Here is a 47,832-nt window from a genome sequence, read left to right as displayed (position 1 = left end):
ACAATGTAGCTAACGGAAATAATCTAAAACTCCATGTCCCGCTGAACCAACACAGCCGGATCATGCGACAATTGCACGATTCCGGCGCAAGCATCTGGCAGACGTACAGGTTTTGTTCACCGAGGTGCTGAAGTTATGCCGGAAGGCTGGGATGGCGCGTCTGGGTCTGGTGGCACTGGATGGAACCAAGGTGAAGGGTAACGCGTCGCTGGATGCCAACCGGACAGTAGCGACGATTGATGAAGAGGTGGCCGGGCTTTTGGCCAAAGCGGAGGCTGAAGATCGTCAAGAGGATGCGTTGTATGGATCGCGTCGCGGGGATGAACTTCCCGAGGGGATGAGGAACCGGAAGGATCGGCTATCTCGGTTGCAAGCGTGTCGTGAGGCGTTGCAACGAGAACAATCTGAGAAGGCCGGTCAGCAGGATGAGAAGGTGGCGGCGCGTGCGGCTGAAGAAGATGCGACCGGGAAGAAACGCCGAGGCCGTAAGCCACAGTCAGGCAACCACGAGGTCAGCGAAGAGGCCAAGGCAAACGTGACCGATCCGGAAAGCCGGATCATGAAAACGCGCAAGGGCTGGGTTCAGGGATACAACGCCCAGGCGGTGGTATCGGAAGACCAGATCATCGTGGCGGCAGCCGTCACTCAGGACCGCAACGATGTTGAGCAGTTGAAGCCGATGTTGGCGTTGGCATGGGCGAACATGGCACTGGTTGAGAAGGAGCCTGAACTCGGCGTGGCGTTGGCTGATGCTGGGTATTGGTCAGAATCGAATGAAGGCGCGGAGACGGTGGATTGTGAGTTGTTGATTTCCACCCGTAAGGATTGGAAACAGAAGAAAGCGATGCGAGACCAATCCGCCCCGCGCGGTAGAATCCCCAAGGGTCTGTCTGCCAGGGAACGGATGGAGCGGAAGTTGCTGACCAAGCGCGGCAAGTCGCTCTACAAGAAGCGCGGTCAGACCGTGGAACCCGTATTTGGTCAGATGAAAGGGACGCAAGGTGCGGACGAGTTCCGTATGCGTGGTCTTGAATTGTGCAACGGGGAGTGGAATCTGCACTCGGCCACGCACAACCTGAAGAAACTGCACTCGAAATGCGTCCAAATGGGAAAGAAAGGGACCAAATGGCTGCATTGAGGGCGGGAATCCCGCCCTTCTGGAGTTGAAACCGGACTTCCGGGGGCGGTGACCGGTCAGCAGGCCCTCAAAGTAGATGGTTGAGCCCATTTCGAGACAGGCTCCTGGATGGCAAAAAATAGTAGAATGGCGGAGGAGCAGGGATTCGAACCCTGGGTGGGGTTACCCCCACAACGATTTTCGAGACCGTCCCATTCAACCGCTCTGGAACTCCTCCGCACGCCGGTTCGGATCGGTATCGCGTCTTATCGATAGCGCCGACCGGAAACGATATCCTACCCCACCCGATCCGTTTTGACAAGCATTTTGACACCCGGCACCGTGGATCCGGGCCATGACCGCCAGAGAACGTGTCACCTCCACCGGTACACGGTTCCCATTCGGGCCGGTTCGTGGCATGATGCACCCCCCATGAGACACGCCATCCTCCCCTCCCCGCTCTTCGTGCAAGTCTGGCGACGCCATCTCCTGGTGTGGCGCAAGAACATCACCACCTCCATCGTCGGCAACCTCGGGGAACCGTTCCTCTATCTCCTCGGCATGGGCTACGGTCTGGGTCGCTACGTGGAAACCATGGGCGAAATCCCCTATGCGGTCTACCTCACCGCCGGCATCCTCGCCTCCAACTCCATGTATGCCGCCACCTTCGAGTCCATCTACAACAGCTTCACCCGCATGACCCGTCAACAAACCTTCCACGCCATGCTCGCCACCCCGGTGAGCATCGCCGATATCGTCGCCGGCGAGGTGACCTGGGCCGCCACCAAATCCCTCCTCTCCGGATCGGCCATCCTGCTCGTCGGCTGGCTCATGGGCTCGGTCACCGCACCCACCGCCCTGCTCGCCCTGCCGGTGGTGCTCCTCTCCGGTCTCGTCTTCGCCTCCATGGGCATGGTGGTCACCGCCACCGCGCCCAACTATGATTTCTTCATGTATTACTTCACCTTGATCATCACCCCCATGTTCCTCTTCTGCGGGGTGTTCTTCCCCGTCGATACCCTGCCCCTTCCGCTCACGCTCGCCACCCAACTCCTCCCTCTCACCCACGTCGTCGCCCTGATCCGTCCCCTCACCACCGGACTGCCGTTCGAATACCCGCTCTGGCACCTCGCCGCACTCCTCGCACTCCTCGCACTCTGCTTCCCCCTGGCGGTAAATCGCATCCGAAAACGCATCATCGTTTAAGTTCCCGTCCCAACCTGCCGATTCATAGGTTGCGGAGGGTCATTCGGGGCCAAACCAACTTGGCATGATGGGTGTATCCCCATCGCCACCACCGGTGAATCGCACCATGTCGTGCGGCATCGGTAAAAAAAATTTGGCGAACGCAACAGGATTCTCTTATAATCGAGGGCTATTTTGTACAAGGGTCCAAGCGGGTCGCATCCCGCGCCGATCCAGCCCTATTAATGAAAAATAGAGGAGAACCACACACATGGCTGACCTGTTTTCCGCGCAATGGATGAACCGCTTTCAAACCGAATGGAACAACGAATCGGAACTGGCCGATGCCTTGGCCAAGATCGGTTTCAACTCCACCATCGCCTATGGCATCGATGGCGAGGACGCACCGCGCGGGGTGCTGGTGATCGAGGGGGGCAAGGCGGTCAAGAGTGGCGCCTATGCCGGCGAAGAGGTGAACTGGGATCTGCGCGCCAGCGAGGAAAGCTGGAACAAGTGGATCGAAAAAGGGCTGGGCATGATGGGGCTGGGCATGGCCTACACCACCCGCAAGCTCAAGTTCGAGGTGGGCGACTATGGCGCGATGATCAAGGATCCGCGCATGGCCGGCCCGTTCATCAAGTCGTTCACCGTCATGGGACGGGTATAAAAATCTCATCATTATCGAGAGCTTGAACGCCCCGACCTCTTCACGGAGGTCGGGGTCTTCATCGCCAGTCAAGGGGGCACGCACGTCATGACAAACCAAAAAACGTTCATCGCGCTTCTCTCCGCGTTCATGGTGACATTGGCCGCTCCCCAGACGCGCGCCGATGGCAACATCATCACGGTCGAAGCCGGCTCGATTGGTTCCACCACGACGTTGGGCGGTACCGTGGTCCCCTTCAAGGAGGTCGCCTTCACCGCGCAAATGCCTGGACGGGTCGAGTACATCGCCGGCGTGGAAGGTGACTGGTTCAAAAGCGGAACCGTCCTGGTGGCCCTGGACAACGATGACCTGCTGGCCATGCGCCGTTCGGCCCAGGCGGCCCTCGAATCCGCGGATGTCAACTGGAAGAATGCCCGGGTTCAGTATACCCGTCAGGTCTACAGCGGCTCGGATTACGGCGGCGCCGACAACACCGGCATGGCCATGCCGCGCATGTGGGACTACATGGTCACCCGGCCCATGTCGAGCATGATCGGCATCGACAACCCCGAACTCACCCGGCGCGCCCGCATCTACAATCAGGGCTCGCAGATCGATCAGGCCTACGCGGGCCGTACCCAGGCCCAGGCCAAATTGCAGGAACTCGAGGCCAAGCTGCGCGACACCAAATCGATCGCCCCCTTCTCCGGCGTGATCGTGGCCAAGCACATCGAAAAGGGGAATACCGTGCAACCCGGCATGCCCCTTCTGACCTTCGCGGACACGCGCCATCTCCAGGTCAAGGTGGACATCCCGGCCCGATTGATGCCCGGCGTCCAGAAGGATATGATCATTCCGGCCAAACTCGATGTAGGCGACACCCGCATCGAAACCAAAGTGGCGCAGATCTATCCGATGGCCGATGCCCAGCGGCACACGGTGACCGTCAAGCTCGATCTGCCCAAGGATGCGCCGGGCGGTCCGGGCATGTACGCCGAGGTGATGATCCCGGACGTCACCACGCCGGTGAAAAGCATGCCGATCGTGCCCAAGGCCGCGGTCATCTGGCGTGGCAGTCTGCCGGCGGTGCTGATCGCCCCGGACCACAAGGGGGATGAACCCCAACTGCGCATGATCCGCCTGGGCGGCTTCGTGGACGACAAGTCGGTGAGCGTGCTGTCAGGTCTGTCGGTCGGCGAGCGCATTCTGGGCACCCCGCCGAGCGGCATGGCCACGGACTGGAGCCCCTCGTCCACCAATCCCGCTGGCAAGAAGATGGAGAAGCAGCACTAGAACAGCGTGCGGGGAACACCCCGCGCATTCCACCCGTGGAGCCCCGGTCAAGATGGGTTCCACGGAGCGTGCCCATCCGGAGCGACCTCGGCAACGCGTGTCGCTTCACCCCTTAAAGACCTCTCCCAAAGCGGCGGCCCCGAACCCCGAGCCCCGGAAGCGCGAACATGACGACATCCCACAAAGATTCGCTGCCCCCTCCCCCGACTCCCACCACCCTGACGCACAATCTCGGGGTGGCGGGTTCGATGGCCAAAACCTTCATCCACTCGCCGCTCTCGCCGCTGCTGCTCTTTGCCTGTCTGGCCATGGGGATCATGGGGTTGATCCTCACCCCGCGGCAGGAGGATCCGCAGATCTCGGTGCCGATGGTGGACATCTTCGTGCGCTACACCGGTGCCTCGGCGGATCAGGTTTCCACCCTGGTGGCCGAGCCGCTCGAGCGGATCATGAGCGAAATCAAGGGGGTCAAACACGTCTATTCCGCCTCGTTGCGCGGTCAGGCGATGGTGACCGTGGAGTTCGACGTGGGCCAGGACATGGAGGCATCCCTGGTCAAGCTCTACGACAAGCTCGAATCCCACATGGATCTCATCCCGCCGGACGTGACCAAACCCCTGGTCAAGCCCAAGGCGGTGGATGACGTGCCGGTGGTGACCCTGACCCTCTGGTCCAACGACGTGGATGACTCCTCGCTGCGCATCCTGGCCCTGGACGTGCTGCAAAAGCTCAACGAGGTGGAGAACGCCAGCCAGAGCTTCGTGGTCGGCGGGCGCCCGGAACAGATCCGTGTCGAGGTCTCCCCGGAACGACTGAGCGGCTACGGCATCACCCTGGACCAGATCGCCCAGACGATCCGCACCGCCAACAGCGAAAAGGGGTTGGGCAGCGTCGAATCCTCGGACATGGGTTTTCAGGTCTACTCCGGCGCCTTCCTGAAGAACGCCCATGACGTGGCCCGTCTGATGATCGGCACCCACGGCGACCAGCCGATCCGGGTGCGCGACGTGGCCGAGGTCTTCTCCGGTCCGGAGGAGACCCAGCGCATGGTCACCTACACCACCGGGCCGGCGGCGGACCCGAACGGTCCCACGGCCAATCAATCGTCGGCGGTGACCATCGCGATCGCCAAGAAGAAAGGGGCCAACGGCGTCACCGTGGCCAATGGCGTGCTCGCCAAGATCGAGGAACTGAAAGGGCGCCTGATCCCCAAGAACGTCAACGTGGCCGTGACCCGCAACTACGGCGAAACCGCCAACGAAAAGGTGAACGAACTGCTCTTCAAGCTGCTGGTGGCCACCATGGCGGTCACGGTGCTGGTCTGGTTCGCCCTCGGTTTCAAGCCGGCCACCGTGACCCTGATCGTGATTCCGGTGGTGATCCTGATGACCGTCTTCGCGGCGCTCATCATGGGATACACCATCGACCGGGTGAGTCTGTTCGCCCTGATCTTCTCCATCGGCATCCTGGTGGATGACGCCATCGTGGTGGTGGAGAACATCTACCGGCGCTGGCTGATGGAGGACAAGTGCTGTCATCTGATCTCCATCGACGCGGTGCGCGAGGTGGGCAATCCCACCATCCTGGCCACCTTCACCGTGATCGCGGCGCTTTTGCCCATGGGCTTCGTGCGCGGCATGATGGGTCCCTACATGCTGCCGATCCCGGCTTTGGGATCGGTGGCCATGCTTTTTTCGCTCTTCGCGGCCTTCATCTTCACCCCGTGGCTGGCCCAGCTCATCAAACCGAGCATGCGCTCCCTGCACCACCACTCCGACAAGGAGATGAAAAGCTCGGAACGGCTGGAGAAATTCTTCCGCTGGATCATTCCCGCCCTGCTGGACAGCAAGGTCAAGGGGTATGGTTTCCTGCTGATGCTCATCGGTCTGTTCTTTCTGTCCATGCTGCTTTTCTACACCACGGACGTCACGGTGAAGATTCTGCCGCTCGACAACAAGCCGGAGTTCAACGTGGTGATCAACATGCCGGAAGGGACGGCCATGCCCAAGACCACCAATCTGGCGCGGCGCATGACCCAGGCGCTCAAGACCCAGATCCCGGAGGTCACGGCGCTGCAAACCTACGTGGGCACCGCTTCCCCGTTCAACTTCAACGGCATGGTGCGTCACTACTATCTCCGTCAGGATGCCTGGCAGGCCGACATTCAGGTGCAACTGCTGCACAAGAGCAAGCGCAAGCGCACCAGCCACGACATCGCCATCGACGCGCGCAAGCTGCTCACCCCCATGGCGCGCGAGGTCGGGGCCCACATCGAGGTGGTGGAGATGCCGCCCGGACCGCCGGTGTTGCAATCCGTGGTCGCGGAGGTGACCGGCCCGGATGCCGACACCCGTCGCAAATTGGCGCGGGACATGGAGGCCATGTTCAAGAAATCGCCCTCCCTGGTGGATGTCGATACCTACATGCGCGAGTCTTACGACATCTGGCGCTTCGAGGTGGATACCGAAAAGGCGGTACGCCGCGGCATCACGGTGGAGGCCATCAACCGTAACCTCGGCATGGCCATGGGCGGGGCCCAGGTGGGTGACGTGAAGCGCGGCAGCGTGCTCGAGCCGACCTACATCGTGTTGCAGGTGCCGATGGGGGTGCGCTCCAACATCTCGAGCCTGAGCGACCTGCCGCTGGTCAACCCGCAGGGCAAGATCGTGCCCTTGGGCGAGTTTGGACGCTTCGTCAAGCAGCCCCACGATCCGATCATCTTCCACAAGGATCTGCGCCCGGTGGAGTATGTGACCGCCGAGGTGGAGGGTCGTCTGGACGCGCCGATCTACGCCATGATGGACGTGGAGGCGATGCTCAAGGACTACACCGCGCCGGACGGGGTGAAGATCACCGGCGAGATGATGGGACCGCCCAAGAGCTACACCCATTCGGCCTTCGAGTGGACCGGCGAGTGGGTGGTCACCTACGAAACTTTCCGCGACATGGGGCTGGCTTTTGGCGTGGCCTTGATCCTGATCTACATGCTGGTGGTGTGGGAGTTTGGCAACTTCGTGCTGCCGGCAGTGATCATGGCGCCGATCCCATTGACGCTGTTGGGGATTCTGCCCGGTCACTGGCTGCTGGACGCCAAGTTCACCGCCACCTCGATGATCGGCTTCATCGCCCTGGCCGGCATCATCGTGCGCAACTCGATCCTGCTGGTGGATTTCGCCAAGCAGGAGATCATGCGCGGCACCAGCGTGCGTGACGCGGTGATTCTGTCGTGCAAGGCGCGCACCCGGCCCATCATCATCACCGCCCTGGCGCTGGTGGCCGGATCGAGCGTGATTCTGGGGGACTTCATCTTCCAGGGCATGGCGATTTCGTTGTTGTTCGGCTCCCTGGTCTCGACGCTTCTGACCCTGCTGGTGATTCCGCTGGGCTGCGTGAGCGCGAGCCATGCCTTTGTTTCCCCGGAGTATGTGCCTCCCTCGCGTGCCGGGCGTCTCGACGGCGCCTGCGAGACGGATCTGCCCCACGCCTCGGCTCCCAAACCGGCGGTCAAGGTGACCAAGGCCCCCCGGACCGGCATTCTGCTCGCCATCTGGCAACTTTTCTGGGGCTTGATCTTCCGACCGAAGAAACCCAAGGTCAAAGCCAGGCCAAAACCGGCGGCTCCCCAGCCGATGGCACCCGTGGTGCTGGATCCCGAGCCGGTCGCCGAGACCGCGCCGGTGGCAAAGGTGGTCGATCCCGCCCCGGTCGCTCGGGTGGCCGAGTCCGCCGCCCCCGCATCCGGGGTACCCCAGAGCCGCGACCCGTCGCCCGCTCCCAAGGTCGAACCGGTCGAGAACGATGCCGAGGAGAGCAGGCCGAAACCGGCGGTCAGGCGTGGGATTCGCTTGAAGAGCGATCACGGCAAGACGGACGAGCCGCGCGGGGACGGTTGATGAGGGATGGTGCGCATGGCGGGGTGGTGGTCGCGATGACGGCGATCGGCTGCGTGATCGCGGGTCCGCTCTGGGCCTTTGGCGAGGAGAAGCCGGTGACGCTGCCCAACCAGCAGAGCGCGCCATCCGAGAGCGGAAGTGGTTTCCGTTTGTGGGGAAGTCCGGCGGATGCCGGTGATCCTGGATCTGGAATACCGTTGAATCTGATGGATGACAGCCTGTTTCAACGGGTCGAGGAGGGCCCTCCGGGCCTGCCAGCGGCGCGGACGCCAGGCACGGGCAGGGAGGATAAACGTCGTCCCCCGCCTGGAAAGCGAGGCGAGGAGGGCCGACAACCGCCCGTGGCCGAAAGAAAGTCCTTGGAATCGGCAGCGGAGCGGGGTGTGGAGGGAGGTGGACGTGGCACGTCCAGGCGTGCGGAGTTCGGGCCAGGGATCCCTGGCGGGGTCAAGGGCGACCATGCCAACCTGCCGTCCGGCGAACGGATGGAAGAGGGTTTTTTAAGCGGTGCGGATCCTCTGTTCGCGCCGCCTCCGCCGGTACCGAACGGACGCGGACGTCCTGCCGGCATGGAACCGCCGGGCGCTTCGGGCGAGATGCCGGCGCACGGCGTTTTGACGCTGCCGACGGGTCCCCTGAGCGATTCCGCCCCTTCCGGGGATGGTTGGAATCCCGGCAGTGAGTGGTATGGGCAGGACGGCAATCCCTGGAGATGAAGCCGATGGAATCGTCGATGCGTCAGATGGGTTGGTGGGGAGTTGGCGGCGCGCGGCGGGGCGTCACCCTGTCGTTCGCGCTGGTTTTCGGGGTCATGGCCGGATGGTCGGCCCAGGTCCGCGCCGAGGAGGATACCCAATGGACTTCCGGGTTCTATCGGGTCGATCCCGAGCGTACCCCGTTCAAGATCCGTCCGACCGCCCCGCGTCGCGACTACGAAGAGGACGATCGAGGCATTCAGTGGCGCGAGGGACGACGGGATGATGCGCCCCCTCCGTCCGGCCCGGCACGTGGCTGGGGGCGGGGTTGGAATGAGGAATCGCGCCGCCCGAGCCGTCCCTGGGGACATGTCCCCTCCCAGTGGGAGGAGTCGGGTGGTCCGAATGGCGGGGGTGGGCCGAATCGTTATGAAATGGAGGAGCGTTATTCCGCGCCTGCCGGGGATCGCCCCCCTGCCAGCGAGCGCTGGAATGACGGACCTGCCCGCTCCCGTGACTCCACGGGTTCCCGATCCGGCTACCGGGACGATCCCCATGAATCGCGAGGCGGCTCGTCGCGTTGGGAGGGCCCCTATCAGCGCGAGTATTCGCGGGGCGGCGGTCGCTGGGGCGACGGTGGGTACCGGGAGCGTGGGTATGACGATCGGGATCCAGGCCCGAACGGCTACGAGGATGAGCGACTCCGGAATGACGGGCGCACATGGGGACGCGGCTCCGGTTCCTCCGGCAGTCGCTACTGGCCCGAAGAGCGCTGACGGAGCGCTGGCGTTGACGCGAGCCTCGTGGTTCGTGGTGTGTCGCGCCTTGGGCGGGCTTTTTGTCCTGGATGTTTCTCAATCTCCCTCCCCTACTCCCGCCACGCGACCATGCCCAACTTGAACCACTCCGCGCGTCGCCATCGCCACCCGTTCCTCCGCACCCTGCTGCTCGTGTGGGTTGGGTGCGCCTGGAACGCCCATGCCGATGCCACCCCGATTCCCTTCTCCGCGGAGGTCATCCGCTCCCGACCCGAAATCGTCCAGGAGGGGGCCAGACCCCCGTCCCCGCCGGTCCGTGGCGCCTCGCCACGGGAGGTTCCCCAAAAAAAATGGACCCAAACCCGCGGAAAACTGTTCGTTTCCCCGGATGGGGTGCGTGGGGAGTCGCAACGGGATGGTATCCCGGTCGTCATGATTCATGCGACCCAGGAAAAAACTCTATGGGTGCTTTTGCCAAATCAAAAGATATATTCCGAGCGCAAAGGTGTCATCCAAAACCGACCTCCCCTGCCCGATGATCCGGATGGACCCTGCCGACGCGATAAATCGCTCATCTGTCGTCAGGTTGGAACCGAAAAAATCGATAGTCGGCAAACCATCCATTGGGAGATCTCGCAACGCGGTCCCGACCAGCGTGAAATCCCCCAGGCCCATCTTTGGATCGATCCCCGACTGGGAATCGCCATCCGGGAAAAATACGTGGATGGTTTGCAAGTCGAACTTTCCAACATCCAGGAGGGCACTCAACCCGTGGAACTGTTTCAAATTCCCAAGGACTATCAAAAGCAAGCGCCTTGACATGGCATCCCGGAACCTAAATCTGACTTTTTTGGTCAAAAAAAATGAGCCGACGATGAAAATTCCCTTGCAATCGTCCCGGAATGGGTATATTAGAAATTCATCATATACGAATAATGGATACGGAGGGATTTCTTCCCTGGTTTCGTCACCGAACAAATTGATATCATGGGTCGATAAACGTATGCCCGAAGCACGATTTTCGAACCAACGATCCAGCGGTGACTCCATGAGGACCTCTCTGCGTTATCAAAACTTAGTTTTTGCCGCGACCATCGGACTGTTTTGGATGGGTCCGACGGCGGACGCGGACGCCGGCAATCCCATCGCAGAAGTCATGCCCTCCGTACCCGGCATGTCCGTCACCCCTGGCATGCCGGGTATGCCGGGCACCATGGTGGGCGCCACGGATCAGGGTGACGCCACGGAGATGGGACAACGCATGGGCAAGTTCATGGGCTCGTTCATGCGCGAAATGAAAACCCCGCAGGAGCAGACCAGCGAGGGATGGCGCGGGGAACCGCGCATGCGGGAACCGGTGGATGGACGCCGGAGCCATGAATATGACCCGGCGGCACGGCGTGGCGAGCCGCGCGAGATGTATCGCTACATGCCGTTGTACGATCCATGGGGTGTGGCCGAGCGGGGGTCACCCTATCCGGAGTGGGAGCTTTGGGGCGGAAACAGTCCCTATCATGGCCGCTCCCATCCGCCTGGTTACGGGAATCCCTGGAACGACCCGGGCTCTCTCGGCTGGGCGGCCACCGGCGACTGGGATCGGGGTCGCGGCTACTACGGAGCGGGACTCCCCCCCTGGGATACCCACGAACCGCCACTGGATCCGCGCGCGGAGCGGCGTTGGCATGACCCCTCCTACTACGAGCGTCCGCGCCTGGGGCCGGGTTATCGATTGCCCGAGGACGAACCACAAGCCGCCCCGCGTTCCTACCGTCCGTGGAGCGACGGTTATCGCCGGGGCAGTTGGTGGTAATGGGGTGGCTGGAAAATTCCGGACCGCCCGACACTACTCTTGATGACAAGGAGTCTTGGGACATGCAGAGATCCGCGCGTATTCTGGCCTTGGCCGGCGTCCTGACCGTTCTGGGTCAGGCCCTCCCGGAGAGCGCGTCCGCCTGGTGGGGTCCGTGGGACAACGGCTGGGGCAACAACAACTGGGCCAACAACGGCTGGGGCAACGGCAATGGCAACGGCAATGGCCGCGCCCGAGGCAATCTGACCATCACCATCGATGGCGACATGGACGGTTGGGCGAACAATTTATGGAACAACGGCTGGAACAACGGCAGCGGCTGGAACAACGGCAGCGGCTGGAACAACGGCAGCGGCTGGAACAACGGCAGCGGTTGGAACAACGGCAATGGATGGAACAACGGCTGGGGACCCAATGGGGGCGGTCCCTGGAACGGTGGGCCAGGCGGTTGGTGGCCCGGCAACTGGGGACCCGGCAACGGGCCCGGTAACTGGGGACCTGGCGGCTGGTGGTAAAGGTTTGACGTAAGGCAGCAAAGATTAGCCCTCACAATCACATACTAAAGTGGAGATTATCATGAAGATTGAAATGAAGGTGCTGGCAGTGGCGGTTCTGTTGGGTGCTGGCGCGCTGCTGACGGCGCCGGAAGCTTCCGCGTGGTGGGGAAATGGCCCGGGTTGGGGCAACAACAACGGCTGGGGCAACAACAACGGCTGGGGCAACAACAACTGGGGCAACAACTGGGGCAACAACGGCTCCGGCAACGGCAATGGCCGCGCCTCCGGCAACTTCGGTTTCAACATGAGCGGTGACGCCGCTGGTTCCGGCAACAACAACATGAACAACGGCTGGAACAACAACATGAACAACGGCTGGAACAACGGCTGGAACAACGGCTGGAATCCCGGTTATGGCTATGGTCCGGGTTGGGGCGGCGCTCCGGGTGGTTGGGGTGGTTATGGCCCGGGTTGGGGTGGCGCTCCGGGTTGGGGTGCTCCTCCGGCTCCCGCCGCCGCTCCCGCCGAGGCAGCTCCGGCTGGCAAGTAAGTCAGGCATGCGCGTCAATACGTTCCCTGGAACGTATCATGCATGGGGGCGGCCTTTGGGCCGCCCTTTTTTTTGCCCTGAAACTCCACGGTCGGGAGCGTCAGAGGGTGCCGCCCCCATTCTGCCGATTCACCGTGAAGGTCCACGGTCGAGGGGTGAGGGAGCCGGTCCCATCGAGCCAGCTTATCACCGCCACTTGACCAGATCCATAAGTGGAGACTTGAATTCTTGATCATTATTGCGTAGATTGGAAGATCCTGGAAGACAGCTCCGTCAGCTGGAGCTACGATCAACCCAAAGGCGGTCAAGGAACTCAATGAGGCGCGGATGATCACCGTCGTTGGCAACCTGAAAGGCGGCTGTGGCAAAAGCACGATCACCTTCAACATGGCGGTCTGGCTGGCGCGTCGTGGCCAAAACGTGATCACCTTCGATCTCGATCCCCAGGCCACCTTGAGCGATGCCATCGAGGTTCGCCGCGAAGAGGGGGTCCAACCCGACATCAAGGTCTATCGTTCCGAGAGCGACCCAGCCCGCATCATGGCCCATCATCAAGGCGAGGTGCTGGTGGACGTGGGCGCCTCCAACCTTTGGGCCATGCGCCAGGCGATCGCCCAGGCGGATCGCATCCTCTCCCCGGTCCCGCCGAGTCAGGCGGATGTGTGGTCCACGGCCCGTTTCCTGGACATCATCAAGGAAACCGCCTCATCCCGGAACAAGCGACCGGAAATTTATCTTTTCATCAACCGAGCCGATACACATCCCATGCTGCGAGAGTCGGACGAAACCGAAGCCGCCCTGGGCACCTTGCCAGGAGTGACGGTTCTGAAAACCCGCATTGCCCAGCGTACCGCCTATCGACGCTCGTTCAGCGAGGGACGCGCGGTATTCGAACTGTCGCCCAGCGGCAAGGCCACCCAGGAGTTTCTGGATCTGATGGAACCGCTCTATCCAGAACTGGTCTCAACCGGCAAGCAACCGGTGACGCGCACATCCAAAAAAGGAGCCTGATCCATGTCGGACACCGCCACGCCGCGGGAGCCTCCCCAGGACCCCATCAGCCCGGACAGCATGGACGGTCAGAAAACCGCGCCCAAGGTCAAGTCCATGCCACCGAACATGCCGATCGTGCCTGCCGGACGTTACCGGGAGTGTGGCGAATGTTCGGCGATGATCCTGTCCGAGTTCGCCAAAAGTTTCGACAAGAGCGCCCGTCGTTGGGAGTTGATCGTCTATCCGTCGCTGTTTGCCTTCATCATCCTGGCGATGTATGGCTTTTTTCTCATCTACAGCCTCACCCAGGACATCCGCACCATGGCCTCCTCCATCGATCCGAAGATGGGGGTGAACATGGGGAGCCTCTCAAATCACATCGCCATGCTTTCCAACAACATCGAACTGATGTCCACCCATCTTGAATACATCAGCGACAACATGGAAACCATGTCCGTGGATCTCCAGAACATGGCCGAAAACATGGAGAACATCACCGATTCGGTCAACGGCATGAACCAGAACGTCGCGAGCATGAACCAGAACGTCACCTCGCTCAACGGCAGCATCAAAAACATGGACAAGAGCATGACCGACATCAACCAGAAGATGAGCGTTCTGGCGCCGATCAATCAGAATGTCGCGGCCATGGGACAGGCGGTGCATGCCATGACCGGCGCGATGAACGTGATGAGTTACGACATGAACAGCGCGTCACGGCCCATGAGCTTCATCAACCGCTTCATGCCGTGGTGATACCCCCGTCCAGGGGTGGGCTGGACCGGATGGACGGGACGGCTGATTCGGAAAAACGGCGACCGGATGGACGGGACGGTTGATTCGGAAAAACGGCGACCGGATGGACGGGACGGTTGCTTGGGAGGACAGCACGACGGCGCGCACGGGATCGGAGCATCAGACCGGATCGATGCGCGGCATAGGAAAGATCGGGGAGCTGGCAGGCGGTTGGCGCGGCAAGCTCCCCGAGGTCGCAGAAGAATTCGGAGCGGCGCGGCAACCGGGCTCAATACGGATAGGCGAAGATCCCGTAGTAGTAATCCACGTAGCGTTGCACCCGTTGCAGGGAACTCGGGCTGATGCCCTTGAGGTTCGTCAGATCCTTGACGCCGCAATGGGTGGTCACGATGTCGTAAACGTGGGGGGTCTGGCGCAGGAAGTTCACTTTGTCTTGCAGTGCCTGGATTTCACGGCTCATGGTAGTCTCCTTCGAGGCTTTGGGGAAGCAGGTTTCAGGGATGATTAATGCAATGATCATGCCGGCTCGACGGAACACCTCCACCGCTGCCTGAGGTCCATGCATGTACGCGATCGCCATCTACAACAACAAAGGCGGCGTGGGCAAATCGACCTTGACCGTGTTCATGGCCGATTTTCTCGCCTCGCTGGTGATTCGTGATCGTCCATTGCGGGTCGTGGTGCTCGATCTGGATCCGCAGGGATCGTGCGGGACCGCGTTGTTGGGACATGATACGCTGGAAGAGGCCCGTCGGAGTGGCCTGACCTTGGGGGATCTGGCGCGGCGCCTGGATGCCGGACAACCGGTGGCGATCGAGACCTATCTGCACCGTCGTCCCGCGGCGCCGGTCAAGGGACGTGCCACGGCGATCGGCGAAGTCGCGGTGCTGGTCTCGGACAAGGCGAGCGGATTCGCCTTCGAGGTCAATCCCCTCCATCGTCTCACCACCCTGCGTGAAAAGCTGCGTCCCTTTCTGGCCACGCGCTGCGACATCGTGCTGATGGATCTGCCCGGCAACATCGACGAGCGCAATCTGTTGGCGGTGAACGGATTGATCATGAGCGATTCGGTGATCACCCCGGTGGAGGTGTCGCGCTTCTCCCTGGAGGCGCTGCCGAACACCCTGGAGATGATCCGCTACGCCCGTGAGCGCGGCGGCGGGGAGCGACCGTTCTGTCTGGGCATGCTGCTCAACCGCGCGGACAAACGGGGTCAACAGTATCAACGCAACATCGGACAGGTGCATGCCCTGGCCGAACGACTGGGGATTCCGGTGTTCGAAAACGTCCTGCCCAATGCCCAGACCCTGACCGCCGCCACCGATGACGGAAGTCTGGCCGGATCGTTGCGCGAGCGTTACGGCCACTATCACACCCATGTGAAGGCCGTGGTGATCGAGGCGTTCCGACGCTGGAACGCCGTGGAGGGGTGAAAGCGGCCTGGATTGGTCTCCCTTGGTCACCGGGGATGGCGGGCCGTGGCGTTGGTGACATCTGGGGCGTGACAACCCCGTGAACCGGATTGAACCCACGCGGAGCACGCGTCATGTTCGAATGGCTGATTCATCTGCTCAACCATCCCGCGCTCCCCTGGATCGCGGCGGATCTGCTGCCCGTCTGGGCCATCGCCGCCTGGTGGTTCACCCGCGATGCCTGGCTGGATCCGCTGCGCCAGGAGATCCGTTCGGCGCGGGAGTTGTGCGACGCAACCCCGGACGAACCGGAAGCGTTCGCACCCCATCTCCGTCGTCTGCACGTCGGCATGGAGGGTCTGCCCAGGCTGGCTCCGGCCTGGCGCGCCTTCGTGGCCACCCTGATCGATCACGATACCCCAAATTCCCCGATCATGCGCGGCGTGCAACCCGCCACCCTGTTCGATCTGACCACCCTCTCCCAATCCAACAGCCACGCGGAACGGCTGCGTTTTCTGCCGTTGCAGCTGATCGGGGCCGGGATGCTGTTCACCTTCGTCGGTCTGCTCGGCGCCTTGCAGGTGGCCTCGACGGGTCTGGTGCCCAACGACCCCTCCGCCACCCAACAGGCGGTCCGTGACCTGCTCGGCCTGGCGGCCTTCAAGTTTCTCGCCTCGATCTCGGGTCTGCTCTCCGCCTGGCTCTTCTCCTGGCGCGCGCGGGTCTGGCGCGGACGGCTGGAAAAAGAGCTGACCCTCCTCTGCGATCAACTGGCGCAACGCTTCCCGTTCGTCTCCCGCGAGCAGCTTCTGCACGCGCAACTGCTCGCGATGCAACAACTGGGACAAGGGACGGGGCAACGCCCCCTGGCCGTCCGGACGGATGGGGCGCGTCAGATGCCCGTCACCCTCTCCCTGGATCCGGTGATCGCCGCCCTGCGCGAGGAGAACGACAAGCTCCGTCATCTCATCCGCGAACGGCTGCCCGACACACCGCCAACCCCCGTCCCGTCCCCCGCGCCGCTCTCCCTGGATCCGGTGATCGCCGCCCTGCGCGAGGAGAATGGCAAACTGCGCGATCTGATCCGCGAACGCTTGCCGGAATGTCCGTCCGCGCCACTGCCCATGCCGGGCGCACCCATGCTCGTCGAGGGGGCCGGCACCACGCTGATCGGACCGGATCCGACCGCCTGGCGCCCGCTGGTGGATGCCTTGCGCGAGGAGGGGCGTCAACTGACGCGGGAGCTGGCGTTGCATCTGGCACGGGAGATCCAGCCCCTGCTGGTCCGTCCGGTCGAGGCAGCGGCCATGGTGTCGCGTGGCGAACAGGAGTCGTGGATGCGGATCGTCGATCGCATGGAGCTGGCGGCCCGCTCCCTGGAGCGGCAATCCGAGGGGTTGGACGGATTGGGCGAGCTGGCCCGCGAGACGCGCCACGCCAGCGAAGGGTCGATTCGGGCCAATCGCGAGGCGGTGGAGGCGTTGGTGTCGGCGGTGGAGGGGTTCAACGAACGCATGTCCTCGAGTTTCGCCCGCTCGGCGGAGGCGCTGCTGGAGCGGCTGGCACGCAACAACCAGCAGATCGTGGCGCAGGTGATCGAAGAGTTCGATGGTGATCGGGCGCGGCAGGTGGTGGAGTCGGTTGGTCGGGAGGAAGGGGTATCGGCGTTGTATCAACAATTTTTCAGCCGTCGGACGCGCAACATCTCCGGATTGACGTGACCAGGGCGACGCGGCCCGCCTGTTCGGGCCGGACCTCTGGTGGATTTGGGATTGGCCCCTTTTTTTGAGCAGATTCAACCGAACCCATGAAGGCCCTTTCACTCGGCATGCCGCTTCTCGTACTCGATCTTCTGGTCGGCATGCTGTTTCTCGTGCTGATTCTGGTGACCGTTCAGCCCCTGCCGCGTCCGGCGGAGCCGCCGGAGGCCGAGACGCGCCGTTTGCGTGCCGAGAACACCGAGTTGTCGGCGCGGCTTCTGGCCCAGGCGGGGGATGTTCAGGGCCGGGAGGCCCCTTCCGGGCGAGATGGTGCGAAGTCGTTGCCCCCCTCCGCCGCGGCCTCGGCCTCGAGTCTGACCCTGCTGCGCGCCGAGGTGGCGGACCTGACCGCCCGCAACGAGACCCTGCGGCGCGCCCTGGAGGCGCGCGAGGCCGGAAAGAGCATGCCTGTGGATCGCACGGGGGATGAATCTCACACGGACCTCCAGCCTGATGGAAAAACGGTCGAAAGAGGCGAAAACAAAGAGAGCCTGCTGGCGGGTCGCGAGGCGCGCATCAAACAGTTGCAGACCGAGGTGTTCCGGCTCTTCACCCTGGTGGAGGAGAGTTCGAGGGAGGCCGGGGAGGCGCGTCAGGCGCGGGTGACCCTGGAGGCGCGGCTCAAGCAACGCGAGGCCCGTCTGACGGAGCTGGATCAGGAGATCGAGGCGCTGTCGGCGCGCACGCCGGGTCTGGCGCAAAGCCAGGCCTACTTCAACCAGCCGGTCACGCCTCCCGAGCCGGCAACCGCGCCATCGCCCGAAATCACCACCCCACCTCCCAAACCGGGCGGCGATCCATCCACCGACTCCCCCAGACCCCCGGCGCGACGTTTCGATCGAACCGCGCCCCGTCCTCCGGTCGCGAATCAACCATGAAGAATCTGTTACGGGTTTTTGGCTCCAAGGAAGTGAGCCGGCATGCCAATCAGGTCGGACGCCATCTCGACGAACTGTTCCATCTGACCATGGATCGCACCGTGCGGTTGGCGGTCACGGGTTTGAACCAGAGCGGCAAGACCGTCTTCACCACCACGCTGATCCACCATCTGCTGCACGCCCTGGAAGGGGCCAATCTGCCGAACTTCAGCGTGGCGAGCGAAAACCGTCTGCTCGGCACGCGGGTGATGCTGCAACCGGATCTGGATGTGCCGGCCTTCACCTACGAGCGGTACATGCGATCGCTCTTGGGCAACAAACCCACCTGGCCGGTACCCACCGATGCCTTGAGCGAGATCCGGCTGGCGATCCGGTACAAGCCGTCCGGCATCCTGAGCAGCCGTTTGACCTCCTCGGCCACCTTGCATCTGGATATCATCGACTATCCCGGCGAATGGCTGATCGATCTGCCGATGCTGCAGCTTTCGTTCGAGGCGTGGTCCGAGCAGACGTTGCGTCACTGCGAGGAGGAGCCGCGCCGTTCGTTGTCCGCCCAGTGGCGGGATCATCTGACCCGCCTGGATCCCACGGCCCAGGCCACGGATGAGACCTTGCGCGAGTCGGCGCGGCTCTATACCGATTTTCTGCTTGCCTGCAAAAGCTCGAAAGTGGGTTTGAGCTTTCTGCAACCCGGACGGTTCACCATTCCGGGGGATCTGAAGGGAGCACCGCTGTTGACCTTCTGTCCCCTGCCACCGCCCGGCGCCCATGGGGTGATCCCCGGTTCGCTGCGCGAGGAGATGGCCAGGCGATTCGAATCCTATCAGAAACTGGTGGCCGAGGGGTTCTTGAAACGTTACTTCTCCCGCTTCGATCGCCAGATCGTGCTGTTGGACCTGCTCGGTGCGTTGAATCGCGGTCCGGGGGCCTTTGCCGACATGCGCGCCGCCCTGGAGGCGATTCTGGGCCATTTCCGCCATGGCCCGTCGAATCTGTTGAACCGGTTGTTCAATCCGCGCATCGATCGGCTGTTGTTCGCCGCCACCAAGGCCGACTACGTGGCCGCGGACCAGCACCCCAATCTGGAACGTCTGCTGAGGCGTCTGGTGGCCCGTTCGGCCAACGACGCCTCGTTCCAGGGGGTGGAGATCCAGACCCAGCCGTTGGCCTCGCTGCGTTGCACCCGCACCGTGATGCGGGAACACCAGGGACGCCGCCTGTCGTTCGTGCAGGGGACGCCACGCGGTCGCGAGCGAGAGACGCTGCTTTTTCCCGGCGAGATCCCGGAGGCCCTCCCCGAGGCCGAGGATTGGGATACCCATCGGTTTCATTTCATGGAGTTCGAGCCGCGCCGACCCCCGGACACCGAAGGATTGGCCCCGCCGCACATCCGTTTGGATCAGGCGTTGGAGTTTCTGTTGGGGGATAAGTTGCGATGAGAAGCCGCCCGACCTGGACAGCTCCGGTGGAACTCTCCCCGGACCCCCTGATCGCCGATCCACCGCGCGTCACGCCCACGTTTCAACCACCCACCGAGGCCGAACCGGTCAAGGAGGAGGAGCCGGGCAACGGTTTTTCCGATCCATTGCCGCCACCTGGCGAGTCACCAGGGGCAGCCGGTTCCGGGCGACGCTGGCGCTGGTTCTTCTGGTCGTTCTTTTTGCTGCTGGCCGGCATTCTCATCGAGGAGAGCGTCCTGTTCCTCGTGGAGCAGTTCCGGCTGCATGTGGGACTTGGGTTGTTTTTCAGCGGCCTGGTGGGTGTGTTGATCTTCGTGCTGATTTCGGCGTTGCTTAGGGAACTGCGCGGGTTGAAGGCGATTCGGGCGCAGGACGGACAGCATGCCGAGGCGGCGAGGTTGATGGCCGAGGATGGTTTCGGCAATGCCCAACCCCTGCTGCGTCGGCTGGTCGATCAACACGCCGAGCGTCCGGAGTTGCGCGACGCCCTGGAGGCGTTCCGCGCCCTCAACCAGGCCCATCTGGGGGATCGGGAGGCGTTGGCGCTTTTCTCCCAGCGGGCGTTGAAACCCCTGGACGAGGCCGCCTTGCGCATCATCGGCAAGCATGCCGCCTCGGCGGCCTTTCTGGCGGTGCTCAGCCCCCTGGCGCTGCTGGACGCATTGTTGTTTTTCTGGCGCAACCTGCGCATGATGCGCGAGATCGCCCAGGTATACGGTCTGCGTCCCGGACCGGCGGGCACCGTTGTGTTGATGCGTCATGTGGCCGAGGGGATGCTGGCTGCGGGATCGGGCGACGTGCTGGCCAAATCCGCCGCCGAGGCGCTTGGGGATACCCTGACCGGCGCCGCTCTGGCGGGAGCCGGTCAGGCGGCCACCAACGCACTGTTCACCGCGCGGGTGGGTTTGCGTTGTCTGCGTCTGTGCCGACCGATTCCTTTTCCCAAGGCCGACGAACCGGGTCTGGGGCGGATCCGGAGGGAGTTGAAAGCGGCGTTGACCGGTCCGAAGGGGTGATCCGATCAAGGCGGACGGTCTTTGCCTGTCGCCAGAAAGCGCCACGGTCCGGGGGTGAGCGGGCATTCCTCCATCCTGCACGTTTCTCTCGTCCGCCGGTTGACAGTCTGGTGGTGATCTGGCATTCTCAATTCCGTACATTGATAGAATCGATTTCTCGATCTATATCATCTTCTCTTGTTACCCGATTCTATGCGAGGCGTTTTGTCATGAAAAAGTTGGTTGTTTCTTCACTTGCATTCTGTGCCGTGCTGTTGGCCATGAACCCGGTTCACGCCAGAAAGCAGAGCCAGGATTCGGGCAACATCGATTTCGGCTCCTACACCTGCGGACAGTTCCTCAAGGAAGCTGCGGAGGGAGACGAGGAGGATATCGGCGTGGTGCTGATGTGGATCGATGGCTATCTGAGCGGCGTTTCCGGGGACACGGTATGGAAGCCGAATGATTTCACCCGTTTCTCCGAGCGTCTGGCCAATTATTGCGCCTCGCATCCCAAGATGAACCTTCTGGAAGCGGCCAAGAACAAAGGGCTTCAGCACTGAAGCACCTCAAGATGCGCTCAGGAGACCCTCCCAGGGTTTCGCTTTTGACGTGACCGTTGAAAAAAAAGAGCGTCTGGGAGATTCCTCTCCCAAGGTTTCGCTTCTGACGTGACCGTTGAAAAAAAAGAGCGTCTGGGAGATTCCTCTCCCAAGGTTTCGCTTTTGACGTGACCGTTGAAAAAAAAGAGAGCGTCTGGGAGATTCCTCTCCCAGGGTTTCGCTTTTGACTTTGACTTTGATTTTATCGCGCTCTTCACAAAGAAGCATTTTTCGCGGTTCTGGCGAAAAATGCGCCGCGCGCAGCCTTGCAAGCAACCATCGTTTGCGTCTTTGGCAAACGATGGTTGCTTGCCTTGCCTCAAACGGGCCAAGCAGAGAGAAATGCGGCAGGCACGTTGCAACAAAGGCCGTTCTATCTCAACGCATCACACGCACCGGCTCGGGACGCACCCCCGGCACCTTGGCGGCCTTCTCCTGGGCGGTCTTGGCCTCCTCCTCGGTGACAAAAGGTCCGGCGGTCAGGCGAAAGAAGCGCATTTCACCCACCATCACCTCCTCTTCATGCACCACCAGACCCGCGCCATTCAACGCACGCAGCGTGGACTCCAGATTGCCGCGATCCAGAAACGATCCCAAACGGAACTCATAACGCCCCCCCTTGCCAGCCATTGATACGGACTCTTTTTTCGGCGGCTCGGACGGCAACTCCGCTTTTTTCACCGGTTCGGGCAGGATCTCCGCTTTTTCCACCGGCTCGGGTTCTTTTTTTACCGACTCGGACGGAATCTCCGCTTTTTTCGCCGACTCGGGTTCTTTTTTTACCGACTCGGACGGAATCTCCGTTTTTTTCGCCGACTCGGGCAAGATCTCCGCTTTTTTCGCCGGTTCGAACGGAATCGCCGCTTTTTTCGCCGGTTCGGGTTCTTTTTTCGCCGGTTCGGGCAAGATCTCCGCTTTTTTCGCCGGTTCGGACACGGGCTCGTTTTTCGACGCATCACGGTTGCCATCGGCGCGCTGCATGGCCTCGACCACGCGGCGGGCATCCGCATCCCCACCCTCGCGACGCGCCACGAAGGCCAGCCACTCCCGGCCCGCCGGACCGCGGGCCTGCTCGAAGGCACGCCAGGCCTCGACCGCCTCGGGAATCTTGCCGCTCCGGGCTGCCAACAGACCGCGATTGAAGGCGTGCCACGCCTGATCCGGATCCAGGCGCGCGGCGCGCTGGAAATCGGCGTCCGCCTCGGCGTACCGACCCAACCCCAACTGCACCAGCCCGCGATGACGCAAGGCGACGGCATCCGCCGGTTCGAGACGCAGGGCGTGGTTGAAATTGATCAACGCCTGTTCCGGCTGTCCGGCGGCCAGACGCGCCAGACCGCGCAGCCGCCAGAGACGCGCCACCCCACTTTCGAGGTGCAACGCGGCGGAACAGTCCTCGATGGCGCGCGCGGCGGCCTCGGGACGCTTCTTGGCCAGGGAGAGACGGGTCTGGGCCTCGCAACGCCCTTCGAGCGCGGCCAGACGCCGCTCGCGGGTCGGCTCGCCGGTGGTCAAAAGACGGGTGAAGCCGTCGATGGCGCTTTCGTGGCGCCCGGCGCGCAACTCGGCGCGGACGCTCTCCAACGGATCCGGTCCCGCGCCGGTTGGTGCGCCGGCCCAGACCACTCCGCTCGCGAACAGCCCAAGGGCCACGAGGGTCACCCACAGCCCGACCGTGATCCGCCTAACCATGTCCATGCGCTTTCATCAGAATCCCATAGGCCCGGTTGATCTCCCGCATCTTCTCGTGCGCCAAGACGCGCAACGCCACGCCCATCGAGGCGAGCCGGTCCGGGTGGTAGCTCTTGACCCGCGTCCGGTAGGCCCACTGGATGCGCTCGATGGTCGGCTCGCCGCGAATCCCCAACACCCGGCGCGCCAGACCCAGCTCATCCCAGGCCGGAATCAACGCCTCCTCCCGCCCCTCGGGACAATACCACGCCTCATCAGGCGTCATCGTCCCCCCATCCTCGGACCCCGGCCCAGGCAAAAGGTTCCCGGAGGTCGCGGACGCCACGGCCTCGGACTCCTCTTCCAACAATTGGATCAAACGCCGCCGTTCCGCCTCCAAACCCTCCACCCGCTCCTGACTGGTGGCCAGGGCCTCCTCCATCATCATGCGCTCGCGTTGCGCACGCCGCAATGTCTCCCGCGCCTCGACCCCCTCCCGTCGCGTCGCCTCCAGCGTGGCCAGGGCCACATCCCGCTCGGCCCGGATCCGGGTCAACTCCCCTTCGGCCCGCTCCAGGCGGCGGTTTGCGGCATCGCGCTCGTCGGACACCTGACGAAGCGCCAGCCGCGAGGCCACATCCCGCTCGCGCAACAGCTTCATCTCCCGGCGTGCATCCGCCAGGGCGAGCCGCTCCTCGTGACCCGACGCAACCGCGCCGCTGCCGCGCCCAACCGACAAAGCCGCGCCATCCCCGCGTCCAGCCGCCGCAGCCCCGCTCGCGCCGGTGGCAAAGAGCGACGCCGGATCGTTCACATACCCGGAGATCTCGATCACCCGCTCACAGGATAAGACCACCATACCGCCCACGCGCGGTTCGCTCTCGTAGCACACCTCCCCATCCGCCACGCGCAACCGGTGTTCAAGCCCACAGACCGGACACGCCCGACCCGCGTCAAGCTCCTCCCCGGCCACCACCAACCAGGCATCGCAACCATGACAGCGCACCCGATAGAAACGCCGGCGGCGCTCCCCCGGCCCGAGCCGCTCCACCACCCGGCGTCCGCGCGCCTCGTGGACCAGACAGCGCCGCCCGTTGACCAACTCCATGGCGATCGACTGGGCGCAGTTTGGGCAATTTTGTTGCCAGCGGGTGGCGGCCTCCGGGTATTCGAAAGCCATCTCCTGCGCGCATTGCGGGCAGAGACGGGTCAGTCGGCGCATGCCAACCGGCGCGGTTGCCTGCTTTTCATCCACTTTGGGGGGTCGTGGGGCCTCGGAAAGGGGATTGAGCCAGGGATTGGCCGTCTGCATGCCGATTTTCTCCGCCCATCGATGGGATTCGAGGGGTCAAGCGAGGATTTCTTGACCTTTGCATACAATTATCGTGCATTTCGATAACTCTTTCAACCGCGTCCGGTCGCGATCACCCACTTGATGGTATCCACCTTGGCGATCTCGACCTCCTTGGCACCACTCCGCCTTGACCAAATCCACATCCCCCTTCGTGGCCAACGCACGGCACCCTCTTCGACAGTGAAGGATCATCTTGTCTGCAAGGCTATCCGAAAGCGCCACTTCGATCCAAGAAAATCCATCCCAACCGGGTACCCCGGAGCAGAGGCAATCCGACCCGTGGCGTGAAGATCGCCCCATCACCGCAAATGGATATCATTTATACTATAATTGCCAAAACAAACACTTGTCCCCGCGACCGTTTCGCGGTAATGGTATCTATTTCCAGAATTGCCTGAATTCGGGACCACTCCCGAATCGCCCCCTCTCCTCGAACTCGGGAGCACCCGTGAAAAAAATCCTCCTGGTGGAAGGTTCCAAAAGCTTTGCCGCCCTGCTGCGGCAGCGCATCGAAACGGAACTGCATTTCCAGGTCTTCTGGGCCGCCACCATGGCCTCGGCCAAGGATATCGTGCGCCAGGAGGGGAGCGACTTCTTTCTCGGCATCCTCGGGCTCTACCTTGCCGATGCGCCCAACGGCGAAATCGTCGATTACATCCAGTCCCTCGACATCCCCTCCGTGGTCTTCACCGGCGAAATCAAGGACGACGTGCGCGCCAACGTCGTCTCCAAACGGGTGCTCGACTACTTCATCAAGGACAACGCCAGCAGCATCGACGCGGTGCTCTACTTCATCGACCGCCTTCGCAAAAACGCCGCCATCAAGGCCATGGTCGTCGATGACTCCAAAAGCTCTCGCTACCACGTCGGGCAGTTCCTCAAACGGTGCAACTTCCAGGTGCTCGAGGCCGCCGACGGCCCCGCAGCCCTCGAACTGCTCCTTGAACACCCGGATGTGCGCCTGATCCTCGTGGATTACGAAATGCCGGGCATGAACGGCTTTCAACTCATCAAACGCATCCGACCCCGCCACACCCGCGATCGCACCGCCATCATCGGTCTCTCCTCCCACGGCAGCACCGACATGGCCACCCAGTTCCTCAAGGCCGGCGCCAACGACTTCTTGACCAAGCCGTTCCGCGACGAGGAGCTGCTCTGCCGGGTCTCCCAGAACATCGAGATCATCGAAAAGAACGTCCACTTCGAAAACCTCGTGGCCGAACGCACCAGCCGTCTCATGGAGGCCCACGAACAGCTCAAGAGTCGCGAAAGACGACTCGGCTCCATCCTCAACACCGCCCTCGACGCCATCATCACCGCCGATGCCAAAGGCCGGGTGATCGGCTTCAACCCGGCGGCGGAAAAACTCTTCGGATATTCGTCCCAGGATGCCCTCGGCAAGACCGTCGCCGAGCTGATCATCCCGCCCGATCAACGCGACGGACATCTCTCGGGCATGGAACGCTGGAAGGCCACCGGCACGGACCGGAACGGCAATCTGCGCCGCCGCATCGAGGCCCCGGCGATGCGCGCCGACGGCGAGATCATCGACATGGAAATGGCGCTCACCTCGGACATGCTCGACGGCGACACCATCTTCACCGCCTTTCTCCACGACATCACCGATCGCAAGCAGCTGCTCAGATCCCTGGAAGAGACCCTCCAGGTGGCGGAAAGCTCCAATCGCGCCAAAAGCGAATTCCTGGCCAACATGAGCCACGAAATCCGCAGTCCGATGAACGCCATCATCGGCATGACCGATCTGGTGCTCGGCACCGAATTGACCGAAGTGCAACGCGACAACCTGCTGATCGTCCAGAACGCCTCCCAGACCCTCCTGGACCTGATCAACTCCATCCTGGATCTCTCCAAGATCGAGGCCGGCAGGTTCAAGCTCGAAAACATCCCCTTCGATGTCCATGGCCGCATCGGCGCCGCCTGCGAAACCATGGCCATCCGCGCCTATCAGAAACGGATCGGTTTCCACTGCCGCATCGCCCCGGATCTGCCCGAAACCCTGGTGGGCGATCCGTTGCGCCTCTCCCAGGTGATCATCAATCTGATCGCCAATGCCATCAAGTTCACCGAAAAGGGCGAGGTGGTGTTGAACGTGCAACGCGCCTCCGAGGAGATCGACGGCAACGTGCTGTTGCAATTTTCGGTGTCGGACTCCGGCATCGGCATCCCGGCGGATCGCCTGGATCTGATCTTCGACCGCTTCACCCAGGTGGATGGCTCGACCACCCGCAAATACGGCGGCACCGGTCTGGGTCTGACCATCTGTCGCAGCATCACCCATCTGATGGGCGGAACCATCTGGGTGGAGAGCACGCTGGGTGAAGGGAGTGTCTTTCACTTCACCGCGCGCTTCGCCACCGGACGCCGCGCCCCGTCGGGCCAGGAGGCGGTCATGGAGGCCCGTGGTGGTGGCGGGGACACCTCCCTGCCCATGGCCGGATTGCGCATCGTGGCCGCCTACGACAATCCGACCGGACGCGGCATTTTAAGCGATCTTCTGGGCCAGGCCGGCGCCCAAACCACGATGGTGGCCGATCTGGAGGCGCTGCGCGACGTGCTGCGCCAGGCGGTGGAGCGTGGCGCGCCCCATGATCTGCTGATCGTCGATTACCACCTGCTGCGCAACGCCGAAGCCGTGCCCCCGGAACTCTCCCAACGCGATGGCTGGAAAAATCGACCGGTGGTCACCGCACCTCCCGCCCGTCGCGTGGAAGAGACCCTGCTGGCCGATGCCTTCTCCGATGCCGTCCCCTTTTCCGAACCGGTGCTCCGTTTTCCGCTGCTGCGCGCGGTCAACCGCGCACTGGGACGGGTGACCGCCTCGGCCCCGCCACGACGCATCGGTGGCCGGCGCCCGATCACCCTGCGCATCCTGGTGGTCGATGACATGATCAACAACCAGAAGGTGGCCCTCAACCTGCTCGAGCAGGCCGGTCACGAGGTGGCCCTGGCCGGCAACGGCAACGAGGCCCTCGCCATCCTCAAGACCAAACCCTTCGACGTGGTGCTGATGGATCTGCAAATGCCGGAACTCGACGGCCACGAGACCACCCGACGCATCCGCGCCGCCGATCCGGAGCAGTTCCCCAACACCCGCACCCCCATCATCGCCTGCACCGCCCACGCCCTGGAGACCGATCGGCAGCGCTGTCAGGAAGACGGCATGAACGGCTTTTTGCGCAAGCCCTACCGCGCCGAGGAGCTGCATGCCGCCCTCGAGCCCTTCCTGCGCAAACCAGCCACCCCCGCCGCGGAAAAGGCCGACGCGCCGACCGGCATCGCCGCGGTCCTCAAGCCCGTGGAAGGGGATCCCCAGGAGATCGACCGGCAACGCCGCGCCTTTCTGGAACGGGCCCCCGAACAGGCGTCCCGGCTGCGCAAGGCCCTCCAGGCGAATGACTTTCATCAGGCCCAGGACGAGGTGGAGTGGTTCAAATCCTCCTCCGATCGCATCGGCGCCTACCGGGTGAAATGGCAGGCCATGCGCCTGCGCGGACAGGTGGAACTCAAGAACACCCCCCTCTCCCTCGCCCAACTCGATGCCATGGAGGAGGAGTACAGGAAAATCAGCGCGATCCTCGATGCGCCGGCGAACGAATGAAGCGCATCAATTAAAAAAACCCTATTGCAAAAAGTGATAATGGCTCTTGCGAATATAGCGGATTGCAGGGCATACTGTGGGGCATTATGCCAAAATGGCCGATTCGTCGCGCACCGCGTGGAGAGCGAAGTGTCTGCGGACGGGAATCAATGATAAACATTCCATGGAGCAGTTGGAATTCAAGGGGAAGGATATGGCAACGACTACCAAGGCGGATCTGGTCGAAGCGGTTTATGAACGCATCGGGCTCTCCAGACCCAAATCGACCGCCATCGTCGAGCAGGTGTTCGAAATGATCACCCAGCGACTCGAACAGGGAGAAACCGTGAAACTGTCCGGATTCGGAGTGTTTTCGGTGCGCAGCAAACGGGCCCGTCCGGGCCGCAACCCCAAAACCGGTGAACCCATCGAAATCACCAGCCGCAAGGTGGTGACCTATCGGGCCAGCCCGCTGGTTCTCTCTGGAGCCGATGGCGATGGCGAGGCCGAACCGGCCTGACAATCTTGCAGTCATGACCTGGATCCACGACGATCCGGGGCCAGTTGGCATGGGTCCGATGATCTCAACCAGTCGGACCCATACCTGCTGGCGGTAAAGTCCGCTTCACCGACCATCTGGGGGCAGCGTTCGCTCACTCCCCCTTCATGATGCGCCCTTTTTCGCGCGCCCATTCGCGTTCGCGCACGGTTTGGCGCTTGTCGTAGAGCTTTTTGCCGCGCCCCACGCCGATTTCGAGCTTCACCCGACCATCCTTCCAGTAGGCCTTGAGTGGTATCAGGGTCAGCCCCTTCTCCTTGGTCACGCCGATCAATCGCTGGATCTCATGCCGATGCACCAGCAGCGTGCGGGTACGCATGGGATCGTGGTTGTGGATATTTCCGTGGGTGTAGGCGGAGATGTTGGCGTTGAGCCAGGTCAACTCCCCGCGTTGGATCACGGCGAAGGAGTCGTTGAGATTGATCTTGCCGGCCCGCAGGGATTTGACCTCGGTCCCGGTGAGCGCCACGCCCGCCTCGAAGCTCTCCAGAATTTCGTAATTGAACCGCCCCTTGCGGTTCTCGCTGATCAGTTTGATGCCCATGGTATTCCGAAGGGACCGCCCAGGCGGCCAGTTTCAAGGCAAGGGTTCCGGATGGATCGGGGGGTTTGTTGGCGCAACCAATCCGGAACCAGGTCCGCCGCTGGCGTCGATACGCCGCGCGGAAAACGACCACCTACGCCGCCAGCAACCCCATCTTGACCAGCGTGGCGCGCACGATCGCCTGATTGTTCTCGGCCAGCCAGGTCAACGGCAGACGGATCTCCGGTTCGCACAGGCCGAGCATGGCCGCCGCGGCCTTGACCGGAATCGGATTGGTCTCGCAGAAGAGCTTCTGGTTGAGGTCGAGCAGAAACTCGTGGGCCTCCAGCGCCTTGGCGGCATCGCCGGCCTGCCAGGCGTTCCAGATGGCCACCATCTGCGCCGGCGCGACGTTCGAGGTGACCGAGATCACCCCCTTGCCACCGATCGACAGGAAGGGCAGAAAAGTGGCGTCGTCACCGGAAAAGAGGGTGATGGCATTGCCGCACATGCGCCGGATGGTCGAGGCGCGTTCCATGCCGCCGGTCGCCTCTTTCAAACCGACGATCGAACCCATGTTGGCCAGACGGGCCACCGTGGCCGGCAAAAGATCCACACCGGTGCGTCCCGGCACGTTGTAGAGCACCAGCGGGATTTGGACGCTTTCGGCGATGGCGCGATAGTGCTGATAGAGCCCTTCCTGCCCCGGCTTGTTGTAATACGGGGTGATGAGCAGGGCGCCGTCCGCGCCGGCCTGCTGGGCATGGCGGGCCAGTTCGATGGATTCGCTGGTGGAGTTGGAGCCCGCGCCGGCGATCACCTTCACCCGACCGGCGGCGGCCAGGATCGCCAGTCGGATCACCTCGCGGTGCTCCTCGTGGGAGAGGGTGGCCGATTCGCCGGTGGTGCCGCACGGCACGATGCCATGGACGCCGTTGGCGATCTGGAATTCGATCAGAGCTCGAAACGCCTCGCCATCGATCTGGTTGTTCTTGAACGGGGTGATCAGGGCCGTGAAGACCCCTTCGAAAAGATTGGACATCGGAATGCTCTCTCCATGAATCGTGATGCGGGAGGAATGAATCAGGGCCGTTTTGTCTACCGTTATCTATACCGGAATCCCGAGCGGGTCACAAGGAGATAATGGCCAGGGCAATCGCATTTGAAATTCACTTGACATGCAGGTGAAAACTTGCCAAGTGGTCCGAGGTAATCCACTCTGTTACTTTCGATAATTATCGAGTGGCAGAGGAGGATCTCATGGATGAATTTGCGAAGTGTTTCGATGGTTTGGATGATCCACGAACCGGTAATGCTGGACAACATGATTTGCTTGAGATCCTGGTGATTGCCTTGTGTACGGTCCTGTGTGGCGGCCAGACGGCTGTGGACATGGCCGAGTGTGGTATCGCCAAAGTGGATTTCTTTCGGGAGTTCTTGAGATTGGAACACGGCATTCCCAGCCATGATACATTCAGCCGGGTATTCCGATTACTCAATCCAGAACGTTTTCAAGCATGTTTTCTGACCTTTATGGCCCGCTTCGCGGAAGCGTGCAAAGGTGTCATCGCCATCGATGGCAAGACACTGCGTCATTCCTTTGATACGGCGACTGGCCAGTCTCCTCTTCACATGGTCAGCGCCTGGGGGCATGAGCAACGATTGGTATTGGCTCAGGTGGCGACGGACGCCAAATCAAACGAGATCACTGCGGTTCCAAAATTGCTAGAATTGCTGACGCTCAAAGGAACAATCGTGACCGTGGATGCACTCAATTGCCAGAGATCCATCGCACAGCAGATCGTTGATCAAGGAGGCGATTATCTGTTTGCTCTCAAAGGCAATCAAGGCACTCTTCATGATGATGTCCGACTGTTCCTGAATGACCCGGAAAATGGTTGCGTTCCACTCTCTGTGACTGATGGGGACCACGGTCGTATAGAAATCCGTACCGCAATGATATCGACGGATATCGGATGGCTTCAGAAAAATCATGCTTGGCCGGGTCTCACAGCCATCGGCAAGGTCGAACGGGTTCGTGAAACAGCGACCAAAACCACCACTGAGACGGCATATTACTTACTCAGCACTCCACTTTCGACAGAGCGTTTCGAACAGGTGGTGCGGGCCCATTGGGATATCGAAAATGGCCTGCATTGGGTATTGGATGTGGTCTTCAATGAAGATCAGAACCGTTCCCGCAAGGACAACAGCCCCAAAAATCTCGCTGTCTTGCGGCATATGGCCATGAACATCGTGCGCAAGGAGACATCCAAAGGCTCAATGCGCGTCAAGCTCAAGCGCGCTGGTTGGAATAACGATTTTCTTGCAACCCTGCTCGCTCAATTTTGAAATGCAATTGCCCTGAGATAATGGCCCGCAGCCGGGCGGTCGCGGTCGGATCCGGGCGCATGGATGCGGTGTGGCCCAAAAATCGGGCCGCAACCTGAACCATGGGTTCACCCAACAGCGGATGGATCAGCTCCGGTGCCAATTCCGCCAGGGGCACGGCCAGAAAATCCCGTTTGGGGATGTCCGGGTCCGGAATGGTCAACCCCTCCTGGTCGAAACGGCCCTCGCCCATCAGGGCGATGTCGAAATCCAGCGGGCGCGGTGCCCAGCCGGGTTGACCGGGTTGTCGTCCCTGTTCGCGTTCGATTTTTTTCAGCAGTTCCCGCAATCCAAGGGGTTCACAGCCACCCTCGATGCAGAGCGCGCCGTTGAGAAAATCGGGGAGTGGCGCATGAATCGGGGTATTGGCATCGACCAGGGCCGGAGTGCGGTAAACCGTGGAGATGGCGCGCACCCTGACCGTCGCGTGCAACCGGGCGATCCCGGCGGCCAGATTCTCCTCTGGGGCGATGTTGGCGCCAAAGGCAATCAGCACCGGGCTGTTCACGCCGGGGTGCGACGACGCAGGATGGTCACTCCGACCGTACGCGCGAAGCGCAACGCGCCTGGTTTTTCGACGCTCACCCGTGCCGCCTCGACCCGTGGATGTTCCAGGCAGATGGCGGCGATCTGTTCGGCCAGCGCCTCCACCAACCAGCAGGCCGAACCCTCGGCATGATCGATGATATTCTTCGTCAATTTTTTATAATCAACCGCATCGTCGATGTTGTCGCTCACGCCGGCGCGGGCGGTGTCGGTGGTCAACTCCAGTTGGATCACCACATCCTGCAAGGTGTGGCGTTCCCACTCCTGGATGCCGATGATGCAGCGCACCAGCAGGTCACGGATGAAGATCTGGTCACAGGCCATGATTCAGGGGTCCCGGTGGAAGAGTGACAAACGAGCATGATGGGGGGAGAGCCCCCTTACCCCGACGTGGCCCCTCCCTTGCGGGCGTTCCACGGTAAGAGCGACTACCGTCATGTCTGGATATCATACATGCTCTGCCGGGGGGCTCGCCACCACTTTTTCCGGCTCTGAACCGCATCTGTTTTGGAATGCGTCGTTTTTCGGCACCCATTCAGGACCCCCACTGTTGCAGAGGACAGGGGACCGCAAGGTCCCCGGCGGAGGTTCGAAGGCGGCACCTCCGAGGTTTGGCTTTTGACTTTGTGCTTTTGACTTTATGCTTTTTAGGGCGCTCTTCAAAAAAAGCGTTTTTTCGCGTTCTTTGCGAAAAAACGCTGCGCGCCGCCTTGGAAGGTGAGTCGTTTTGCGGTTTTGGCAAAACGACTCACCTTCGCCTTGCCCTGCTGCCCTGCCTTGAAACAGACTGCTCCAAATGCAGGGGGCTTGAATGGTTACTTACAAACTTGCATGATGGGAGGAGAACCCCCTCACTCCCCAACCGTGGACCTCCCTTACGGGAGTTCCACGGTAAAAAAGGCGAGAAAGGCTTTTTTGTAAAAAACGTATCAGAATCAAAATACTGGGAGAGGAATCTCCCGGACGCTCTCTTTGTTTTTCAACAATGAAAACCGCATGTTCCAGGCAGTGCCTGATTTAAACCGCGTCTATTTTGAGATGCGTCGTTTCCCGCAAGGCCACAGTGCAAAATACGAGCTTCGTTTCCAACAAACGGAAACGAAGCTCGCGAAGGCTGCGCGCGGCGCATTTTTCGCAAAAGACGCGAACAATGCTTCTTTGAGAAGAGCGCGCTCAAGTCAAAAGCAACGTCCCAGGGGCTGTGCCCTTGGATCCCACCAGGGGGATCATCCTCCTGACCCCTTGATCATGGAACGACGCATCCCGTGATGGGTGCGGTTTAGGTTTAGGACCTGGGATTCTCCGCTCTCGGACCACGGATCATCAACCAGAAAACGGCCAGGGCGGTGAGCGTGATGGCTGGCAGGGCATCGCGATTCAGACCATCCCAACCGCTGGAGGTGGCAATCATGCCGGAGGAGAGGGCGGTCACGGTTTGGACGCCGAAAATCATCAGATCATGGAATCCCTGGGCATGGGCCTTCTCTTCGGGGCGGTAGGTGGTGGTCAGGAGGGTTGTGCCGCCGATGTAGAGAAAATTCCAGCCGATCCCCAGCAACAACAGGGCCCACCAGAAGTGGGCCAGCGACTGGCCGGAGAGTGCGATGGCCCCGCAGCCGAACAAAAGCAGCACGCCGGCCAGCAACACGCGCGGCACGCCGAAACGGTGGATCAGGGAGCCGGTGAAGAACGACGGCACGAACATGCCGAGCACATGCCATTCGAGCACGAACGCAGCGTCGCCGAACGGCAGGGAGCAGGCTTGCATCACCAAGGGCGTGGCGGCCATCAGGAGGTTCATCACCCCATAGCCGGTGGTCGAGGCGAGCACCGCCACCAGATAGACCGGCTGGGTGATGATTTGCCAGATTGGGCGTCCCGGGGTGGCGAAGTGATCTTCGTGAAGGGGGGGCAGATCCAGCCGACCAAGCACCCACCAGGCCAGCAGGGTGAACAGGCTCAGCGAGCCGTAGGAGGCGGCGAACAGAGGTGTGATCAGGTCGCGAGTGATTTTGCTCAATTCCGGGCCAAGCACGCCGCCAAGGATGCCGCCGGCGAGTGTCCAGGAGATGGCGCGGCTTTTCCACGCTTCCGGAGCGACATCGGCGGCGGCGAAGCGGTACTGTTGGCCGAAGGCGTTATGGAATCCGGAGAGCAGACTTCCCAGGCAGATCAGCGTGAAGGTTTGTTCCATCACGCCGAGTGTGGCGAGCAGGCCACCGAGCAGGCCGAGAAGGGCGCCGAGGCGGAATCCCTTCTGACGGCCATGGCGCAGCATATAAAAAGATGCCGGCAGGGTGGCCAGCGCGGCCCCGGCCACGAACGCGGCCACAGGCAGGGTGGCCCAGCCGGGATTGGGGGCAAGGAGCAGTCCGGCCAGGCCGTTGATGGCGATCAGGGTGACATTGTTGAGGGTCAGCAATCCCTGGGCCAGGGCGAGAATGAGAATGTGTCGTTTCAGGTTGGATGGATTCATGGAGTCGGACCGGGAGGGGGTGGCGGGCAACGGTCTGGCGCGAAATTTTTTTCACAAAAACCGTGAAAGAACTGTTTCTTCAAAGACGCGCCTGAAAAGCAAAGTCAAAACGAAGAAACAGAAACACCTACAGAAACGAAATTGAAAGCCAACAGGAAATCACAAAGTCAACGTCACAGAATCAACGTCACAAAGTCAACGTCCCGGAGGCTCTGCCTCCGGCCTCCACCGGGGAACGAGCCGGTCCCCGGACCCCGGACGAATGTTGTTCAATCACCCCATCCACCACCCCTCACCGATACTCCCCCACCAACGCAAATCCCGCCCAATTGGCCGGATGGGCGTGCGCCTGCCGCACCAGCAACTGGGCCTGCCGCAACGCCTCCGCCTTGCCCATCCGTCCATGATAACGATAAAAGTGCTTCATTAGCAAAGCCGTGGCCAAATCATCCACCCGCCACAACGACGAAAGCACAGACCGCGTGCCGGCATACAAAAATGCCCGGTTCAATCCCAACAACTCACTGCCACGCAACTGCCCCAACCCGGTCTGACAGGCACTCAAGGTCACCAACTCCGCCCGAATCGGCAAACCCGCCACCTCACGCGCACTCAACCGCCCCGCCTCCGAAGGCACCACCCCACGCTCACGCTTCCCATGGCCAGGCTTGTCGCCGCTCGCCAGCCAAAGCGAGGAAAAAAGCGGGTTGATGTTCTGAAAATCCCCGTGCGCGGCAATGTGAATCACCGAATAGTCGCCAATGTGCTCCAGAATCCACCCCTTGGTGGCCTTCTTGCCCTTGAGCAGATCCCCCTCGGTGAAATGGCCACGCACACTCTCGGCCTCGAACTCAGCCATGGCCAGATCGAAATCCGCATCCCCCAGATCCGGATTGCCAACGGCCAATACCCGCCCATTGCCGACCTTCTGATCCATCGGCCTGCTCAAGGCACGCTCCAGCAACGCGGCGGAAGGCTCGTGAAAGATCGGAAAACGATCGATCAACCACCCCTCCGGAGCACGCAGGGCGGCAAACGCCAAAACATGCAACGACCGGTGCGGAATGATCCCCAGATGGGTCACCCCCTCCAGATCCTCGGCCAACGGCTCGATCAACCAACCATGCAAACGGGTGAGCACGCCATCCACCCGCGCCTGATTCTGCATGGCGTCCCGATAGACGCGCAGCGTCTCCTCCAATCGCGCCTCGCTCACCGGGACACGCTTGAAACGGGTTCCCGAAGCGCGCGAAAACCAAATGAACAGCTCCTTCTCGGTCACGAAATAACTCGCCACCCCCACCCCAGCAGGCAATACACGCTCCAACCGCTCCAACGTGACCGGCGCCACCGCCACCCGCGCCGCCAGACCGGGACTCCGCACCCTCAAGCTCACCAACGCCTCCTCGGCCTCGGCACGCCTGGCCCGATAGTCGGCCCACAGCTTCGCCTCCGTCCCCTTGAGAGCCGCCAACGCCCGCGCCCGCGACTCAACCTCCGCGAACATGGCATTGACATGCCTCAAACGGGCCTCATCCTCGGGATGCACCTCGATCGCACTGCCGGATGCCAACAGATCCTGGAAATCCCCGGAACGGGAACGCTCCAAGAGATCGAACGCCTCTCGCTCCCGACCGCGATCGGCCAACAGGACGATCATATCCCGATACAGCTCCTGCTTGTCCTCCAGAAAGCCATGCCGCAACGTGTCGATCTCCAGCGGCGCACGCAACCCCTCGACCACCCGTATCGCCTCGGCATGCCGGTCGAGTGCCTCTCCGTCCCGACCCAGACTCCGCAACGCCCCGGCGGCACCGGTCAACGCCCGCCAACGCACCTCGGCAAGCCCAATCGAATTCGACAGGTCCGCCGTGCGCTCGAACCCCTCGAGCGCCTCCCTGGCATGTCCCTGAACCCGCCCAAGCTGGGCCAACGCCAACCACCCCTTGGCCAACAGGATCCGATCCCCGGTCTCTCGTGCCAATGCCTCGGCACGGCGCAACGTGGCCTCGGCCTCCGGGAGCTGCCTTGCTTTCAACTGGGTGATGCCGATGTTGCGCAACGAATTGCCCATGTGATGCTTGTCGTGCCGCGCCTCGTCCAGGGCCAGAGCCCGCTGGAACGACGCCAGCGCCGCCGCCGTATCGCCGCTCTGCCGCTCGATCAGACCCCGGTTGTTCAGGGAGGCGGCCAGCTCGCCGGTCAAATTGCGCTTTTGGGACAGATCGATGGCCGCGTCCAGATGACGCGCCGCCAGCTCCGGCTCGTTGAGACTCCAATAGATCAAACCGCGACTGTTGGCCAACTGGATGGTCAAGCGGGGATCCCGATGCTTCTCCACCCACGGCTCGACCCGCTCCAAAGCCTGCAACGCCGTCTGGTACGCGCCGCGATACCAGGCGATGTTGGCCTCGCGCAACGCCACCTCGGCGCCCAACGCCCCATCCCGGCTTGCCTCGACCAGCCGACGCGCGATCTCCAACTCCCGCCCAGCCTCCTCCAGCTCCCCCATGCCGATCCGGGCCAACACGATCTCCAGCCTCGCCCGCCCCTCCCCGATCCGATCCCCAAGCGCCTCGTACAACCCCACCGCCTGCCCGAAAGCCTGAAGCGCGGACGCCGGACGGTACAAACGGTGCAAATGGATGCGTCCGAGCCTGGAATGATGTTCGGCCATGGCCGCCCGATCCCGACGCTTGCCATCCAGCTCCAACGCCAGCTCGAAACGGTGCAGAGCCTCGCCCGCCAGACCGCGATTCTCTGCCACCACCCCGCGCGCCACCTCGCCGGAGGCCAGGGCGCCCGGTCGCACACCCTCCCCGTGTTGCTCCCAAAGACGCATCGCCTCGTCCAGATGGGGCATCGCCGCCTCGTACCGCTCCTGCCGCGCCAGCAACACCCCGAGAACATGATGGGCATGGGCCAGGGGATCCCCGCGGGTTCCCGCCGCCTTCAAACGCTCCAGCCACCACCCCTGCACCTCAGCCGCGCGCCCATCCTCCCCCAACCCGGACCAAAGCGCCACCGCCCGGCCCGTCAACATCCCGATCTCTCCCTCCCGTCCGGCCCGTCTGGCCAAGGCCAGGGCGTTCTCGACGCGCCCGACCGCCGCCTCCGGTTTTCCCTCTTCCCGCAAACGTCCCGACTCGGCCACCTCGGCCTCGAACCGCTCCCGAGCCCCCTCCCCATCCCAACCGGCGTGGCCGGAAAACCGAAACGGATTGGCCCGTTTCTCCCCGCTCCCCTTCCAGGCCGTCTCCAGGGCCAACAGGGCCGGCATGCGCGCCAGATGAACCAGATAATCCCGCCACACCCGCTCCACCAGCTCCGGCTTCTCCCCCGCATCCACCAGAATCCCATGGGCAAAGCCGGCGCGCCGCAGGGCTGCCTCGAGCAACACCCTCTCGCTCCCATCCGCCAACGACGAACCGGTCACCAGCAACGCCCCATGCCCCTCGGCAAGCCGGAGATCGGCAAGGGAGAGCCGGATCCGATCCCCATCCTTCCCCGGCACCGGCAGGGCCAGGGAGGTGACCGGCAGCAGGCTCATGAAAACGTTGGATTGAATCAACACGTTCGACGGCTCCGGCTCCGCGCCGTGCACCAGGGGCGCCACCCGCCGGGGCGGCACATCCGGAGAGGGGTCGAACGCCATCCCCAGGGGGCCACTCGTGGCCAGCCGTCCGCTCCACACCCCACGCCGGGGATCGCCAACGACAAGATCCTCCAACCCGCTCACCCGCGCCATGGGAACCGTGGCCACGAGCCGGGCGATCTCCCCGCCCCCGATCCCCTCGGGCAGGGCCGCATGCAGCCACTCGGCCCCCGCGATCAGGGACCGCGACAACTCCCCGTCCCGTATCCGACCGTCCGCCTCCACCCGTGCATGACGGATCTTTCCCGGACCGGTGACCGTAAACAGGTGTCCCCCCGCCACGCCGGGCAGATACCGCACATACGGACGCCGCTCCGAGGTTTCGGCATACGCCGCGCGCGCCGGCTCGCGGGGCGACAACCAGCCGGTGGCCTCGGGATGGCGCTCGCGCAGCCCGGCGATCGCCTCTCGCCACCCCTTCCAGGCCGCCTCGCTGGCGGCGCGCTTGCGTCCCAACGACACCGCCTCCAGGCCGCGCAACAGCTCCTCGATCGCCCCCCGCTCCCGCTCCAGACCGTTGAGAAAAAACGCCCGCCCCAACCGATCGTTGAGCAGCAGCGCCAATCGCATCCGCTCCAGCCGCTCCCCTTCGGCCAGGGCCGCCTCCAGATGCCCCTCCCCCACCCGTCGCTCGATCCTCAGGGCGATCAACCGCTCATAAAACGGCGCCAGGATCCGCCCCGCCCCGCGCGGATGAAGCGGAGCCGGCCAGTCCAGGGCCCCCGCGAACGCCGCATCCAGCCGGGCGTTCCGGACCTCGGAATCCGCACTCCCCTCGGCCTCCAGCAGCGCCACGATCCACCCCCCCTCGGCCAGACCCGCCGTGGACAAGGTATCGATCTCGCCTCGCAGCCTCGCCGCAGCCTCCTCCTTGCCCGCCTCTTGGGCGATCACCAGCCGATTCAACTGGATGCGCAGCCGATGACTCCACAACTCCCGCGCCCCGAACCCCTTGTCGGCATGCAACAGCGCCTCGGCGCGACGGTAGAAGCCGTCGCAGCGCCCGCGCGCCGTCAGCCAGCCATGCCAGCGCGCCATCCGTCCGGCCTCGCTCCCCCCTTTCGGGAGCACCATTCCATCCAGCGGCTGGGCAAGCAGAAACGCCACGTTGGCCAGCGTGAAAAAAGCCAGCTTGGGTTGGGTTCGTTCCCACTCCGGGGCCGCCAGCCGGTCGGCGAGCAGCATCCCCCACCCCGGATCATGCGCCTCCCCGGCCAGGATCCGCTCCACCGCGATCTTGGAAAGATTATAAAGGTTGGCCCGTGAGCCGGCCTGGAGATGCAGCGCCTCGGTGAGGGTCAAGGATTCCAGAGTCCGCTCCCAGGCGGATTGAAACTGCTTCAACCGATGGTGAAGCTGGCCAAGCCGGTTGAGCACCACCGCCAGCTCGGCCTTCTGGGTTCCCCCCTCGAGCACCCCGCCCGAGGCCAACAGCGACCGTTTGCGCTCCAGATCCGCCAGAGCCTGTTCGGGCGCGTCCAGGGCCTGATGCAGGGTGGCCACCAGACCGAACAACAGCTTCTCCTCTCCGTTCTGATCGAATCCCAACGCCGCCTGGGAACCGTTCTCCCCCAAAGCCAGTTGCAGGCTGAACCACCCCTTTTCCGGCGGACGATCCTCCTTGCCATGTTTTTTCAACAACTCCAGACTCTGGAGATAGCCGGCCAAAGCGGCGCGCACCGCCTCGCGATCCACCGGAGCCTCCTCCGGGGTGGAGGCGGGCCGGGTGGCCTGATGGAGGTTGAAGGCGATGTTGCGTTGCAACAGGGCCAGATTGCCGGTGCGGTTCCCGGCCAGATTCATCTCGAGCGCCTTGGCGAATCCCAGGGCCGCGCGTGCATGCTCTCCCAGGGTCTGCTGGACCAGGGCCAACCGTTCGGTCAACTCCACGCGCAGCAGCGTCCGATCCGCCGGAAGCAGATCCAGGGCCAGTCGGTAGTATTGCGCCGCCTCCTGGGAGCGATCGGTCTTGAAGGCGCTCTCCCCCATCTTGCGATACAACAGTGCATGGGACACCGGGTCGGCCAGGGGACGCTTGCGTTGCGTCCAGCGCTGCCAATGGCGGAACGCCTCGCCGTGGTTGCGCATGGCGTGGTGAACATGGCCGAGATTCAACAGCAGATCCGCCTCATCCTGGGGTGCGGTGGCCGCGTCGGTCAGACGCAACGCGGCGGTATACCCTCGCAGCGCCTTTTCCAGATGGCCGCGCTCCCCCTTGCCGGACCGCTCGAACTGCTCATGCACCCAGGCCAGGGTCTGGTGATGGGCAGCCACGTCCGGCGCCTCGTCCACCACCGCTTCGAGCATGCCGATCAGCCGTTCGTGATCGAGCGGCTCCACATGGGTCAGGGCCAGGGCCAGGGCGTAACGGCGCGTCGTTGACTTGGGATCCTCCTTGAGCCACGATTCGTAATGGGCCACCACCGACGCGGCGCCCTGCATGCGCACCCGCAGGGCGATATGGACGCGATGGGCCTCCACCGACTCCGGATGGTCCACCAGCAGGGCGGTCAGCCTTTTGAGCGCCACCTTCGGATCCCCCAGTTCGGCCAGTTTGCGCGCCGCGCGCACCCGCTGGCGGATCTCCAGGGCAGCGGCGCGCCCGCCCTCCGCCTCGGAGATCCCCTGCACGCCGCGCCATTCGGCATAGGCCGCGGCAGCCCGATCGTAATCCTCCAGACGGATGAGCCGTTCCGCCTTCCAGCCGATGGCGCGGATCCGCTCCCGGAGGGTGAGCGCGTCGCACTTCGACAGCGCCTCGAGGGCGGCCACGCAGCGCTCCTCGTCGCCGTTCTCCTGGTGCAGGGTGGCGATGCGGGTCCAGGCCACCACGGCCAGCCGTCCGATGCCGGGATGCGCCTGCATCAGCGCTTGCAGCGACTCGATCTGACGGGGGAACTTCTCCCCCTCTTCGGCGAGCGCCACCAGGCGCGCCACGGCCCGCTCCCCCCAGCGGTGCTTTTCGCCCACCAGCCCGATCACCTGCAAAAGAATCTGCTTGCGTCCCGGCCCATCCCCCACCCGCTCCAGCACCCGAATCCGCGCCAACAGCACCCGCACGCGGGCATCCCGATCCTGGAGGCTCTCCAGACCGTTCAGCCGCGCCAGCGCCATGGCCGTGTCCCCACCCAGCAGCAGCAGACGACTGGCGGCGATGCGCGCTTCCACCCGCACCGCTTCGCTTTTGGGATGACCCCGCGCGATCCCCTCGATGGCCTCGAGCCCCTGGACCAGACGCGCCCGCGCCTCATCCGCCCCCAGTCGGGGAAAGTCGCTCGACATCGGCACCACCACCCCCTGGATCGCCGCGCGCGCCCCGGACTCCCCGCCGGCCCTTCGATACCGCTCCACCACCGCCAGGGCCCGATCCAGGGCCTCGGTTTCGAGCAGCAGGTCGAGATACTCCCAGTCGAACCCGAACCGTTCCGCCTCCGGGACGCGTTCGGGATTGAGAAACAGGTTCTCCAGAATCCGCATCCCCTCCCCGCTCTTGCCGGCGGCCAACAGCGCGAATCCCTTCTCCCGCGCGCGGTTGGGATCGGTGTAATCGGCCAGCAGGGTCGGGATCTCCAGTCGATGGATCTCCCCGTCGCGGGCGTCGCCGAACCAGATCGCCTCACCGACCACGGCGGGATGGCGCGGGGAGTCCCCGTCCGGGGTCAGCCGATACAAGGCCGAAAGCCCCTGCTCCGGGGTGAACCGGGCCATCCACACCGCCGAGCGGCTGTCATCCTCCGGGGAAACGCGGGTGAAGATCAACCGGTCCGGAGCAAGAAAACGGGGCTCCAGATCCCACTCCGGCCCCAGGGTGAGGTTCTTGAGGCTGGTTTGGTCCGCGCCGTCCCCTCCCGCGCGCAGGGCGATCAGCCGCCCCTCCCGCGAGCAGACCAGCCACGCCCCCACGGTTGGGGTGCAGGTGGAGGCCCCCTCCACCTGCACGGTGGCCCCGGACTCCCCGAGCATCCGCCGCAGCACCGCCACCGGCCTCCCCGGCGCGGCCTGACGGGTGAAGAGAAATCCCTTCCCATCCGGCAACCACAACGGACTCTGTTCGCCGAAGGCGCGATCGGTCAACCGCTCCCTGGACCTGGTTTTCAGATCCATCAGCACGATGTCGCCGCGCGGATCCTGTTCGTGGGAGACATACAGCAACCGCGCGCCGGTCGGATCGAGGCTCGGTTGTTCGTCGGCGCCGGGGTGGTCGGTGAGTTGTCGGGCGAGGGCGGTGTTGCCGGGGGTCTGTTCCTGAATCCAGATGTCGCGATTGCCGGAACGGTTGGAAACATAGGCCAGCCAGCGCCCGTCCGCGCTGACCGTGGGGGAGAAGTCGAAATCCGGATGGATCACCACCGGTTCGGCCTGGACAAGGCCGGAAAGCATTGAAATCAACAACAACAACCCGATCAGGAGGCGCGACATGGGGTGGCGGTCCTGTTCTCCGGGAGCCATGAGAAGCGCTCGGGTCACCGCCCTGGACGCGGCAGGGTGACGATCACGCTGGTCTGACCCGGCTGGCTGGCGTCCAGCTCCATCCGGCCACCCTGGGTCTTGATGGCCAGCCAGGCCGAATAGGTCCCCAGCCCGGATCCGTGCTCCTTGCCATGGGTGACGTACTTGTCGAAGAACCGTTCGCGAATCGCCTCCGGCACCTCGCCGGAGTTGGTGATGCGCGCGGCGCCCATCTCGCCGTCCGGGGCCAGGTGGATGTGGATCTCGCTGTTGAAGTTCGAGGCCTCGATGGCGTTGAGCAGCACGTTGTAAAAAACCGAATAGCAGAGCATCCGCTCGCCCCGCACCTGAAACGGACCGGCGGCATGGTCGCTTCCCTCCAGCGTGATCACGATCTTGAGACGCTTGGTCTGGATGAGCTTCTCCAGTCCGCCGGTGACGTGCTTGAAGATCTCGACCAGATCGCAATCCTCGGACCTGAGCTGGTAGGTGTTGTTCTCCATCTTGTAGAGATCCAGCGACCGGTTGATCATGTCGAGCATGATGTAACCGCTGCGTTCGATCAATTTGAGCAGGTTGCGCTGATTCTCCGTGTAGTTGTGATCCAGGAGCATGATCTCGGGCAGACCCAGGATCCCGGAGAGCGGACCCTTGAGATCGTGGCGCGACACCCGTTCCATATCCTCGCGGACCTTCAACGCCAGGCGCAGCTCCTCGTTCTTGCGGCGCAGATCCTCCTTGGCCCGCTGATGGGAGATGGTGTTGCGACAGCGGGCCAGCACCACCGAGGCGCTGCTGGGTTTGCGGATGAAATCCACCGCGCCAAGCCGCAAACCGACCGTCTCGTCGTCCTGGGTATCCTTGCAGGTCAGAAAGATCACCGGCGTTTCGGCGGTGCGGGGATCCTCCTTCAACCGCCGGCACACCTCGTAGCCGTCCATGCCGGGCATCAGGATGTCCAACAGGATCAGATCCACCCCGCCCTCGGCGGCAATGGGCAGCACCAGTTCGCCGCGAATCGCCACCTTGACGAAAAAGTGTTGATCCAGCGCCGCCTTGATCACCTTGATCTGATCCGGTTGGTCATCGACCAGCAGAATCGTCCCCTCCTTGACCGTACCGCCGTTCACCGTGTTCATGTCCCGCACTCCTCGTCCGGTCGCAAGGGGATCCCGGCCTCCTCGGCCCACGCCCACAGGTGGCGCAGACAGGCCTGGAAATCATAACCATCCAACAACGTTTTCAACACCCGCAGGCTCTCCCGGTCCGCGTCGGTGCCCACCAGGGAGCGCATCGCCTCGATCACCTTCTCGGCATCCGAATCGAAATGGCGAAACATCCGCTCCGCCTTGGCGAACAAAGGCGCCAACCCCTCCCTGTCGCTCCCGCCATCCCGCTCGCCGCGCTCCTCCCCTTGGACAGGAGGTTCGGGGAAAGCGTTCCGGATCGTCTGTAATACCTTTTCCAGTTCGACCCCGGCCCGCTCCAACAGCGCCGAAACCCCCTCCGAACCGATCTCCCCCCCTTCGCGGGCGGCATGCTCGATGGCCTGGGCGCTTCCGCTCAACCCGGCGGCACCGATGGTGGCCGCGATCCCTTTCAGGGTATGGGCGGTCCGTTCCAGCTCCGACCACGCCCCGGCATCGGCCTGCCGCGCCATCACCCGGCACGCCTCCCCCTGATTGTGGACAAACCGGCCCAGAATGTCCAAATAAAGCCCGGCGTTTCCCCCCATGATCCGCAAGGCGGAAGCGGTGTCAAGTCCCGGCAGCTCCGGCAGCGGCGTCATGTCCGGCCCGACCGTCGCCGGCACCACCACCGGCTCCTCCACCAGCCGCGAGGTGTCCGGGCGGATCCACTTGGCCAGCACCGCGTAGAGGATCTCCGGATCGATCGGCTTGGCGATGTGGTCGTTCATCCCCGCCGCCAGACAGGCCTCCTGATCCTGCACCATGGCATTGGCGGTCATGGCGATGATCGGCATGCGCGCCGCCCACGACCCTTCGCGCCGGATGGCGCGGGTGGCGTCGAGTCCATCCATCTCCGGCATTTGCAGATCCATCAGAATGCCGTCGAAGTGGTCCCGTGTCGCCCGTTCCACCGCCAGACGACCGTTCTCCACCACGGTCACCGCCACCCCGACCCGGGCCAGAAGCTCGCGGGCCACCTGTTGGTTGAGTTCGTTGTCCTCGGCCAGCAGCAGATGGGCCCCGGCGATCTGACGCACCACGGCGTTGTCGCCCAGCCGCAAGCGGTGCCGCGACTTCTCGGTGGGTCGGTCGAAACCCCGCATCACCGCCTCGAACAGATTGCCGCGCGTCACCGGTTTTTCCAGGATGCCATCCAGTCCGTCGCTCTCCCCGAGACGCGACTCGAGCACCTCGAACCCCTGCTCGGCCACCACCAGCACCACCGGAACGGACCCCTCGGGCGCCTGGTTCTTGATGGCCCAGGCCAGTTCCACGCCATCGCCATCCGGGAGCAGCCGGTCCACCAGCACCAGCGCGAAGGGTTCACCCTCCTGCCGGGCCCAGCTCAAGGCCTCCATGGCCATCGCGCCATCGCGCCCCTCGGAGACCGTGAAACCGAACGATTCCAGACCACCGGCCAATACCGACCGGGTGGCATCATGATCCTCCACCACCAGAACCGCCAGTCCGGCCAGATCGCCGATCTGGGCCCGATAATCTTCCGTGACCCGGCTGGCCCGCTTGAAGCGTGCCGTGAAGGTGAAGCAACTCCCCTCACCCGGAACGCTCTTCACCTCGATCGCGCCGCCCATCATCTCCACCAGCCGCCTGGAGATCGCCAATCCCAACCCGGTGCCGCCATGTTTGCGGGTGGTGGAGCTGTCCGCCTGGCTGAACTCCTGGAAAAGTCGGCTCACCTGCTCGCCGGTCAGGCCGATGCCGGTATCGCGCACGGAGAACTGCATCAACCAGTCGCTCTCCCCTTCCACCAGCACCCGCGTGGCGATCACCACCTCCCCGCGTTCGGTGAACTTCACCGCGTTGTTGGCCAGATTGGTCAACACCTGACCCAACCGGAACGGATCTCCCACCAGATGGCTCGGCGCCTTCGGATCGGCATCCAGCAAAAGCTCCAGATCCTGCTCCAGGGCCTTCACCCCGATCACCGCCAGCACGCCATCCAGAACCTCCTCGAGTTCGAACTCCACCGACTCCATTTCGACGCGGCCCGCCTCGATCTTGGAGAAATCCAGGATGTCGTTGATCAACCGCAACAGCGAGTTGGCCGCGCTGTGCACCTTGAACAGGTAATCCCGCTGCTTGTCGGTCAGCCCGGTCTGCAAACAGAGGTGGCTCAGACCGATGATGGCATTCATCGGCGTGCGGATCTCATGGCTCATGTTGGCCAGAAAGGCGCTCTTGGCCTGGGTAGCCAGCTCGGCGCTCCGTCTGGCCTTGCTCAGCTCCTCCTCCTGCTGACAGCGGATGATCAGACCCGCCAGGGTGTTGACCACCGGTTTGAGCAGATTGGTGTTCTCCTCGGTGAAGAGGTAGCCGGCATCCATCTTCAGATTCAGCACCCCGATCAGCCGTTCGCCGCCGATGATCGGAAAGCAGTGATCCCCGTGATCGCTCATGCCGTAGTAGGTGATTTCGTGCCGGGCGTCCAGACGCGTGGCATGCACCGTTTGCCGCGACCGGGCCGCCCGTCCGCACAGACAGTACCCATCCGGCACGCGCGCGCACCGTTCCAGAAGCGGCTCGGGCAGTCCGCGCTGCGCCGCCAGATGCAGCTCATGCCGCTCCTCGTCCCACAGAAAGATCGCCCCGGCCTCGATCGGACTGTCCAGCCAGGGAATCGAGGTGATCAGCAACACCGCCTGATCGAGCTGCTCGCGCAACGACAACGCCTCCAACGAGTCGAACAGCAGCCGGTTGATCACCGCGCGCACCTGTCCCTGTTGTTCCAGGTACTCGTTCTGACGGGTCAGCCTGCTGGACTGATCCAGCATTTTCTTGAGCAGGGTGTATTGTTTGCGGTTGGTATCCTTGAGGGAGTCCCGCTCCCGCGACCAGGCTTGCTGGCGCTCTTCCTCGTCCCGTTCGCGCTTGCGGCGCGTCCGGTCGAAGTGGTGCAGCGCCCCGGCGCCCGCCAGCAGCACGAACAGATGGAGCACCCAGGATTCGGTGCGCAGGGTGGCGACATCGACGCTCCGGGTGCCGATGGGGCCCTCGCCGGCGTGACGCCCATGGCTCCCGTCGTCGGCCAGATCCAGGACGCGCAGATTCCACGCCAGCGAGGCGGCCACCGCCAGCAGCCACAACAGGCCGGGCAGATACGCGCGCGAACGTGCAAACGAAACGATGCGATCCAGAAACGATTGACTCATGACCACGCCATGGGAATGATAAGGATCACCCTTGCCAAAGAGGCATCATTCAAGGGATCGTCTATCATACGTGAGATCCGAAGCGATTGCATGCATTTCTCTTGATGCGGCGCCGGCCATTTTTTCGTCAACCTGTTCACGTCATCGATCCAGGAGCCACCCATGCACTTGGCCAACCGCCTGATCCTGGTCACCCGCCCCCAACCCGGCGCCGCGGAGACCGCCCGGCAGATCGAACGGTGGCACGGTCAGGCCCTTCTGGCCCCGCTCACCGCCATCCAGCCGGTCGGGGATCCCGCCCCGCTGCGCGACGCCCTGAGCCGGCTGCACACCTACGATGCCCTGCTCGTCACCAGCGCCAACGGCGCCCGCGCCTTGAGCGCCGCGCTCCCGGACGGCATCATTCCGCCCCCGCTCTTTGCCGTGGGGCAGAAAAGCGCCAACGTGCTGCACGAGCGGGGCTGGATGGTGAATGTGCCGGACCAGGCCGAAGGGGGAGGGAAACTGGGGGAAACACTGCTGGAACGACTGCCCGACGCGCGACGCCTGCTTTTCCTGCGCGCCGAGGAGGGACGGGAGGAGTTGATCAACCTGTTGACCGCCCAGGGCAGAACGGTCGATACCGTCGCGGTCTATCGGAGCGTGGCCGCGGAACGCCTGCCCGACGCGGTGCTGGAGCGGCTCCCGGAGGTGGCGGCCATGTTGGTGTTCAGCCCGCGCGGGGCCGGGATCCTGCTCGATCTCTTGCCCGACGGCCCGCCGCCCGGCTGCGTGCTGGCGGCCTTGAGCCCCCTGACCGCCGAGGTTCTCACCCGGCGCGGAGCCGGAGTCGCCGTCGTTCCACCCCTGCCCACCGGCGAGGCCCTGTTGCGCGCCCTGAACGACTACTGGAGCAGCAGGGCAATTGCATTTCAAAATTGAGCGAGCAGGGTTGCAAGAAAATCGTTATT

General features: G+C 63.1%; 35 protein-coding genes and 1 tRNA gene. 23 read left to right on the top strand and 13 right to left on the bottom strand.

Annotation, left to right across the window (positions count from 1 at the left end):
- The first annotated feature begins 151 nt into the window (after positions 1-151).
- On the top strand, positions 152-1,138 hold the full coding sequence (locus tag ACV4UY_RS10980; protein WP_491607634.1) for a transposase: 987 nt from the start codon (positions 152-154) through the stop codon (positions 1,136-1,138).
- A 127-nt stretch (positions 1,139-1,265) separates the two neighbouring features.
- On the opposite strand, the gene ACV4UY_RS10975 is transcribed toward ACV4UY_RS10980, so the two are convergent.
- Positions 1,266-1,355 (bottom strand) — tRNA-Ser (locus ACV4UY_RS10975).
- A 194-nt stretch (positions 1,356-1,549) separates the two neighbouring features.
- On the opposite strand from ACV4UY_RS10975, the gene ACV4UY_RS10970 reads away from it, so the two are divergent.
- The 6 genes from ACV4UY_RS10970 to ACV4UY_RS10945 all read left to right on the top strand — a co-directional run bounded on the left by ACV4UY_RS10970 (position 1,550) and on the right by ACV4UY_RS10945 (position 9,605).
- Complete coding sequence (locus ACV4UY_RS10970; protein WP_491607633.1) at positions 1,550-2,323, top strand: ABC transporter permease; 774 nt, start codon at positions 1,550-1,552, stop codon at positions 2,321-2,323.
- Between the two features lie 250 nt (positions 2,324-2,573).
- Positions 2,574-2,969 (top strand): SCP-2 sterol transfer family protein, encoded by a 396-nt coding sequence (locus tag ACV4UY_RS10965; protein WP_420903560.1) that lies wholly within the window; start codon positions 2,574-2,576, stop codon positions 2,967-2,969.
- 87 nt (positions 2,970-3,056) lie between these two features.
- A complete protein-coding gene (locus ACV4UY_RS10960) occupies positions 3,057-4,241 on the top strand; it encodes an efflux RND transporter periplasmic adaptor subunit (RefSeq protein ID WP_491607632.1) in 1,185 nt (394 codons plus the stop codon).
- Between the two features lie 248 nt (positions 4,242-4,489).
- Positions 4,490-8,134: an efflux RND transporter permease subunit gene (locus ACV4UY_RS10955; protein WP_491607635.1), complete on the top strand. Its 3,645-nt coding sequence runs from the start codon at positions 4,490-4,492 to the stop codon at positions 8,132-8,134.
- A complete protein-coding gene (locus ACV4UY_RS10950; protein WP_491607631.1) occupies positions 8,134-8,850 on the top strand; it encodes a hypothetical protein in 717 nt (238 codons plus the stop codon). Before ACV4UY_RS10955 ends, ACV4UY_RS10950 begins: the two co-directional genes overlap by 1 nt.
- A 5-nt stretch (positions 8,851-8,855) precedes the next feature.
- The gene (locus ACV4UY_RS10945) at positions 8,856-9,605 is read left to right on the top strand and encodes a hypothetical protein (RefSeq protein WP_491607630.1); all 750 of its coding nucleotides are present in this window, start codon (positions 8,856-8,858) and stop codon (positions 9,603-9,605) included.
- A 441-nt stretch (positions 9,606-10,046) separates the two neighbouring features.
- On the opposite strand, the gene ACV4UY_RS10940 is transcribed toward ACV4UY_RS10945, so the two are convergent.
- A complete protein-coding gene (locus ACV4UY_RS10940) occupies positions 10,047-10,637 on the bottom strand; it encodes a hypothetical protein (RefSeq protein ID WP_491607629.1) in 591 nt (196 codons plus the stop codon).
- Positions 10,638-10,743: 106 nt separating this feature from the next.
- On the opposite strand from ACV4UY_RS10940, the gene ACV4UY_RS10935 reads away from it, so the two are divergent.
- From ACV4UY_RS10935 to ACV4UY_RS10915, 5 genes are all read left to right on the top strand, one after another.
- Positions 10,744-11,397, top strand: a complete 654-nt coding sequence (locus ACV4UY_RS10935; protein ID WP_491607628.1) for a hypothetical protein — start codon at positions 10,744-10,746, stop codon at positions 11,395-11,397.
- A gap of 62 nt (positions 11,398-11,459) precedes the next feature.
- Positions 11,460-11,912: a hypothetical protein gene (locus ACV4UY_RS10930; RefSeq protein WP_491607627.1), complete on the top strand. Its 453-nt coding sequence runs from the start codon at positions 11,460-11,462 to the stop codon at positions 11,910-11,912.
- Between the two features lie 61 nt (positions 11,913-11,973).
- Entirely contained in the window at positions 11,974-12,444 is a 471-nt protein-coding gene (locus tag ACV4UY_RS10925; protein WP_491607626.1) for a sulfur globule family protein, read from the top strand.
- A 327-nt stretch (positions 12,445-12,771) separates the two neighbouring features.
- Entirely contained in the window at positions 12,772-13,455 is a 684-nt protein-coding gene (locus tag ACV4UY_RS10920; RefSeq protein ID WP_491607625.1) for a nucleotide-binding protein, read from the top strand.
- A 3-nt stretch (positions 13,456-13,458) separates the two neighbouring features.
- Positions 13,459-14,193, top strand: coding sequence for a hypothetical protein (locus ACV4UY_RS10915; RefSeq protein ID WP_491607624.1), 735 nt, complete (start codon positions 13,459-13,461; stop codon positions 14,191-14,193).
- 268 nt (positions 14,194-14,461) lie between these two features.
- Here ACV4UY_RS10915 and ACV4UY_RS10910 read toward each other — a convergent pair whose 3' ends face one another.
- Positions 14,462-14,653 (bottom strand): hypothetical protein, encoded by a 192-nt coding sequence (locus tag ACV4UY_RS10910; protein WP_420903549.1) that lies wholly within the window; start codon positions 14,651-14,653, stop codon positions 14,462-14,464.
- A gap of 103 nt (positions 14,654-14,756) precedes the next feature.
- On the opposite strand from ACV4UY_RS10910, the gene ACV4UY_RS10905 reads away from it, so the two are divergent.
- The 6 genes from ACV4UY_RS10905 to ACV4UY_RS10880 all read left to right on the top strand — a co-directional run bounded on the left by ACV4UY_RS10905 (position 14,757) and on the right by ACV4UY_RS10880 (position 21,261).
- The gene (locus ACV4UY_RS10905) at positions 14,757-15,626 is read left to right on the top strand and encodes a ParA family protein (RefSeq protein ID WP_491607623.1); all 870 of its coding nucleotides are present in this window, start codon (positions 14,757-14,759) and stop codon (positions 15,624-15,626) included.
- Positions 15,627-15,739: 113 nt separating this feature from the next.
- Positions 15,740-17,326, top strand: a complete 1,587-nt coding sequence (locus tag ACV4UY_RS10900) for a hypothetical protein (protein WP_491607622.1) — start codon at positions 15,740-15,742, stop codon at positions 17,324-17,326.
- An 86-nt stretch (positions 17,327-17,412) separates the two neighbouring features.
- Positions 17,413-18,243, top strand: a complete 831-nt coding sequence (locus tag ACV4UY_RS10895) for a hypothetical protein (protein ID WP_491607621.1) — start codon at positions 17,413-17,415, stop codon at positions 18,241-18,243.
- Positions 18,240-19,682: a YcjX family GTP-binding protein gene (locus ACV4UY_RS10890; RefSeq protein ID WP_491607620.1), complete on the top strand. Its 1,443-nt coding sequence runs from the start codon at positions 18,240-18,242 to the stop codon at positions 19,680-19,682. Before ACV4UY_RS10895 ends, ACV4UY_RS10890 begins: the two co-directional genes overlap by 4 nt.
- The gene (locus tag ACV4UY_RS10885) at positions 19,679-20,719 is read left to right on the top strand and encodes a TIGR01620 family protein (protein WP_491607619.1); all 1,041 of its coding nucleotides are present in this window, start codon (positions 19,679-19,681) and stop codon (positions 20,717-20,719) included. Before ACV4UY_RS10890 ends, ACV4UY_RS10885 begins: the two co-directional genes overlap by 4 nt.
- Before the next feature lie 209 nt (positions 20,720-20,928).
- Entirely contained in the window at positions 20,929-21,261 is a 333-nt protein-coding gene (locus ACV4UY_RS10880; protein WP_491607618.1) for an HdeA/HdeB family chaperone, read from the top strand.
- A 417-nt stretch (positions 21,262-21,678) separates the two neighbouring features.
- Here the strand turns inward: ACV4UY_RS10880 and ACV4UY_RS10875 are convergent, their stop codons facing one another.
- Entirely contained in the window at positions 21,679-22,998 is a 1,320-nt protein-coding gene (locus ACV4UY_RS10875; protein WP_491607617.1) for an SPOR domain-containing protein, read from the bottom strand.
- Positions 22,985-24,283, bottom strand: coding sequence for a J domain-containing protein (locus ACV4UY_RS10870; protein WP_491607616.1), 1,299 nt, complete (start codon positions 24,281-24,283; stop codon positions 22,985-22,987). The genes ACV4UY_RS10875 and ACV4UY_RS10870 overlap by 14 nt, the downstream gene beginning before the upstream one ends.
- 490 nt (positions 24,284-24,773) lie before the next feature.
- Between ACV4UY_RS10870 and ACV4UY_RS10865 the strand changes: the two genes are divergently transcribed.
- Entirely contained in the window at positions 24,774-27,944 is a 3,171-nt protein-coding gene (locus ACV4UY_RS10865) for a response regulator (RefSeq protein WP_491607615.1), read from the top strand.
- A 193-nt stretch (positions 27,945-28,137) separates the two neighbouring features.
- Positions 28,138-28,443 carry an integration host factor subunit alpha gene (locus ACV4UY_RS10860; RefSeq protein WP_491607614.1) on the top strand — a complete coding sequence of 102 codons (306 nt, stop codon included), beginning with the start codon at positions 28,138-28,140 and terminating at the stop codon, positions 28,441-28,443.
- 133 nt (positions 28,444-28,576) lie between these two features.
- On the opposite strand, the gene smpB is transcribed toward ACV4UY_RS10860, so the two are convergent.
- Both smpB and dapA read right to left on the bottom strand, forming a co-directional pair.
- Positions 28,577-29,026: an SsrA-binding protein SmpB gene (gene smpB, locus ACV4UY_RS10855; RefSeq protein WP_491607613.1), complete on the bottom strand. Its 450-nt coding sequence runs from the start codon at positions 29,024-29,026 to the stop codon at positions 28,577-28,579.
- 133 nt (positions 29,027-29,159) lie between these two features.
- Complete coding sequence (dapA, locus tag ACV4UY_RS10850; RefSeq protein WP_491607612.1) at positions 29,160-30,047, bottom strand: 4-hydroxy-tetrahydrodipicolinate synthase; 888 nt, start codon at positions 30,045-30,047, stop codon at positions 29,160-29,162.
- A 218-nt stretch (positions 30,048-30,265) separates the two neighbouring features.
- Between dapA and ACV4UY_RS10845 the strand changes: the two genes are divergently transcribed.
- Positions 30,266-31,357 (top strand): ISAs1 family transposase, encoded by a 1,092-nt coding sequence (locus ACV4UY_RS10845; RefSeq protein ID WP_491607611.1) that lies wholly within the window; start codon positions 30,266-30,268, stop codon positions 31,355-31,357.
- Here the strand turns inward: ACV4UY_RS10845 and folK are convergent.
- Positions 31,302-31,904 carry a 2-amino-4-hydroxy-6-hydroxymethyldihydropteridine diphosphokinase gene (folK, locus tag ACV4UY_RS10840; protein WP_491607610.1) on the bottom strand — a complete coding sequence of 201 codons (603 nt, stop codon included), beginning with the start codon at positions 31,902-31,904 and terminating at the stop codon, positions 31,302-31,304. The genes ACV4UY_RS10845 and folK overlap by 56 nt on opposite strands.
- On the bottom strand, positions 31,901-32,266 hold the full coding sequence (gene folB, locus ACV4UY_RS10835; RefSeq protein WP_491607609.1) for a dihydroneopterin aldolase: 366 nt from the start codon (positions 32,264-32,266) through the stop codon (positions 31,901-31,903). Before folB ends, folK begins: the two co-directional genes overlap by 4 nt.
- A 672-nt stretch (positions 32,267-32,938) precedes the next feature.
- Between folB and ACV4UY_RS10830 the strand changes: the two genes are divergently transcribed.
- Positions 32,939-33,211 (top strand): hypothetical protein, encoded by a 273-nt coding sequence (locus ACV4UY_RS10830; protein ID WP_491607608.1) that lies wholly within the window; start codon positions 32,939-32,941, stop codon positions 33,209-33,211.
- Between the two features lie 16 nt (positions 33,212-33,227).
- Here ACV4UY_RS10830 and ACV4UY_RS10825 read toward each other — a convergent pair whose 3' ends face one another.
- From ACV4UY_RS10825 to ACV4UY_RS10810, 4 genes are all read right to left on the bottom strand, one after another.
- Positions 33,228-34,418 carry an MFS transporter gene (locus ACV4UY_RS10825; RefSeq protein WP_491607607.1) on the bottom strand — a complete coding sequence of 397 codons (1,191 nt, stop codon included), beginning with the start codon at positions 34,416-34,418 and terminating at the stop codon, positions 33,228-33,230.
- A gap of 292 nt (positions 34,419-34,710) precedes the next feature.
- A complete protein-coding gene (locus ACV4UY_RS10820) occupies positions 34,711-42,492 on the bottom strand; it encodes a CHAT domain-containing protein (RefSeq protein ID WP_491607606.1) in 7,782 nt (2,593 codons plus the stop codon).
- A gap of 44 nt (positions 42,493-42,536) precedes the next feature.
- Positions 42,537-43,661 carry a hybrid sensor histidine kinase/response regulator gene (locus tag ACV4UY_RS10815; RefSeq protein WP_491607605.1) on the bottom strand — a complete coding sequence of 375 codons (1,125 nt, stop codon included), beginning with the start codon at positions 43,659-43,661 and terminating at the stop codon, positions 42,537-42,539.
- The gene (locus tag ACV4UY_RS10810; RefSeq protein WP_491607604.1) at positions 43,658-46,882 is read right to left on the bottom strand and encodes a response regulator; all 3,225 of its coding nucleotides are present in this window, start codon (positions 46,880-46,882) and stop codon (positions 43,658-43,660) included. The genes ACV4UY_RS10815 and ACV4UY_RS10810 overlap by 4 nt, the downstream gene beginning before the upstream one ends.
- 162 nt (positions 46,883-47,044) lie before the next feature.
- Between ACV4UY_RS10810 and ACV4UY_RS10805 the strand changes: the two genes are divergently transcribed.
- Positions 47,045-47,803 (top strand): uroporphyrinogen-III synthase, encoded by a 759-nt coding sequence (locus ACV4UY_RS10805; RefSeq protein ID WP_491607603.1) that lies wholly within the window; start codon positions 47,045-47,047, stop codon positions 47,801-47,803.
- Positions 47,804-47,832 lie beyond the last annotated feature (29 nt).

It is taken from the genome of Candidatus Magnetaquiglobus sp., from assembly GCF_058402785.1.
This window is presented reverse-complemented; position numbering and strand designations above follow the sequence as displayed.

Excerpts from the sequence above, each read along its gene's own strand:
- ACV4UY_RS10980 (WP_491607634.1), top strand. The coding sequence starts at position 152 with ATGGCGCGTCTGGGTCTGGTGGCACTGGATGGAACCAAGGTGAAGGGT.
- ACV4UY_RS10970 (WP_491607633.1), top strand. The coding sequence starts at position 1,550 with ATGAGACACGCCATCCTCCCCTCCCCGCTCTTCGTGCAAGTCTGGCGA.
- ACV4UY_RS10965 (WP_420903560.1), top strand. The coding sequence starts at position 2,574 with ATGGCTGACCTGTTTTCCGCGCAATGGATGAACCGCTTTCAAACCGAA.
- ACV4UY_RS10960 (WP_491607632.1), top strand. The coding sequence starts at position 3,057 with ATGACAAACCAAAAAACGTTCATCGCGCTTCTCTCCGCGTTCATGGTG.
- ACV4UY_RS10955 (WP_491607635.1), top strand. The coding sequence starts at position 4,490 with ATGGCCAAAACCTTCATCCACTCGCCGCTCTCGCCGCTGCTGCTCTTT.
- ACV4UY_RS10950 (WP_491607631.1), top strand. The coding sequence starts at position 8,134 with ATGAGGGATGGTGCGCATGGCGGGGTGGTGGTCGCGATGACGGCGATC.
- ACV4UY_RS10945 (WP_491607630.1), top strand. The coding sequence starts at position 8,856 with ATGGAATCGTCGATGCGTCAGATGGGTTGGTGGGGAGTTGGCGGCGCG.
- ACV4UY_RS10940 (WP_491607629.1), bottom strand. The coding sequence starts at position 10,637 with ATGGAGTCACCGCTGGATCGTTGGTTCGAAAATCGTGCTTCGGGCATA.
- ACV4UY_RS10935 (WP_491607628.1), top strand. The coding sequence starts at position 10,744 with ATGCCCTCCGTACCCGGCATGTCCGTCACCCCTGGCATGCCGGGTATG.
- ACV4UY_RS10930 (WP_491607627.1), top strand. The coding sequence starts at position 11,460 with ATGCAGAGATCCGCGCGTATTCTGGCCTTGGCCGGCGTCCTGACCGTT.
- ACV4UY_RS10925 (WP_491607626.1), top strand. The coding sequence starts at position 11,974 with ATGAAGATTGAAATGAAGGTGCTGGCAGTGGCGGTTCTGTTGGGTGCT.
- ACV4UY_RS10920 (WP_491607625.1), top strand. The coding sequence starts at position 12,772 with ATGATCACCGTCGTTGGCAACCTGAAAGGCGGCTGTGGCAAAAGCACG.
- ACV4UY_RS10915 (WP_491607624.1), top strand. The coding sequence starts at position 13,459 with ATGTCGGACACCGCCACGCCGCGGGAGCCTCCCCAGGACCCCATCAGC.
- ACV4UY_RS10910 (WP_420903549.1), bottom strand. The coding sequence starts at position 14,653 with ATGAGCCGTGAAATCCAGGCACTGCAAGACAAAGTGAACTTCCTGCGC.
- ACV4UY_RS10905 (WP_491607623.1), top strand. The coding sequence starts at position 14,757 with ATGTACGCGATCGCCATCTACAACAACAAAGGCGGCGTGGGCAAATCG.
- ACV4UY_RS10900 (WP_491607622.1), top strand. The coding sequence starts at position 15,740 with ATGTTCGAATGGCTGATTCATCTGCTCAACCATCCCGCGCTCCCCTGG.
- ACV4UY_RS10895 (WP_491607621.1), top strand. The coding sequence starts at position 17,413 with ATGAAGGCCCTTTCACTCGGCATGCCGCTTCTCGTACTCGATCTTCTG.
- ACV4UY_RS10890 (WP_491607620.1), top strand. The coding sequence starts at position 18,240 with ATGAAGAATCTGTTACGGGTTTTTGGCTCCAAGGAAGTGAGCCGGCAT.
- ACV4UY_RS10885 (WP_491607619.1), top strand. The coding sequence starts at position 19,679 with ATGAGAAGCCGCCCGACCTGGACAGCTCCGGTGGAACTCTCCCCGGAC.
- ACV4UY_RS10880 (WP_491607618.1), top strand. The coding sequence starts at position 20,929 with ATGAAAAAGTTGGTTGTTTCTTCACTTGCATTCTGTGCCGTGCTGTTG.
- ACV4UY_RS10875 (WP_491607617.1), bottom strand. The coding sequence starts at position 22,998 with ATGGACATGGTTAGGCGGATCACGGTCGGGCTGTGGGTGACCCTCGTG.
- ACV4UY_RS10870 (WP_491607616.1), bottom strand. The coding sequence starts at position 24,283 with ATGCAGACGGCCAATCCCTGGCTCAATCCCCTTTCCGAGGCCCCACGA.
- ACV4UY_RS10860 (WP_491607614.1), top strand. The coding sequence starts at position 28,138 with ATGGCAACGACTACCAAGGCGGATCTGGTCGAAGCGGTTTATGAACGC.
- smpB (WP_491607613.1), bottom strand. The coding sequence starts at position 29,026 with ATGGGCATCAAACTGATCAGCGAGAACCGCAAGGGGCGGTTCAATTAC.
- dapA (WP_491607612.1), bottom strand. The coding sequence starts at position 30,047 with ATGTCCAATCTTTTCGAAGGGGTCTTCACGGCCCTGATCACCCCGTTC.
- ACV4UY_RS10845 (WP_491607611.1), top strand. The coding sequence starts at position 30,266 with ATGGATGAATTTGCGAAGTGTTTCGATGGTTTGGATGATCCACGAACC.
- folB (WP_491607609.1), bottom strand. The coding sequence starts at position 32,266 with ATGGCCTGTGACCAGATCTTCATCCGTGACCTGCTGGTGCGCTGCATC.
- ACV4UY_RS10830 (WP_491607608.1), top strand. The coding sequence starts at position 32,939 with ATGTTCCAGGCAGTGCCTGATTTAAACCGCGTCTATTTTGAGATGCGT.
- ACV4UY_RS10825 (WP_491607607.1), bottom strand. The coding sequence starts at position 34,418 with ATGAATCCATCCAACCTGAAACGACACATTCTCATTCTCGCCCTGGCC.
- ACV4UY_RS10820 (WP_491607606.1), bottom strand. The coding sequence starts at position 42,492 with ATGTCGCGCCTCCTGATCGGGTTGTTGTTGTTGATTTCAATGCTTTCC.
- ACV4UY_RS10815 (WP_491607605.1), bottom strand. The coding sequence starts at position 43,661 with ATGAACACGGTGAACGGCGGTACGGTCAAGGAGGGGACGATTCTGCTG.
- ACV4UY_RS10810 (WP_491607604.1), bottom strand. The coding sequence starts at position 46,882 with ATGAGTCAATCGTTTCTGGATCGCATCGTTTCGTTTGCACGTTCGCGC.
- ACV4UY_RS10805 (WP_491607603.1), top strand. The coding sequence starts at position 47,045 with ATGCACTTGGCCAACCGCCTGATCCTGGTCACCCGCCCCCAACCCGGC.